42 protein-coding genes are annotated in these 57,671 nt (G+C 42.0%); 21 read left to right on the top strand and 21 right to left on the bottom strand.

The window, feature by feature from the left end; all coding sequences use genetic code 11:
• Positions 1-78 precede the first annotated feature (78 nt).
• Positions 79-1,203, top strand: coding sequence for a magnesium chelatase ATPase subunit I (bchI, locus tag V7K30_RS23805; protein ID WP_335003497.1), 1,125 nt, complete (start codon positions 79-81; stop codon positions 1,201-1,203).
• Positions 1,204-1,386: 183 nt separating this feature from the next.
• Entirely contained in the window at positions 1,387-1,683 is a 297-nt protein-coding gene (locus tag V7K30_RS23800) for a hypothetical protein (protein WP_335003495.1), read from the top strand.
• 97 nt (positions 1,684-1,780) lie between these two features.
• On the opposite strand, the gene V7K30_RS23795 is transcribed toward V7K30_RS23800, so the two are convergent.
• Entirely contained in the window at positions 1,781-2,869 is a 1,089-nt protein-coding gene (locus V7K30_RS23795; RefSeq protein WP_335003493.1) for a nucleotidyltransferase domain-containing protein, read from the bottom strand.
• A gap of 129 nt (positions 2,870-2,998) precedes the next feature.
• Here V7K30_RS23795 and V7K30_RS23790 point away from each other — a divergent pair, with 129 nt between their 5' ends.
• From V7K30_RS23790 to V7K30_RS23760, 7 genes are all read left to right on the top strand, one after another.
• On the top strand, positions 2,999-3,298 hold the full coding sequence (locus V7K30_RS23790; RefSeq protein ID WP_335003491.1) for a hypothetical protein: 300 nt from the start codon (positions 2,999-3,001) through the stop codon (positions 3,296-3,298).
• A 518-nt stretch (positions 3,299-3,816) separates the two neighbouring features.
• Positions 3,817-4,467 (top strand): hypothetical protein, encoded by a 651-nt coding sequence (locus V7K30_RS23785; protein ID WP_335003489.1) that lies wholly within the window; start codon positions 3,817-3,819, stop codon positions 4,465-4,467.
• Positions 4,468-5,392: 925 nt separating this feature from the next.
• The gene (locus V7K30_RS23780; protein ID WP_442941099.1) at positions 5,393-6,121 is read left to right on the top strand and encodes a response regulator; all 729 of its coding nucleotides are present in this window, start codon (positions 5,393-5,395) and stop codon (positions 6,119-6,121) included.
• Positions 6,122-6,154: 33 nt separating this feature from the next.
• On the top strand, positions 6,155-8,050 hold the full coding sequence (locus V7K30_RS23775; RefSeq protein WP_335003487.1) for a sensor histidine kinase: 1,896 nt from the start codon (positions 6,155-6,157) through the stop codon (positions 8,048-8,050).
• Between the two features lie 225 nt (positions 8,051-8,275).
• Positions 8,276-9,007 carry a DUF928 domain-containing protein gene (locus tag V7K30_RS23770; RefSeq protein ID WP_335003485.1) on the top strand — a complete coding sequence of 244 codons (732 nt, stop codon included), beginning with the start codon at positions 8,276-8,278 and terminating at the stop codon, positions 9,005-9,007.
• 20 nt (positions 9,008-9,027) lie between these two features.
• Entirely contained in the window at positions 9,028-11,619 is a 2,592-nt protein-coding gene (locus V7K30_RS23765; RefSeq protein ID WP_335003483.1) for a two-partner secretion domain-containing protein, read from the top strand.
• 165 nt (positions 11,620-11,784) lie between these two features.
• On the top strand, positions 11,785-12,810 hold the full coding sequence (locus V7K30_RS23760) for a hypothetical protein (protein WP_335003481.1): 1,026 nt from the start codon (positions 11,785-11,787) through the stop codon (positions 12,808-12,810).
• 171 nt (positions 12,811-12,981) lie between these two features.
• Here V7K30_RS23760 and V7K30_RS23755 read toward each other — a convergent pair whose 3' ends face one another.
• From V7K30_RS23755 to V7K30_RS23700, 12 genes are all read right to left on the bottom strand, one after another.
• A complete protein-coding gene (locus V7K30_RS23755) occupies positions 12,982-15,342 on the bottom strand; it encodes a CHAT domain-containing protein (RefSeq protein ID WP_335003479.1) in 2,361 nt (786 codons plus the stop codon).
• Between the two features lie 772 nt (positions 15,343-16,114).
• Positions 16,115-16,477, bottom strand: coding sequence for an AtpZ/AtpI family protein (locus V7K30_RS23750; RefSeq protein WP_335003477.1), 363 nt, complete (start codon positions 16,475-16,477; stop codon positions 16,115-16,117).
• Positions 16,474-16,908 (bottom strand): F0F1 ATP synthase subunit epsilon, encoded by a 435-nt coding sequence (locus tag V7K30_RS23745; protein WP_335003475.1) that lies wholly within the window; start codon positions 16,906-16,908, stop codon positions 16,474-16,476. Before V7K30_RS23745 ends, V7K30_RS23750 begins: the two co-directional genes overlap by 4 nt.
• On the bottom strand, positions 16,905-18,347 hold the full coding sequence (gene atpD / locus V7K30_RS23740) for a F0F1 ATP synthase subunit beta (protein WP_335003473.1): 1,443 nt from the start codon (positions 18,345-18,347) through the stop codon (positions 16,905-16,907). The genes V7K30_RS23745 and atpD overlap by 4 nt, the downstream gene beginning before the upstream one ends.
• Before the next feature lie 47 nt (positions 18,348-18,394).
• The gene (locus V7K30_RS23735) at positions 18,395-20,062 is read right to left on the bottom strand and encodes a GmrSD restriction endonuclease domain-containing protein (RefSeq protein WP_335003471.1); all 1,668 of its coding nucleotides are present in this window, start codon (positions 20,060-20,062) and stop codon (positions 18,395-18,397) included.
• A gap of 102 nt (positions 20,063-20,164) precedes the next feature.
• Positions 20,165-21,085, bottom strand: coding sequence for a F0F1 ATP synthase subunit gamma (locus V7K30_RS23730; RefSeq protein ID WP_335003469.1), 921 nt, complete (start codon positions 21,083-21,085; stop codon positions 20,165-20,167).
• Positions 21,086-21,087: 2 nt separating this feature from the next.
• Positions 21,088-22,653 (bottom strand): alternate F1F0 ATPase, F1 subunit alpha, encoded by a 1,566-nt coding sequence (locus tag V7K30_RS23725; RefSeq protein ID WP_335003467.1) that lies wholly within the window; start codon positions 22,651-22,653, stop codon positions 21,088-21,090.
• A gap of 317 nt (positions 22,654-22,970) precedes the next feature.
• Complete coding sequence (locus V7K30_RS23720) at positions 22,971-23,786, bottom strand: F0F1 ATP synthase subunit B family protein (RefSeq protein WP_335003465.1); 816 nt, start codon at positions 23,784-23,786, stop codon at positions 22,971-22,973.
• 4 nt (positions 23,787-23,790) lie between these two features.
• On the bottom strand, positions 23,791-24,099 hold the full coding sequence (locus V7K30_RS23715; protein WP_335003463.1) for a F0F1 ATP synthase subunit C: 309 nt from the start codon (positions 24,097-24,099) through the stop codon (positions 23,791-23,793).
• The gene (locus V7K30_RS23710) at positions 24,086-24,763 is read right to left on the bottom strand and encodes a F0F1 ATP synthase subunit A (RefSeq protein WP_335003462.1); all 678 of its coding nucleotides are present in this window, start codon (positions 24,761-24,763) and stop codon (positions 24,086-24,088) included. Before V7K30_RS23710 ends, V7K30_RS23715 begins: the two co-directional genes overlap by 14 nt.
• A gap of 115 nt (positions 24,764-24,878) precedes the next feature.
• Complete coding sequence (locus V7K30_RS23705) at positions 24,879-25,205, bottom strand: ATP synthase subunit I (RefSeq protein WP_335003460.1); 327 nt, start codon at positions 25,203-25,205, stop codon at positions 24,879-24,881.
• A 755-nt stretch (positions 25,206-25,960) separates the two neighbouring features.
• The gene (locus V7K30_RS23700; RefSeq protein ID WP_335003459.1) at positions 25,961-26,623 is read right to left on the bottom strand and encodes a GIY-YIG nuclease family protein; all 663 of its coding nucleotides are present in this window, start codon (positions 26,621-26,623) and stop codon (positions 25,961-25,963) included.
• A gap of 147 nt (positions 26,624-26,770) precedes the next feature.
• Here V7K30_RS23700 and V7K30_RS23695 point away from each other — a divergent pair, with 147 nt between their 5' ends.
• Complete coding sequence (locus V7K30_RS23695) at positions 26,771-27,700, top strand: carbohydrate ABC transporter permease (RefSeq protein ID WP_335003458.1); 930 nt, start codon at positions 26,771-26,773, stop codon at positions 27,698-27,700.
• Complete coding sequence (locus V7K30_RS23690; protein WP_335003648.1) at positions 27,669-27,878, top strand: DUF2887 domain-containing protein; 210 nt, start codon at positions 27,669-27,671, stop codon at positions 27,876-27,878. Before V7K30_RS23695 ends, V7K30_RS23690 begins: the two co-directional genes overlap by 32 nt.
• On the opposite strand, the gene V7K30_RS23685 is transcribed toward V7K30_RS23690, so the two are convergent.
• Positions 27,826-33,792, bottom strand: coding sequence for a translocation/assembly module TamB domain-containing protein (locus V7K30_RS23685; RefSeq protein WP_335003456.1), 5,967 nt, complete (start codon positions 33,790-33,792; stop codon positions 27,826-27,828). The genes V7K30_RS23690 and V7K30_RS23685 overlap by 53 nt on opposite strands.
• 265 nt (positions 33,793-34,057) lie before the next feature.
• On the opposite strand from V7K30_RS23685, the gene V7K30_RS23680 reads away from it, so the two are divergent.
• From V7K30_RS23680 to V7K30_RS23645, 8 genes are all read left to right on the top strand, one after another.
• Positions 34,058-34,504: a DUF3110 domain-containing protein gene (locus V7K30_RS23680; protein WP_335003454.1), complete on the top strand. Its 447-nt coding sequence runs from the start codon at positions 34,058-34,060 to the stop codon at positions 34,502-34,504.
• A gap of 74 nt (positions 34,505-34,578) precedes the next feature.
• A complete protein-coding gene (gene murQ / locus V7K30_RS23675; RefSeq protein ID WP_335003452.1) occupies positions 34,579-35,505 on the top strand; it encodes an N-acetylmuramic acid 6-phosphate etherase in 927 nt (308 codons plus the stop codon).
• A 532-nt stretch (positions 35,506-36,037) separates the two neighbouring features.
• A complete protein-coding gene (locus tag V7K30_RS23670) occupies positions 36,038-37,237 on the top strand; it encodes a response regulator (RefSeq protein ID WP_335003450.1) in 1,200 nt (399 codons plus the stop codon).
• Positions 37,238-37,861: 624 nt separating this feature from the next.
• A complete protein-coding gene (locus V7K30_RS23665; protein WP_335003449.1) occupies positions 37,862-38,227 on the top strand; it encodes a response regulator transcription factor in 366 nt (121 codons plus the stop codon).
• A gap of 104 nt (positions 38,228-38,331) precedes the next feature.
• Positions 38,332-38,805 carry a chemotaxis protein CheW gene (locus V7K30_RS23660; RefSeq protein ID WP_335003447.1) on the top strand — a complete coding sequence of 158 codons (474 nt, stop codon included), beginning with the start codon at positions 38,332-38,334 and terminating at the stop codon, positions 38,803-38,805.
• 127 nt (positions 38,806-38,932) lie between these two features.
• A complete protein-coding gene (locus V7K30_RS23655) occupies positions 38,933-42,796 on the top strand; it encodes a GAF domain-containing protein (protein ID WP_335003445.1) in 3,864 nt (1,287 codons plus the stop codon).
• Between the two features lie 40 nt (positions 42,797-42,836).
• A complete protein-coding gene (locus tag V7K30_RS23650; protein ID WP_335003443.1) occupies positions 42,837-43,226 on the top strand; it encodes a four helix bundle protein in 390 nt (129 codons plus the stop codon).
• Positions 43,227-43,444: 218 nt separating this feature from the next.
• A complete protein-coding gene (locus V7K30_RS23645; protein WP_335003439.1) occupies positions 43,445-47,140 on the top strand; it encodes a hybrid sensor histidine kinase/response regulator in 3,696 nt (1,231 codons plus the stop codon).
• A 101-nt stretch (positions 47,141-47,241) separates the two neighbouring features.
• Here V7K30_RS23645 and V7K30_RS23640 read toward each other — a convergent pair whose 3' ends face one another.
• Genes V7K30_RS23640 through V7K30_RS23630 form a run of 3 tightly spaced genes read right to left on the bottom strand, consistent with a single transcriptional unit; the run spans position 47,242 to position 50,036 of the window.
• On the bottom strand, positions 47,242-47,967 hold the full coding sequence (locus V7K30_RS23640) for a Uma2 family endonuclease (protein ID WP_335003437.1): 726 nt from the start codon (positions 47,965-47,967) through the stop codon (positions 47,242-47,244).
• A gap of 54 nt (positions 47,968-48,021) precedes the next feature.
• The gene (locus V7K30_RS23635; RefSeq protein ID WP_335003435.1) at positions 48,022-48,915 is read right to left on the bottom strand and encodes an ABC transporter permease; all 894 of its coding nucleotides are present in this window, start codon (positions 48,913-48,915) and stop codon (positions 48,022-48,024) included.
• Between the two features lie 35 nt (positions 48,916-48,950).
• Complete coding sequence (locus V7K30_RS23630; protein WP_335003433.1) at positions 48,951-50,036, bottom strand: ABC transporter substrate-binding protein; 1,086 nt, start codon at positions 50,034-50,036, stop codon at positions 48,951-48,953.
• Positions 50,037-50,438: 402 nt separating this feature from the next.
• On the opposite strand from V7K30_RS23630, the gene cruF reads away from it, so the two are divergent.
• Both cruF and cruG read left to right on the top strand, forming a co-directional pair.
• Positions 50,439-51,347, top strand: coding sequence for a gamma-carotene 1'-hydroxylase CruF (gene cruF / locus V7K30_RS23625; protein WP_335003432.1), 909 nt, complete (start codon positions 50,439-50,441; stop codon positions 51,345-51,347).
• A 163-nt stretch (positions 51,348-51,510) separates the two neighbouring features.
• On the top strand, positions 51,511-52,716 hold the full coding sequence (gene cruG / locus V7K30_RS23620) for a 2'-O-glycosyltransferase CruG (RefSeq protein ID WP_335003430.1): 1,206 nt from the start codon (positions 51,511-51,513) through the stop codon (positions 52,714-52,716).
• 68 nt (positions 52,717-52,784) lie between these two features.
• On the opposite strand, the gene rnhA is transcribed toward cruG, so the two are convergent.
• The 4 genes from rnhA to V7K30_RS23600 form a co-directional block, all read right to left on the bottom strand.
• The gene (rnhA, locus tag V7K30_RS23615) at positions 52,785-53,693 is read right to left on the bottom strand and encodes a ribonuclease HI (protein WP_335003428.1); all 909 of its coding nucleotides are present in this window, start codon (positions 53,691-53,693) and stop codon (positions 52,785-52,787) included.
• Positions 53,694-53,735: 42 nt separating this feature from the next.
• Positions 53,736-55,106, bottom strand: a complete 1,371-nt coding sequence (locus V7K30_RS23610) for a hypothetical protein (RefSeq protein WP_335003425.1) — start codon at positions 55,104-55,106, stop codon at positions 53,736-53,738.
• Complete coding sequence (locus V7K30_RS23605) at positions 55,103-55,522, bottom strand: hypothetical protein (RefSeq protein ID WP_335003423.1); 420 nt, start codon at positions 55,520-55,522, stop codon at positions 55,103-55,105. The genes V7K30_RS23610 and V7K30_RS23605 overlap by 4 nt, the downstream gene beginning before the upstream one ends.
• A gap of 2 nt (positions 55,523-55,524) precedes the next feature.
• Positions 55,525-57,671 (bottom strand): CHAT domain-containing protein (locus V7K30_RS23600; RefSeq protein ID WP_335003421.1); only part of this gene is annotated, 2,147 nt, incomplete at its 5' end.

Raw genomic sequence — 57,671 nt, 5'->3', positions numbered from 1 at the left:
TTTGAATTGATTTCCCCGACGCCCTACCTGTGTCACAATAAAGAACTGTAATAAGAAAAATATTGTTAAGGTAATTTAGTGAGTCCAACTGCTCAATCCACGGCAAGTGCGCGTCGCGTAGTATTTCCTTTTACGGCAATTGTGGGCCAGGAAGAAATGAAACTGGCGTTGCTATTGAACGTGATTGACCCCAAAATTGGTGGTGTAATGATCATGGGCGATCGCGGCACCGGTAAATCCACAACTATCCGGGCGCTGGCGGATCTACTGCCAGAAATTTCTGTGGTTGCCAATGACCCCTTTAGTAGTGATCCTAGCGACCCCGACTTGATGAGCGATGAAGTTCGCCAACTGTTAGAACAAGGGGCGGAAATTCCTGTAGCTCAGAAAAAAGTCCAAATGGTAGACCTGCCGCTAGGAGCTACAGAAGACCGAGTTTGTGGCACAATCGACATCGAGAAAGCTTTATCTGAAGGTGTCAAAGCTTTTGAACCGGGACTGCTGGCAAAGGCTAACCGAGGTATTCTCTATGTGGATGAAGTCAACTTACTAGATGACCACCTTGTAGACGTGCTACTCGACTCCGCTGCCAGTGGATGGAACACTGTAGAACGAGAAGGTATTTCTATCCGTCACCCAGCGCGTTTCGTTCTTGTGGGTTCTGGAAACCCCGAAGAAGGAGAACTGCGCCCCCAACTGCTTGATCGCTTTGGGATGCACGCAGAAATTCACACAGTAAAAGAAGCAATCTTGCGGGTGCAAATCGTGGAACAACGGGCGGATTTTGACCAAAATCCTCCAGTATTTCTTGAAAAGTACAAACCCCAGCAAGAAGCATTGCAAGAGCAAATTGTCAATGCTCAACAGCTTTTGCCAGAAGTGAAAATTGACTATGATCTGCGGGTGAAAATTTCTGAAGTCTGTTCAGAACTCGATGTAGATGGTTTGCGGGGTGACATTGTTAGTAACCGCGCCGCCAAAGCCTTAACAGCATATGAAGGACGCACTGAAGTTACAGTTGATGATATCCATCGCGTAATTACGCTATGCTTGCGTCACAGACTGCGGAAAGACCCCTTAGAATCGATTGATTCTGGCTACAAAGTCGCCAAAGTTTTTAGCCGCGTCTTTGGCGTCGAACTACCAGAAAGTGATACTGTACAAAAAAACGGCACAGGTCAAAAGTTAGGGGCTAGGAGTTAAGAGTTAGAGACGCGATTAATCGCGTCTGTACAGGAGTTAAGGGTTTTGAATTAAAAGCTGTTTCATGACTCATAACTCCTAACTTCTTACTCTTAACTCAGCATTCAGCACTAATTCCTCACTCATAACTCCTAACTTCTTACTCTTAACTCAGCACTCAGCACTCAGCACTCAACACTGACTATGAGAATTTGGCATTTTTGGTTCAACAGCTTTATTCTATCTAGCCAATACAACCCGCCCAGGTTTGTAGAATTATTGATGCTCTTATTAGCGATCGCTATGCTGGCAATAGCGAGTATTTTACCCGACAGACCATATTTAATTTTAGGCTTGAGCTTAGTAGTCGGGGCATCTATTTCTATCTTAGTGCGGGAAGCGATCGCGCCCTCACCTCAGACGCGAATTACCCAACTAACAGCATCTCTATTGCTCGTCATCAGCCTCTATGGCTTTGCTGACTTAATGTCCACTCTATAAAATTAGTTATGAGTTATCAGTTATGAGTGAGAAATTAATTAAAAACTCCTAACTCCTGTACAGACGCGATTAATCGCGTCTCTCCTAATTTTTTCAATTACCAATTTTGCATTTCCACCAATTCCATACACAACTGATTAATTTGCTCTAAATCAGGTTTGTGAGGTAAGGCAGATTGTTCATAAACAATTTCCATTTCGGCGACCAAATCTTCTGCCATTTTCATCACCTGCTCATAAGAATACTCACCCTTTAAAATAGCTTTTAAATCCTCAACATCACCAGCTATTCTCCTATCTACAATCACTTCACCTTGCCGCAATATTTCTACTCCACTGCGTAACAATCTAATGCAGTGCATCCCATGTTTGAGGTCAAAACCCGACTTTCTTTCCATTTCTGCCCTAGCCGGATTTCTATTCTCCTGCCAAGATAAGTAAGCCTTCCATTCTCTTAAAGCTATTTGATAATTTTGACTTTTCTGAAGCAGGCGGATAAAATCTTTCCGGCTATTGGTTAACTGTTGGGTATACTCCAAAGTTTCGTCGGGTAAAGTATATTGTTTTAACACTCCTTTAAAATCAATATCTGCTGTCAGCAATTGATATAATTGTTCCGCTTCTTCCAAAAACTCAATCCGTCCTCTAATTAAGTTATAAAGATACTCCAAAAAAGCATTTAGCTCATCTTTGCTGAGGGGTGCTTCGTCTTCTATAGAAAAGTCAGATGGTATTGGTTTTTTTTGCGGTGGTTTTAACAACCACTTGCGATGAGTTTCCATCTTTTTGATTTGAGCAAAGGCATAACCAGTGTAAGTATGTTTTACCTTCTTGCTCAAAAATAACTGTTTATGATTAATTAAATGCTGTCCGACTGCGCTGAAAAAAGGATAGTTATTTAACCAGAGCAATTCTAAAACATTGGGATTCGCGCCCGCTAATAACTGGAGGATTTTTCTTAATTCATATATAACTGTGTCTTGGTTGCCATCCAGGAATGAAAATATTCCTGGTTCATCCCAACCAGCATCTTTTTGTTCTATCCGATCAAATCCCAGGTAGTACCTTTTGGGTGCGATAAATACTCCCCGATAATCAAAGTCTGAATCAGGACGATTTAAACCATAGCCGTAGCTACCTGCCAAACCAATTAAAATAGTTCTTTGCTCAACTTCTATTCTTTTCATATCACCTGATTAAAATATAGTCATCCTAACTCATGAGTTAAGCAGGTGGAAAGATGGGAAGCAGAGGAGTAGAGGAAGAATTTTTAACTCTTGACTTTTGATAGCGAGTTCGCACAAGTCGCTTCGTTGATGACTAAAAACTCAATTTCGGGTAATCAGCGTATAAACAGCGTTCCATTAATGAGCAGTTTTAGCCTGACAACTTTGATATTATCTGTCGCCCGTGCTCGGAAGGTGACACTTTCACCAAGGTTAATCTGCTATAGGTTAAGCGATCGCTCAAGTTCTTCTGCTTGTTCTGGGCGTTCTGGGGCTAGGGTGTTGACTTTGAACCCTTTACCCTATAAGACTTCATGCAAAAAATGTGTCGCATATTTTTATGGGAAAGCGGCTAAAACAGCCGTTTTCCCACAAACAAAAGTAGCATAAATAATTTTCCGGGAAATTGCCTCAAAGCCCCCAAAATGAAGAGTGCTGAGTTAAAAGACCACCTCAACCAACCTCTTGAGTTAAGAAGATTCCGCCACGCCACAAGGGGCCTTGCTCGTACCAAGTACATAAGTGCTGAGTAGTTTTTTACTTGACTCAACTCAGCACTCAGCACTCAGGACTGAGTGTTGTCAACACCCTAGTACGAATGGCACTAAGTTAAGATATAACCCTTGCCCTGACTGGTTCCTAGCCTGAAGGCTGGGAACCCATCCTGGGAGGCGGAGCCTCCTCTTTCTTGGCCAGAGGCAGCAGCCCTCTCGGAATACATTCCCAGCCTGGAGGCTGGGAACGAGGCAACACAAGGCTTTGGGCTTATCTTAGTGCCATTCACCCTAGTACAAAGCTGTGGCGATTCTGTGGCGATTTGCCCTTTGAACGTTAAGTTTCAGCTTCTGTAGTTTTTGTCTTTCTTAAAAGATTGTATTGTTATTATTCATTTCATCAACACCGCAGCCATGAAAAATCTGTTCCCATTGTTCTTGAGTGCTATTTTATTAAGTGGCACAGTGGCTTGTAATAAAACGAATAGCCAGACTGACAGCACTTCTAGTAACAACAAAACTGCGATCGCTGATCGGACATCTAGTCAGTCAAACAATCAGCAAATATCCGTACCTGCTGGAACAAGTTTTGATACTGTTCTTCAACAAGAGATATCTACGGTTAAAAACCAAAATAATGACCGCTTTGTCTTAGAAATTAAGAATTCCTTAATCGGAGGAAATAAATTTCTTAAAGATGGTCAAATACAGGGACATCTGGAAGATGTAGTCAAAGCTGCTAAAGGAAAAAAAGCAAGTTTACATTTGGTTTTTGATGATGTTTCACTTAAAAATGGCTCATCTTATCCGATTGACGCGACTTTAGTAAACACCAAGTTAGAAACAAAAACCAAAGGTAAGTTCATTCAAAATGCAGGGATTATTCTAGGTGGTACAGTTGCAGGTCATTTTCTTGGTGATCAAGCCAAGTTCAAGCATGGTGGGCTAGCAGGTGGTACGGCTGCGACTGCTTTCGTTTTGTCTAGCCCTGGTGGAGAAGTTGCCCTTAAAAAAGGTACAAATATTAAACTTCAACTGAAATCTGCTATTGCTACTACTCAATAGACCATCAGCTATAAGTAAGTCGGCGCTAATATTTCAAGTTATGTTAAGAAATTCTCAGTAGGGTGCGTTAGCCTACGGCGTAACACACCCTACTGAGAATTTATATTTCTTCATATACATTGAATTTTTCTCGCCGACTTACTTAGTGGTGTAGTTAAAATTCAAAGAAGTACGAACAGCTTTCATCTGATGCGCTCCGCGCACTTCCCTAAAGTGACTGTGCAGGAGTACGATCGCATGAAAGCTACTCTTGATATTCAGGATGAGTGGGTATGGTCAGGGCGATTGCCCTGTTGGTTAAATCAATCAGTAGCGGGTAGCTAAAAAAGTTGGATTACTTTTTTGGTGAACATTTTCAACCGAGTAATAAAGTGAACTTCTGTTTCTGGACAGTGTTCTCTCACCTTCACTGTTGATGTAAAAATCTCCATCCAACACAATTGTGATAAAAGTAAACTCACACCTTTAGATTTGCACTTTTCTGCATAGCTTGAAAATTCATCTCCAATTAAAATAGGCGTATACTTCAACGAGTAGAGTTAGAGGATGTTTGGAAGGTATTATTATTAACACCAAAGCCTAATACTAATTCTATGTGAGGCTGCGGTTTATTCTAACTGTTCTTAGGCGATCGCTATTAAACAAATGCTGTTCGCTCCTTGCTGGCGAGGGCTGAAACCCTTGTTTTTACCCTCGTCCTCGAAAGTTTGTGATCTACTGAATTTTCAAACATCCTCTTAGGGATAAAAGTAGGACTTAGGCAAACAATAGCCGAAAAGAAAGATTTTCAGGTTGGGGCAATTCATGAATTGGCTCTACAACGTGTAGTTTTGCGTAAGTCTAAAAAGACGCAAGATATGAATCTCAAAGTAAACACCGTAGAGGACGGGATTTTTCGTAAAGCTTAAGGAAACTTTTAATTGGAATGAAAATAGGTGAAAATATGGTAGGGATAAGTTTGAAAGAACATCAAGTTTATGGACATTTACCAGTGGAAAAAAAGCTGGGTATTCTTGTTGTCGATGACCATCAATTAATTTTGACTGGTACCCTGGATGTATTAAGTCGAGAGTATCCCGAAGCTTCTATTATTAAGGCTCAGACGGGAAAAGAGACACTTTTTCAACTTCAACTTCACCAGTTTGACCTGATTGTGATGGATTTATCAATTCCCGATCAGCAAGGGGAGACAGCAAAAATTGATACCGGAATTAAGCTGTTGCAAACTTTGCTCCAAGAATATCCCCATCAGAATTTCATGGTGCAAACTAGTTATGTGAAGGCGTTAATCCGGATCAAACACGAGATTGATAATCATCAAGGTGGGTTTGCGATCGCAGACAAAGAATTAGCCGAAGATGAAATGCTAATGCGGGTTAATTTGGCACTTCATGGTGCAACTCACACGAAAGACATCAAAACGGGGATCGAACTCAAACCGGAATGGTTGGAGGTGTTGCGGTTGGCTTTTGAAGAGAGTTTGACAGATCGAGCGATCGCTGACCGAATGTATAAATCAGAACGAGCAGTGCGGACTTACTGGACGAAGATTCAGGATGTTTTGGGGGTATATCCTGAAGACTGCAAGCAAGGTGGTAAGAATATGCGAATCCAAACCGAAGTTCGTTCCCGTGAAGAAGGCTTAATTGATTAATACGGATAGGGATAATTAACGCAAAAAAACTAGATGAGAAGGAGAATCTGGAATCGCATTTACCAAGAATTTGGGTTGTGGTCCCTTGCTGCACCTCCGGGAATATTGGTGTTGGTATTGGTGATCTTGATCCGTATGGTTGGAGGAATGCAATCTTTGGAATGGATATTCCTCGATACCATGTTACGTCTGCGTCCCGCCGAAAAACTCGATGAACGTGTAGTCATTGTGGGGATCGACGAAAAAGATATCGAATGGGTTAAGCAATATCCGGTTCCAGATGAGAAGATTGCAGAGTTACTTACCAAGCTGGAAACCTATAAACCGCTAGCAATTGGGCTGGATATATTCAAAAATGTTCCCGTTGAACCTGGTGGCGAACAACTTACCAAGATATTGCGGGAAAATACTAATATTATTAGTATTGAAAAAATATTACCACCAGGAGAGATTTCTCCACCCCGAAGTTTGCCACCCGAACAAATTGGATTTGTTGATTTATTTAATGATGCAGATAGTAAGTATCGACGCTATTTGTTATATACACCGAAGCCGAAGAATTACAACGAAGATAAATATTCTCTAGCGCTACAGTTAGTTGTTAGGTACTTAAAAACAAAAGGAATTGAGTTGGAAACTGGGAAAAATGACCCAAATACAATAATGATTCAAAGGACTGAATTGCCCCGAATCACCGATAATTTTGGTGGATATGTGGGCATTAATTGTGGGGGTGGTGGATTGTCAATTTTGATGAACTTCCGCAACAATTATCAGCCTTTTCATGTTGTGTCGCTGCGCGATATTCTCAATGAGAAAAATAAGAACGTTTATGCAAAATTGTTGCGCGATCGCATTGTCTTAGTTGGCAATCGAAATCTGAGCGGTGGTGATATTTTTTATACATCTGCTTTGCCAACATTAGAATTAAAGGGTCAAATTTACGGTGTTGACTATCATGCTCACGTCATCAGTCAAATTCTCAGTACTGTAATCGATGGTCGCCCAATGTTGCACAGTTGGGAAGATATCGGAGAATACACATGGATAATTATTTGGGGTTTTCTGCCGATCATTATCGGACGGCTGACCCAATCTGTCTGGAAAAATCTATTTAGTGTTGCTCTAGCGGGAGTTTGTCTGTTTAGCTACGGCTATGTGATGCTGTGGTTGTGGGGTATATGGGTTCCTGTAGCATCCAGTATATTAGCTGTAAATGGGGTTGGCTTGAGTGCTTTGGCATTTTACCAGCATGATAAATTCTTGCGATCGCAAATCAACGAACGTCAAAACACAATTCAACACACTTTTACCGTAATTCATAATGGCCCCCTGCAAACCCTCGCTTATGGATTAAAGCACATGCGTGCTAAAGATGTACCCTATGAACAACTGCTTGGACAATTTGAAAAGCTCGATCGAGAAATTCGGGAAATTGGCGAATTTCTCAAACTAGAAGCATTAACAAAGGAAGAAAGTTTGCGTTTAGGAAGCGGATTGATCCTCGAATTGAACCGACCACTTCATGATTTGTTATATGAAGTTTATTCAAGTACATTAGATCGTCACGATTTTGAATATTTTAAAACATTAAAAGTCAAAATTCGCAATTTTGACCCAATTGATGATAAGTATTTAAGTATGGAACATAAACGTGAAATATGTCTGTTTCTGGAAGAAGCTTTGTGTAATGTTGGCAAACATGCCCAAGGAGTAAAGTGTGTTCAAGCAACGGGTGTTTCTAGTGAAAGTCAATATAAGTTGTGCGTTAAAGATAACGGTTCTGGGATTCAATCAAAGCTCGAAAATAAAGGCACAAAACATTCTAAACTACTCGCCAGACAATTACGAGGAGAGTTTCGACGGGAATCGCTTTCCCCTCGCGGGACAATATGCCAACTTAGCTGGAAACCTACAAAGGAATTTTAGATTTTAAAACAGTTCTTAATATTCTAGAGGTTCTCAGTTGAATAAAATACAAACCTAACAAGAACAGCCCCTTCCCTACCTCTCCCTAACCCTCTCTTAAAAAAAGAGGAAATCAGAAAAAGTTTTGTTAGCAGGAGGGGGAATAAGACTCAAATCAAAGCCTCTCTCGTTGCAGGAGAGAGGTCAAAATTTTAGTAGATAACCATACAATTACCAGCATTTACCATGAGTCATCAATATTTTGGATTTTGGCGAAATAGCCGCAGACTTACAAGTTTGGTTGTGGGAGTGGTTTTTTTAATTAGCGCAGTCCCTGCATATGCTGAGTTTAAACCACGCGATCGCAAACCTGCCAGTGGATATTCCCGTGCGGGTGGTTCGCGTGGATGTTCGAGTAGCGGTATTCCTCTGACGCAGCTTGCACCTCAGACATTTATCGGTAAAACCGCTTCCACACGTCCAATGCTTGCTTGGTATATGTCAAGTTCCCAAACTGTGCGATTCCGAATTTTTGAATTCGATTCAGCGACAACTGTTAAACAAATCGCTAAAGTTAAAGAAATACCAACAATAGTCGGGATTAACAAATTAAAACTTCCTCTTGATTATCCTGAACTAACTGTCGGTAAAACATATTTCTGGCAAATCGCAATTGACTGCGAAGCGCGTTCAATTGTTAGCAATGCAGAATTTACCGTCATAAATCCTCAATCACTAGCTAAGAACCGATTTTCTAGCATTCCAGAAAGCATAAATTATTATGCTGAAAATGAACTGTGGTATGAAGCATTTGAAGAAGCATTGAAAGCAACCAGTAATGGTAAACTGGGTCAAACTGGATCAACTTTAGTTCAAGACCTCGCACAGTCTGAAATCCCCACAGGAAGCGAAGTCGATATCAAAATCATTCAGCAACGCATCAAAGATATCCAGAGAATTTCAAGCGAAAGAATATAGAACGAGTGGGGAGAATAGAAATGATCGAAATTTTGCGGTTTGGTGTAGCGGGATTGCTAGGGTGCGTGGGAGCGATCGCAGTTTCTATTCTCCCTACTTTTGCTCAGTTAACTCCCGATAACACCCTTGGAATAGAGCAATCGGTTGTCATTCCGATTAATAAAGATAATGACCGCATCGGGGGCGGTGCGGCTCGTGGCATTAACCTATTTCACAGTTTTCAAGATTTTAATGTAGGTGAAGGTCGAGGCGTTTATTTCGCCAATCCACAGGGGATAACAAATATCTTTTCTCGCGTTACTGGTGGTAACTCGTCGAATATTTTCGGGAAATTGGGAGTTAATGGTGCAGCAAATTTGTTTTTGCTTAATCCCAATGGGATTGTGTTTGGTAAAAATGCCAGTTTAGATGTGCAGGGTTCTTTTTTGGGGACAACAGCAAATAGCTTAATTTTTCCCAATGGCGTAGAGTTTAGCGCTACAAATCCCCAAGCACCGCCATTGTTGGCTATCAATGTACCAATTGGCTTGCAGTTTGGTTCGCAACCAGGAAGTATTACTAACCGAGCAGTTAATGCGTTGTCTGTTGGTTCTGGTAGTACTTTAGCACTTATGGGTGGTGAAATTGGCTTGGATGGGAGTTCTTTGTCTACTAAAAATGGACAAGTGAAATTGGGAGCAGTCAGTAGAGATACAACTGTTGATCTGAATGTCAATGGCTCGTCATTGGGTTTTAAGTTACCAGAAAATTTCGGACAAGCACCCATTAACTTAACGAATGCAAAAATTTTCGCTACAGGTGAAAATAGTGCAATTGAGATTTTTGGTGGAAAAATCGCCCTAAACGGTTCTAGTCTTTTCGGTAACAATGGCGGCTCAATTATTGTTGATGCGACTCAATTTAATTTAGACAACGACTCTAGCGTTCAGAGTGTTACTTCTGGTGCAGCCAAGGGCGGTGATATTCAAATTCAAGCCAGCGATGCAGTAACTCTCGCTAACGGCAGTTCGATTTATTCCAGCAGCAATGCTGACGCTACGGGTGCGGGTGGTAATGTTACCATCAATGGCGGGAAAATCACGATTACCGGAGATGGAACAGTAGAAAATAGTGGCAAAATTAGCACATTTAGCTTTGGTAAAGGTAATGGAGGAAACCTCACCTTCAATGCTAGGGAGTCGGTTAACGTCAATGGTGGCTTGATCCTTGTTAGCTCTCAAGGTGCAGGCAATGCTGGGAACTTAACTGTGCGAGCTACAGATGCTGTCAATATCACTAACCAAGGTAATTTGGGACTCTACAGCAATAGTTCGGGTTCAATAGGTAATCTGCGGATTGAAACAGGCACTTTGCGAGTTCAAAATAATTTCTCAGGAAGGGGAGTGGTAGCACTTGCATCTGGTACTGGAAGTGTCGGTTCTATTTCCATTCAGGCTCGGAATGCGGTTGAGGTGACTAAAAGTGATATATCTACAAAAGGTGTTTCTCTACCAGTCGGAGGTACAACTCCAGCAACAGCAGGGGATATCACTATTCAAACCCAACGACTCAATCTCAAAGATGGCAGTAATATCAGAACGACTACCTTTAGCAATGCAAATGCAGCTAACATTTTTATTAAAGCTAGTGAATACGTAGATATTGCTAGTAAAAGTTATGTTGCATCTGACACTGGCTATGGTTCAGGAAATGGTGGTAATGTAACAATTGAAACGCCTCGACTCTCCCTAACTCAAGGAAGCTATGTATCAAGTAGGACTGGCTTTGGCTCAGGGAATGCTGGCAATGTAACGATTGAAACGCCTCGACTCTCCCTAACTCAAAGTGGATATATAAGCACCTCATCCCTTGAAAGCAGTGGTAATGCTGGAAATATTACTATCCACGCCAAAGATGTAGAATTGGATGGGGGTCTTCCTCATATAAGTGACAGTGACATATCTTCGGATGTGATTGCAAGTAATGCAGATGCAAGAGGTGGCACGATAACAATTGACACAGAACGGTTGCGGTTAAGTAATGGTGGAAACATATCAACCTTAGTGCAGGGGGGGCGAGGACAAGGGGGTAATTTGGTGGTTCATGCCACTGATTCTATTGATATTATTGGGGTTGGGCTACAACGACTGGATGGTTCATTTGCACCATCAGGTTTATTTGCCGGGGTGCAAACGGGAGGAATTGGTTCTGGGGGAAGCATTGACGTTACAACAAGACGCTTAAATCTCAGCAATCAGGGAACAATTTCTGCCTCCACATTCAATCAAGGTAATGCAGGAAATATTGGGATTAATGCCGAGCAAATTGATTTACGCGGAAGTAGTTATATCGGAACTCAGGTTGGCGATGAAGCTAAGGGTAACGGAGGCAATATCAGCATCAAAACTCAACTATTAAATGTACAAGAAGAATCGGAGATATCATCAGGAACTTTCGGAAATGGAAACGCGGGTAATTTAAGGGTACAAGCTGATAACATTATCCTGACTGGATCAGACAGGGGGTTTTTAACTGGTATAACATCTGGTGTTGAGGAAGGGGGTAATGGTCGAGGCGGTGATATAAATATTACTACCGATAATCTCAGTATACGTGATACTGCTGAGATATAATCAGGAACTTTCGGAAATGGAAACGCGGGTAATTTAAAGGTACAAGCTGATAACATTATCCTGACTGGATCAGACAGTGGGTTTTTAACTGGTATAACATCTGGTATTGAGGAAGGGGGTAATGGTAGAGGTGGTGATATAAATATTACTACTGATAATCTGAGTATGCGTGATACTGCTGAGATATCATCAGCAGTGGGCGAAAAGGCTAACGGTAGAGGTGGTGATATAGATATTACTACCAAGAATATTGATATACGTGATAATGCCGCAATATTATCAGGAACTTTCGGAAATGGAAACGCGGGTAATTTAAGGGTACAAGCTGATAACATTATCCTCACTGGTTCAGACAATGAGTCGTTCACTGGTATAACATCATCAGTTCAGAAAAGGGCTAACGGTAAAGGTGGTGATATAGATATTACTGCCAATAATCTTGATATACGTGATGCTCAAATTAGCTCCGGCAGCCTCAGTACAGGTGACGCTGGAGATATTAGAATTAATGCTAATTTTCTGGAAATTCTGGGAAAAGGCAGTGCGATCGCTTCTTCAACGAATGCAGGTAATGGTGGTGACATCACCCTCGATATCGCTGATTTATTACTGTTGCGCGGTGGCGGTTTCATTTCAACTACCGCAGGTAGAAACGAAGCTGGTGGCGATGGCGGTAACATCAATATCAACTCTAAATTCATCGTCGCCATCCCTAAAGAAAACAGCGACATCACCGCCAACGCATACACTGGCACAGGTGGAAAAGTCCAAATCAACTCTCAAGGGATCTTCGGTATCGAGTCGCGGACAAAGCCAACCGAAAAAAGCGATATTACTGCAAGTTCAGAATTAGGCATTTCAGGTATAACAAATATTAACGCACCCGATACCAGTTACATTCAAAACAGCTTCACCAGATTATCCCCAAACCTTATCGACACTAACGCCCTGATCGCTAATAGTTGCATTTCACGCAGTCCCAAGAAAAAGGGTACATTCTTCATCACGGGTTCTGGTGGTTTACGTAACAGCCCTAACGATGCTTCAATCTCAATCTATTCGACTGGTGAGGTGCGAAGTGTCAATGACAACACATCGCGGACTTGGAAAAAAGGCGATCTAATTATCGAACCTACTGGTGCTTATCAACTTACTGATGGACGATTGATACTCAGTCGAGAATGTCAGTAGTAAGGGATGATTAATTTGTTAGAAACAACATAGGCATCAAAGAGCGCCCTTAAAATAAATCAACATACTTATAATTAAGCTTTTGCATTTTATTTAATCCACGTTCCTAAGAGTATCCGAAACGGAGAGAGATTTTCCAGATTGCATGAAAACTCAGGGGATATGTGGCTTTCAAAGCCAATTACCGATCGCAATCATTGGTGCCCAATATACTGGGTTGTCATACTTGATATTTATACCTTCAGATGGCGGTAATTTCTTAGCATTAATCATCCTAATTTGGGCTTTTTGCAGTGCTTCTGCAATACTCATTCCAGTATTGCGGTAGTTGGTGTAAAATGTTTTGACTAGTTCGGATGTCGATGCATCTGTGACACTCCACAAAGACGCGATCGCACTTTTAACGCCAACTTGCAATGCAACTCCAGCTAATCCTAGTGTGGCACGATCGTCGCCAACTGCGGTTTCACATGCAGTCAATGTCAGTAGTTCGACGCTATCCGATTTGCTGTTGAGGTTTCGCAGTGAGTTTTCTAATTGGCTGATGGTAAGTTTTTGGTTTTTGCCTGTGACAATGAAGGTGTCTTCGGGAATGATGCCAAATTGAGCGTGACTAGCTATGTGAACAATAGGATATGTGCTTTTGTCAAGTGTTTTCTGAAAACTTTCGGGGGAAAAATCCTGATCGATGAGGTCGGTATGATTAGGAAATATACTTTTAACTGCACTGACTTCTTCGGGAACTGAAAAAAGCCTACCAAAAGACTTTCCGTCGATTGTTGCTTGTTGTGTCAAACCCAAAATTAACGCCTTTTGCGTACTGCGATCGCGTACTTTGGGTGTGGTAAGTCGTAAACTAGGGGTTGTGGCAACTGCGTAGGTTTCGACTAAGTATTTCTTTTGTTGGCGATCATAAAGTGCTGCCATTGGTACACTACGCAAATCCAACAGATCAAGCCGCGACTGTGCCAATGTGCGGTATAATGGTCGCACAACATCGCGGAAGTCAAACTGGACATCGCGTTCAGCGGTTAAAATATCGCTGCGGATATCTTCTAGGGTATCAAATGCTCGTTGATAAGATGCGATCGCTTCTTCTTTGCGATTCTCTTTATCTAAAATCCGTCCAGCTTGCCACTCCCACAAATACAAGCTATCTTTTGCACTCAACTTTTTGTCTGCTGTAATGATTGCAGTTTGGGTATATTTTAATGCTTGTTTACTATCTTTGCGGCATTCCCAAAAATGTCCTAAAGCACCATTAGCATAAGATTGTAGGCGATTGTCTTGTAATTTATTACTAGTTAATATTGAGCTTTTCAGCAAATTTAATACTTCGTTCTCCGATGAAACCATCTGAGTTGAACAGTAGGTAAAGGGCGAAGTTCCTTGAGAATGGCGCTGCAAGTATGCTAAATCAATTGCTCCATACACTTTTGTCGCTGAATCGGGTAAATCTTCGAGAACCTTCAAAGCATCCTCATGAGCATTATTAAAGGTTTCATCGCCAATAACTTTCGTCTCATTTGTCTGGGAACCCAACTGAATTAAATTTAATAATCCCCGCATCTCTGCTAAAGGTTGTTTTTGTTTTTGGGCAAGTTTTATACTATTTTGAAAATATTCGCGGGCTTGGTTGTAATCTGCCGCAGACTTGTTGGTAAATTCGTTTTCTTTACTGACAATACCAGCTTGCATTGCAGAATTGGCTTCTAACTCATGCAATTGAGCGCGACTTCTGTAAGCATTACCCAAACTATTTAACACTAAAAAATCATATTCTGGAGAGACTTTTTGTGCTGCGTGTAAATATTTAATTGCTTGGTCATAATTTCCGATTAACCGATATGCCTCGCCGAGAATTCCCAAAGCCGCAATCTTACCGCGTTTGTCGTTGTGTTTGGTGGCGATTTCTTCGGCACTTTCGGGAGTGCATTCTATTTCCTGACTCGCTTGATTTTCTGAGATTTTCGACTTATCTACCAGTTGACCACATAAAAGTGCGATCGCTTTGCGGGGTTGTCCCAAATTGCTGTAAACTTGGGCGAGTTCTGACTGCATTCGTCCCACTTGCTGCATATTTGCCACAACCCCATAGTCACGAATTGCCGCTGATAACGATTTAATAGCTTCTTTATTTTCCCCTATTTGTTGGTAGGCACGCGCCAAATTTTCATTTACAACCGCTGCATCTGACGGATTGTTTTTATACTGATTTAATGCCTCTCGCCAGTGTTTTACCGCATTGTGAAAATTTCCGGCATCATAATCTTTAATTCCTTGTTCAACGAGTAAACTAGCATTTTGAGTTTGTGCAGATACGACTTGTCCAAACAATAAACAGATTCCGAGGGTTGCCAAAAATAATACTTTGAGAAATTGATGGCGATTTAGTTTTTGGTGTTGCTGGGTGAAGAGATGAATTAGCCTCGCGCACAGAGAAGTTTGAGTGACGGAAGCCTTTGCTCGAAACTTTGGGACTTGCAAAGGCGCAGACAGTAGGAGTTTGAGATATTTTTTTAGGGATTTCATATTTTAATTCAGCAATGCCTGGTTTTTCTAGTATCCGGTTTAAATAAGTTATTTTTTATACAGGTTATTTTAGCGATCGCAAGTTATATCATGTCCGGGTAATTCGTTGTGATTCCCATAGTCATTGCACCCCACACGCCAGATGCTCCACTTGGGGAGACCCCAAGACCGCACTGGCTCCCCTTAATCCCCTCCCCGCTCTTCGGGAGGGGAGACAAAGCATAGCTTTGGCTCTTTGGGGAACTCCTGAGTTTAATAAGCAATCGAGCGCTCGCAAGTTATTCCCAGTCAATTGAGAAAGTAAATACTTATGTGGCTTTTATTTTTAACTTATCAGAAATAGGCATTGAAAACTGAGCTTTTGGAAAGTGTGCAGTTTTATGCAATTTGTCTTGTATTTGGTGATATAGTGTCCGGGCAATTAAGCATAATACCTAGAACCCCACCCCGCCAAAGCTGCGCTTGAGCTAACCTCCCCGCAGGCTCTTAGGGGTTGGGGGTGGGGTTCTTTTTTTATGGGTAATTATCCGAACTTGATATGACTGGAAGTCGTGGCTACATGGCAATAATCTCAAGGGAGTATAGCGATTACCAGATGGGCGATTGCTCTTGAGTCGGACTTGTTAAAACGAAATATTGCACACATGGAAAAATCCGATGTGCAGTTTTCTGCAAAATAGCACGCACTATCATGCGATCGCACGATCCAAAATCATGCAACTATGCAATTTTCTTTCTTTTTCCCTCCTGCCTTATCTTCGTGCCATTGGGTTCAGTCTCTTTCTTCCTGGTTGGGAAAATCATCGGGTGGTTGATCTTTTGCCATGCGTTTTTGCTCCTGCGATACCCATTCCCAAGCCATCAAACAACCAATGCTTAAACCTGCCAGCATCAGTGCCAATGTCCATGAAAACGGATTGGGAAATTTAAAATCGATCCAGATGCCTAATGCCATTCCCAATAAAGTTGGTATAACCACTGACCAGCCAACTAAACCGATAAAACCTAAGCCAAACAAAACGCCACCATGAGGTTTTGCTTGGCGAGCATAAAGTCTGCGGCGTGCTTGATTAGCGATCGCTTTGGCGTTAAGATGCGTTTGGGAGCGAGACTTACGAGAGGGTGGGGTTTTCATGGATATTCACCTAATTCGATAAAGTGCCGAATTGTATTTACCTCTAGCTTTTCTAAAACGGAACGTGCTGTTTTTTCGCGTTCATCGATTAAGTGAAACTCCTCCTCAACGGTTTTTTTCAACATTCCCAAATCGCCACCTTCGACTGCATTTTGGGTAGCGACTGTGACCTCATCCCCATGCTTGATCAAAATTCCTTGATCGATGGCGAGGAATTGTTCTTGTCCTTGGGGTGGGACGAAGGATAGCAAACTCGGTATAAGCGTCGTCACAAAATCTATATGGTGAGGTAGCAAGCAAAACATCCCATTCTCCGCTTCTGCAATCACTTTGATCGCGGCTGTTTCGATTAAGATTTTGGTTGGTAAGACAACTTTGAGCCGCATTTCTGACGGAATTTCTGGATGCGTTTCTGATGATGGATCGGTCATGATTTTTTGCCCTCTTTTGGAGCTTTGACGACTTCATCAATTGAGCCGATCATGTAGAGCGATCGCTCTGGTGTATCAGCAAACTCATCATTGAGAATGCGCTCACATCCATTTAGGGCATCGTCTAATTCGACTAATTTCCCTGTCAAACCTGTAAACTGGGCAGTCGAAAAGAAGGGTTGAGTGAGAAAACGTTCTAAACGTCGCGCCTGGGATACGACTTGGCGATCGCCTGGTGATAATTCTTCTAAGCCCAACATGGCGATGATATCTTTCAGTTCCTCATAGGTGCTGATGGTTTTGCGGACTGCTTGAGCGATCTGATAATGGCGATCGCCAACGATATGAGGCATCAGCATTTTGGAATTCGATTGCATCAAATCCACGGCGGGATAAAGCCCTTCACTCGCCCGTTTCCGTGACAACACAATTGCGGCTGACAGATGGGAAAACACAGCGACAGCCGAGGGATCGGTGAAGTCATCCGCAGGTACATAAACCGCTTGAATGGAAGTAATCGCCCCTGCCGATGTATTGCAAATCCGCTCCTCTAGTTGAGCGAGTTCAGTGGCGAGGGTTGGTTCATAGCCCACCCGCGAAGGTATTATTCCCATCAGTCCCGATACTTCTGAACCTGCTTGGATAAAGCGAAAGATATTATCGATCAAAAGCAATACATCTTTTTGGGAGCGATCGCGAAAATATTCTGCCATTGTCAGCGCCGCGTGTCCTACCCAAAATCTGACTCCCGGTGCTTCATTCATCTGTCCAAAAACCAAAACTGCATTTGGGAGAACGCCCGTTGCTTCCATTTCTTGGTATAGATCAAGACCTTCTCGGCAGCGTTCGCCAATCCCACAAAATAAACTTACGCCTTGGTGCTGCTTCACCATATTATGGATCATTTCCGTAATTAGCACCGTTTTGCCAACGCCTGCACCGCCAAGTAAACCTGTTTTACCGCCTCGTTCCAAAGGTGTGAGCAAATCGATCGCTTTGATCCCAGTTTTGAGGATTTCGGCTTTGGTGACTCGTTCTGACATGGCGATCGGAGTAGCATGAATCGATCGCCATTCACCACCTGCGATCGCCTCTTTCTCATCGATCGCTTCGCCAAATAAGTTTAACATTCTCCCTAAAAGGCGATCGCCCACGGGAACTTGTAACGGGTGCTGAGTATCAATCACAATCTCGCCGCGTGTCAAACCTGCGGTTGGGGCAAGTGCTACACCCCGCACCACCTGAGCGCTCAGATGTGAAACCACCTCAATGGAAAGATGACCTCCTTTCCCTGTTTGTAATTGGCTATTTATATATGGCAAGCGTTTGGGAAAATGAATATCGATAATGCTGCTCCGCACGGAGAGGATAGAACCAAGATTTTGCTCTTGGGAATGATTTGAGTGGGAAGATGATTTAATATTTTGATTTCCATTCATCTGATTTGGTCACTCGTTTTATGTTTTAACTTTACTGGCGATGCCAACTACTCAACCGTAGTTAACTCTTCTTCAAAATCATCGACTAACTTCGCTTGTCCCTTCCTATCTACCTCTTGCTTAATAACTCTTTTTGAAAGCTCCCGACTAACAACTTTTGCACGCTCATCAATGAATTTTTCAAAATCGTCATCCCATATACCAAAAGTATTCAAATCCTCTATTAAATGGGTTTTCATAGTATTGTTTAGATCGGGATTTACCTCCTGAAATTTAGCCATATATTTTGAGGGTGCTTTCGCTCCTATCTCTCTTTTGTTAAGAAAATCATCAACTATCGTGATATTTAAGATGTGATTTATGTAAAAAACTCCATAATCCTTTGTTTTCAAATATGCCCTTGGGAAAAAGTGGTGATAGTTTTTGCTATTTGCTTGTTTTAGCCAATAATTACTAATATTGACAATCGAATTGTCATTGAAAGATTTTGGCTGATGATATGAATATATGCACAATATTGCTTTGATGTAGCTTCTTGCAGCGCTAAATGATCCATTATTTTTAATAAATTCTTCTGAGGTATCAATTGACCAATCATAACTTGGCAACTCTCCATAGAGAATTTTATCAATTCTTTTTACATCTTGCGCTAACTTACTCTCTACAGCAGATGAATACCGTCCAGACAACGAACATCTCCAAAAAAAGTCCTCTAAATACTTTTGCTTATCCCCAATTGCCTTATCTTTGTGATGAAAAAAGAAATATGAAAAGGGTATTATTAGTGCGTTGTATGGAAGTAGCTGTGAAACTGGAATTCGGTAATAATTTCTGAAGTATTCTACCGTTCGTTCAATGGAATCTATTGCCTTTGGCCAAACGTTAATAAATTCATTCTTATCAAGTTGTAGAATCACCTGCCTTTTACATTCTTTAGAGATAATTATAGAGACAACTTGAAGCACTGTAGCATCTGAAATTGTTTCATAATCCAAAGGTTTTAAATTATCTATCAATTCCTGAAACTTCTCTGTTAAGTCAAAGTTCTTTTCATGGTCAAATGTTTTAGCTACCATAATCTCAAACAAAGATAATGGTTTTCCACCAACATTGATTCTCGTGAAAATTTCTGTGGCAATATCTATAGGTGCATCCTTAACAAGGATTGTCGAATATTGATAACTTTCAATCCTGTTCTTATATATTCCAATCTTCTCATGATATTTCTGAGGATATGACGCTAGAAGTATGAAATCCCCCTTCCGCAGTATAAGAATACTAATTAGACTTTTTTCATTCTTTCCTTCAATGTCAGTGATAACAATCTGCTCGGACTCCTCTGCATCCAGATCAATAAATATTTTTGAGAAATCGTCTTCTCTACCATCTTCTCTTTTTAACGTAACGCCTCTTAAGCTGGCAAATAGGCTGGTTAGTCTCTGCTGTCCATCTAAGACATAATCAATAAACTCACCTTCTTCGGGATCTGGTAGTACTTGGTTCCCAATATTTCTGACTGACCGAAGTCTTTCTTTAGTTCTCCAAAGAATAAATGTGCCGATTGGATAGCCTTTGACAATACTATCAATAAGACCAGCAGACTTCTGCATTGTCCAAACGAAATCTCTCTGAAATTGTGGAATTTTGATTTGTCCCTTTTCAATCTCGCTCACCAAGGTTGAAAACGTTTTTGCTTGTGGTTCTGGCAACTTCATTGCTAACTCCTAGATAGATTAATTTATGTATTCGCCATTGTAGCCTCGCTTGACTTGAATCAGTTAGTATTAGTATTTCTCTAGATTGAAATAAACAATCCTCTAATGGCTTAATTCAAAAGCTGAAATAATTTCTAGTAATTCATCTGTAATTGCAGTTTGACGTTTTTGCTGAAATTGACTAGTAAATTCTGTCAGCCTCTCTTCAATGTTTTTTTCGGCAACTTGCATAGAAGCGAGACGGCTAGCATTTTCACCTGCGAGGGACTCACCAAAAGCCCGATAGAGCAAAATAAAGAAATATTGTCGTAATAGAGATGCAACCAAAACATCGCTCGGCATCGTAAAAATTGGTAGAGTTCGCGATCGCCATTCAAGGCTTTCTATATGTTGTAGCCATTGGCTATCAAGTGGCAACAGTTGCAGCTTGTATGGCTCCCATAACGTATTAGAATGTAAGTGGTTGTAAAATAAGATAATTTGGACAATTTGCTGACTATCGCGCCATCTGGCAATGTGCAGCAAGATTTCTTGAACCATTGATGTGATCCCAGTTAGGGAACCTGGCATGGCGAAAGTTTGCTCAATTCCATAGCCTGCGGTTTCTAAATGGGAAATCAGTCTCGATCCGACGGCAAAAATCGCCAGATGTTCGGGTGAGAGCTGCAATTTCTCTAATTCAGCGATCGCATAGTGGCTAATCTGCTCGTTGAATTGACCGCACATCCCTTGCTCTGAGCCAAAGATAATTACGCCGTAACGGCCAAGGTCGCTCGAAAGGGATTGTGAGTAAGTTTTGAAGCCATCGCCGTTATCATGTTGCAGGGAAGCATCATGTGTATGTGCTGCCTTCAATACTACGTGCAAACCCATTTCGATTGTCCGATTATACTCAGCGAGGGAGGCAACCGCCTGTTCGTATTGGTGGATGTTTAACGCCGCTAATACTTTCATCATTTTCACCACGGCTTGCAGCTCTTGGGCAGTGTGGATTTGGCGTTGCAGAAGCTCAATGGATGACATGGCTACTCCTTCATATCCTTCGGCTCTTTTGTATCGTTTGTATCCTTTACAATGGTTGCGATCGCAGTTTTGGCAACCTTTAATAAGGCATCGCGATCGGCATCACTCAATACGGCTCCGCTTTCGATTTGCAGGCAAAGATCGGCTAACTCGGTGGATATTGCTTCAGCGATCGCAACCTCTGCAATGGCAATTTCAGCGATCGGGACGGAATCGAGCAAGGCTGCCGTCACCGAAAGCATCACAGCTATTTGCACAGCAGCTGACATCGGCGCATATTGCTTTTGTTTGAGAATCTCACGCACCCGTCGCCCGCGTTCTAAAGAGAGGCGAGTCGATTCTTCTAAGCGCGTACCAAAGCGAGAGAAAGCCTCTAGTTCTTCAAATTGAGAATAGGAAAGACGTAAATCTCCTGAAACAGTGCGATATGCCGGGAGTTGGGTTTTGCCACCCACCCGCGAAACCGACTTTCCGATATCGATCGCCGGCAATACTCCCTTTTGAAAGAGGATTGGTGAAAGATAAATCTGTCCATCGGTAATCGAAATTAGATTAGTCGGGATATATGCGGCAATGTTTTGTGCCTCTGTTTCGACAATCGGCAGCGCAGTTAAGGAACCACCACCTCGTTTTGCATTTAAATGTATAGAGCGTTCGAGTAAGCGCGAGTGAATATAAAAAATATCCCCTGGATAGGCTTCGCGTCCAGGTGGACGGCGCATTAACAGAGAAATTTCTCGATAGGTGCGGGCATGATTGGTGAGGTCATCGTAAACGATTAGGACATCGCGCCCTTGATCTGTAAAATATTCTGCCATCGCAGTAGCGGCATAAGGTGCGACATACTGTAAGCCCGGTGGCTTTTCTGCTGCTGCCATGACGACGGTTGTGTATGCCATTGCGCCCTGTTCATTGAGGTCGGCAATTACCTTGGCAACAGCCGCACTACGCTGTCCGATCGCGCAATAGATACAGAGAATATTTTTGCCTTTTTGATTGATGATCGTATCCAGGGCAAGACCGCTTTTACCCGTTTGGCGATCGCCTAAAATCAATTCCCTCTGTCCACGTCCAATGGGAATCAGGGCATCGATCGCTTTAATTCCAGTTTGCAAAGGCACATTCACGGGCGCACGATCCATGATACTAGGGGCATTGCGTTCGGCGGGCCGACGTTGGGAAGTTCGCATCACGCCTTTACCGTCGAGGGGGCGACCGAGGGGATCGATCACTCTTCCTAGCAGCGCGTCGCCCACAGGGACATCAAGTACTTTGCCAGTGCGCCGCACTTCTGTACCTGACTGGAGTTGCTCACTAGAATCAAGCAAAACTACTCCAACTTCATCGGGATCGAGGTTAAACACCAACCCCAGACTACCGCCAGTAAAACGGACAATTTCCTCTGATTGCACATTCGGTAAACCGGCGATTTTGGCAATTCCTTGCCCAATCGATTGCACAATTCCGATTTCCTGCGATCGCAATTTTGCTTCATGCTGATCGAGAACTTGAGTATACAGTGCAAAACTATCTTGCAAAACTGTCTGTAAAGTTTCTTCCTGCTTCACATCATCCCTCCTGTCAATCAATTTTGGATTTTGGATTTTAGATTTATTCTCGCGTTTAAATTCGCTTGCTCTCAAACCTTTCTAAATTTTGGATTTTGAATCTTCTCTACGAGAGGCTCCGCCAACAATTCCATTATCCAAAATTTAAAATCTAAAATTCGGTCAGGGGCTTATAAAGTGATTTTGGATTTTAGATTTATTCCCCGAATTTATTCAGGGGCTTCTCTACGAGACGCTGCGCGAACAGACCTTTTTAAATTTAAGATGTTTGAATCTTCTCTACGAGAGGCTCCGCCAACAATTCCATTATCCAAAATTTAAAATCTAAAATTCGGTGAGTTCTGATTTGTTTCAGCTTCTGCTGCAAAAACCGTAACTAAATTTTCGGTGATTGTATCTAAGTAAGCATCCATACTCCACGCCAGCTTATAACCTGTGCCGCGCAGTTCGATCCCACAAATCAAACTAGATTCAATTTCATAGATCGGTTCGATTTTTTCTGAACCTCCCGCGTTAAAATAGTCTTGCAAAACCGTAGCGATCGCTGCACAAATATCCGTCGGTAGCGTGAACGTACTAACCACCGTCAACGGAATGCTGTCTTTTGTCGAAGCAGTTAAAGTCGTCACCAGTTCGGCACGTTCTGTTTCAGTCAAATCGCGTAATTTCTGCAAAAACACCCTGGCAATCTGCGTTTCTAACTCCGACTGTGCCAAGTCTGTCAACACCCGCCGCACTGTTGCCTGTAATTGTTCCATCGTGCGATCGCCTACTTCGTGCAAAAAAGAGTCTTTCTGACGTTGCAAATTGCTTTGCCATTGCGATCGCTCCTTCGCCACCGACTCATGCATTTCTTTCAACAAGCGTTGGCGGGTTTCCTCCACTTCTGATTTTGCTTGAGTCAGCAATTCTGCCTTTTCGTCTGTGAATTGCTGTTGTATTTCCTGATAATGCTTAACCTCCTGTTCTGCTTCTTCTTTTTGTTCAGATGCCGACGACAAGCGATCGGAAATTGTCTTCTCGCGGCGTGCCATTGCCTTGGTAATCGGTTTATATAAAAAGCGTTGCAGCACAAATATCAACACAAAAAAGTTGAGAATTTGCGCCCCGAAGGTAAACCAGTTAATCTCCACTTCATTAGGCTCCTGCTTTAGCGATCGCACCGATCACATATTTCCAGAATGGATTGGCAAACAGGAGAATGAGCGCGATCACAAAGCAATAAATTGCCACGGATTCGATAAATGCTAATCCCACAAATAAGGTACGGGTAATTGTATTTGCTGCGTCGGGTTGTTGAGCGATGGAACTGAGTGCCTGGGCAACGGATTTACCTTCGCCAAGGGCTGGGCCGATCGAGCCGACGGCCATCGTCAAACCCGCCGTGAAGATTGACACAGTGCCAATAATTCCAAGTACAAGTGATAGCGATTCATTTTGAGCCATAGTCTTCATTACTCGCAGAACCAATATAAACAACTGCTAAAACCGCGAAAATATATGCCTGAATTAAACCTGTCAACAAGCCTAAAGCCTGCATAATCGCTGGAAAGAAGAATGGTGCGATCGATATTAAAATCGCCCCAATCATGCCGTCACTCATCACATTCCCAAACAAACGCACTGCTAAAGCTAAAGTCCGTGAGAGTTCGCTGATTATATAAAAGGGAAATAGGATAGGAATTGGCTCTATGTAGTGGTGGAGGTATTTCCAGATTCCTTCCTCACTGATACCAAAAACAGGAACGGAAAAAAATACACATATCGCTAGGGCGGCAGTGGTAGACAGTGAGGCAGTGGGCGGGTGATAACCAGGAACGATCGCTAATAAATTAGAGGTGGCAATAAAAACAAACAGGGTGCCGACAAAGGGCAAATAGCGATCGGGATTTTGTCCACTGGTTTGCTGAATTTGATCGCGTAAATTGACAACTAAGACTTCCAGCAGGTTTTGCCAGTGGGATAGCTGCGTGTCAGTCGAGAGTTTGCGCGTCACCAACCAAGCACCAATGCCCAAAAGTAGCATGATCATCCATGTAAATAACAAAGTGGCATTGATCGTCACCAATCCCCAATTCCAAAACACGATCTCATCTGGACTAATCTGCATTGAATCTCCTTGATCTTGCCAATTTTAGATTTTAGATTAATCCTGTTAGAGGCTTTTCCTCAATCCAAAATTGATTGACCCTATAAAATATCACTGTTAATGTTTAATAATGTGGTCAGTTTTTTGTAAGATTTGTTGAAGTATTAAAGTATGACATTTTGAAGTGGAGAATGTGAGTTTCAATAATGCGATTGCGTACCCAAATAAACGCGCCTAAGCAAACGAGCAGATGCCAAAGTGCGTTCTCTTGGGCGATCGCTAGCACGAAAGCAAATCCGGCGATCGCGATCGCTAACCGCCCAAAAAAGCTGCCTAACGTTAATAGAATTGGGTTTTGGGTTGTAGATAATTTCTGTACCGTTCTCCACAAGCCACGAAAGTAGAGATTTCCTAGCAAAATTCCTAACAATAAAGTAACAGGTAAAAAGAAGAGGCTGTTCATGTTAAATCTCCTCAGAGGCTATTTGAAAAGTTATGAACGGATAAATTTTATACCAATGTTGTTGGACAAGGTTTCAGATAACTCTCCTTGTTAAGTATTCTGAGGGGCTATGGCTTGATTTCTTGATTGAATTGATTCATTACGATATAAATCGTTACCAAATTCAACCTACCATTCGGCTATGGACGGGCTTGGATCTCTTTCCGCAATGCAGCAATTTCGGCTTGGAGTGCTTTGATGGATTTCTCGCATTTACTTTTAAACCGCTCCAGGCACAGAGAACGCTGAGACAAAATAAGAGATTTTACGAGTCATCTTGAAAGGGCTAGTTCTACTTTGGAATAGTTGTAACAAATGACTGTAATAAGATTGAAGATATATAGCAATCCTAATAGGACTTACGCAAAATTGTCTCAAAAACCTGATTTGTCGTAGCGGTAATTCATGAATTACCGCTACTTCAGAACTTTTTTGCGTAAGTCCTGCCTAAATAGGGCATTGCGGAAAAAGTAATAATTTACAACAGAATTCAGGAGCGGAGCAAGAAAAGCTCCGCCAAGGCGTCAGAATTCAGAATTAAGAAGTACAACAGTCTTGATATATAGCTTTGAGGGTTAGGTTGTGTACTTCACCAAGTTTAAACCCCCTTCATAGCGGTTCTCTTTTGGATAGAATACGCGATAGGGGCACACATCTGTACGCCCCTATCGCATAAGCATTACTTTGTCAATATAAACAACTAATTTAATTGACACCTAAAACTTGGTTTGCTGTGTCTGTTCGTCGATAATTACACTCCAGTCATCGTTTTTCACAGCAGCTTCAAGTTGACGCTGACGTTCGGCTATACTCGCATCTATTGTTTCTGACTCTTTAGAGAGGGTTGTGTCAGCCATTGCTTTCCGCAGTTTTAGCTTTTTCTCCTCGTAGGCTTGACGTTCCGCCTCTGACATTACCGCCTTCGCAGCTTCCCCTACCGTGCTAGCCCACATTTCGCGATCGGTTGCATTACCAGGTGGTGTGCTTTCGAGTTCTGCTATCCACGCATCTCGCAAATCTTCCATTTCTTGACGCTTCGGGAACTTGAATGCTTGCACGCGCACAAAAGCACACTTTTGCTGACCATTTTGGCTGACATGGCCGTTTAGGGAAAGCAACACATTCCGAGAATAGCCAATGTACTGCGTGCGGCGTTCTGCGTCTAATACTGAGTAAACACCTGCAATTTTAGCGTTCTGAGTAGCCGCACTCCAAGCCTCAAGGTTAATGATTTCAGTACCATTGTTTGCCAGTTCAGGGGTTATACTCACCTCAATGGCGGTGTGTTCGTCGTCAGAACTATACAAAAATTCATGTAGTCCACGGTGGTTTATGGGGACATTTTGATGTTCAATTGGCGGGTTGTGTTGAGTTTCCATCGAATTTTATCTCTGAGTTATTAATTAGCGATGCCAACGGCAAGCGCGAAGCGCTACGCAAATATATGCCTTTAGAATATTGAAGCTTAAATCTACTCACATCCCCAAATTCTTGCTGACAAAGTGAAAACAACTATTAGACCTTATATGAATCAATTGATACCTAAAAATTGGATATTCATCAAACAGCGGCTTACCCCTTATTTATTTTTACTACCCGCCTTAGTTCTTTTAGGGTTAACTGTCTTTTTGCCTGCACTGCAAGCGTTTTACCTCAGCTTTACTAGCTATGAAGATATAGCGCAGCCGCCACAATGGATAGGTTTCGCCAACTTCCTCAAGCTTTGGAAAGATGCAGTTTTTTGGAAAACCTTGGAAAACACTTTTCTATATCTTGTGGGTGTAGTACCAATTTTAGTAATTGCTCCCTTAGTGCTGGCAATTTTGGTAAATCAGAAACTGCGGGGGATGAATTGGTTTAGAGCAGCGTACTACACTCCAGTAGTAATTTCAATGGTGGTTGCGGGAATAGCTTGGAAATGGCTGTATGCAGAAAACGGATTACTGAATCAATTCCTGAAAGCTTTGGGCCTTTTCCCAGAAGGTATTCCTTGGCTAACCAGCCCAGCAAAAATTTTTGGCATTGTACCAATTTCTCTTGCCAGCGTGATGGCTGTCACTGTCTGGAAGGGACTAGGCTACTACATGGTAATTTATTTAGCTGGTTTACAATCAATTCCTGCTGATGTGTACGAAGCCGCTGCGATCGATGGCTCTGATGGTATTAGCAAACATTGGGATATTACCATACCTTTGATGAAGCCGTATTTAGCACTAGTGGCTGTGATTTCGGCTATTTCTGCGACCAAAGTCTTTGAAGAAGTATACATTATGACTCAAGGGGGCCCACTCAGTAGCTCGAAAACGATTGTTTATTATCTATATGAGCAAGCCTTCAACAATTTGGAAATTAGCTATGCTTGCACAATTGGTTTAGTGCTATTTTTGATAATTTTAGGTTTATCGATTTTGCGATTAGTTATTAATCAGCAGGGGGGAGATAATATCACAATCTGATATTTATGAACTTATCCCACATAAACCTGACTTTCCAGAAGATACAATCTATTTTGTTGAGGTCCAGTTTCAGCGCGATGATGATATTTACTGGCGAATAATAACAGAAATTTTCTCTTTTTTGTTTAAAACCGCGTTTGATACTCCACTACTGCACGACTGTCATCAGTTAAATTAGTGGAAGCACGCACACGAAATTCATTGTTTATCCGGTAATTAACACCCCATTGGAAGGGGTCATTTGTTGTCAAAATCTTGATGCTGGAAACGGAGATTTTGGTAGAAATATCAATCCCAGCCTCGGCTGCTAATTCCAAAGTTGAACTGCTCCTTCCCGCTTCGGGATTCTCAGAAATAACGGTAGGAAATATTCGCAGTTCACTTAGGCCAAAAGTACTCCCAATCTGGTTAAAAGCTGACTGAAAATTGTTAAACACAGCCGAGCCTGCGATGTTAATTAAACCCAAAGTACTGTCGCCCCGTCCTTGGGTGTCTACAAATCCACCTCCTAAAAGAGCAACAATTTCGGTTTGACTACGTGACGGACTGCTTGTTAGTTCTAGATTTTCATTTAGTTTGCTGGCAAGACCGTTGATAGTAGCTTCGACTCGAACACTCTCTAAGGCTGATAAACCTGTGGTATTTACCCGACTGAAGTCATTACTTTGAGTTACATCTAGTACCTTGGCAAATAGCCGAATATCTAAGTTGGGGTCGCGGGGTTGGGAGGGACTAAAAGTTGCGGTGTGTGTATAGCCAGAAGCAAGGTTAAATTGGGTAGTAAATAAATTCACGCCACCTTTCTCTAAGCGGATAGTGCCATCGGGTACGGGCTGATTGATTAAGCCGTTAACTATGAGATTACCAGTTGCGCGGAAACTGAGAATAGGTGGACGGGTAATTTGGACATTTTTACCGAGTTCTAAATCTAGATTATTAAATCTAGCGATGCCTGACGGCAAGGGTTGAGCCAACGCATTTTCTATTCCATTCCCAATTTCAGGTTTACTCTGCTTATCGGCTTTTGTGGGTGATACACCGAGACTACTATTTGCAGATGAAGTCGCGTCGGTAGATTCTGCCAGCAATACCTGACCATCAAATAAACTTACTTTACCGCCAATTATGGGGTTGAGGGCAGAACCAGTAATCTGCAAGTTGCCGCTAGCACCTCCCTGGTAAAGTCCCTTGAGATTCAACACTAGCTGATCGAGATTAACAGTCAGGGGATTTTTGATAGTTACATTCTCATTGTTGAAAATGGGAATTTCTCCAGCAGCTTCTACCTTCCCACGGCTAAATCTACCCTGAAGATTCTCTACTAAGATGCTGTCAAAATTAAACAGGACTCTACCTGTGACATGTCTCAGCTTACCTGGCAATGCCTGGGCTGAAAAAGTAGCATTATTGATAGTGGCAATTCCATTTACTTCGGGTTTTTGCAACGTTCCGCGTACCTTGAGGTCTACTTCTCCTTCACCTTTCTCAAATACCACTTGATTAGTCAATGCGTTTAACAGTGCCAATCCCTCGTTTTCCAACTTCATATCCAAACTGATTTGATCGCTGTCTGGTGCCACGGAAGCAAAAGGTAATTTATAAGGGATGCTGCCAGTAATATCAACAGGTTTTGGCCCAGCGACTGCTACAGTACTACCAAAGTCTAAGCGTCCGTTGGTATAGCTGAAACTTGCTGTTGCTGACTTTATTTGGTTGTTATTTAGTTTTCCTTCTGTGATTTGCAATTCCCCTCTAGCTTGGGGATTAGCAATGCTGCCTGCTAAAGCTGCTGTAGCGTTAACATTACCTGTGATTCCAACTGGCAGTTTGACAAAATTATTCAGTACTTGTACCGGAAAATTATTCACCCGCAACTGACCAGATTGTTCATCACCGCCAACGTTACCCGTGAAGGCAATCAGCCTGTTCTGAGACTCGATTCGTAAAGGTCGCAAACTCAAAACACCATTCTCAAAGTTACCTTCGGCAATCACTTTGTCGGCAGTATAAAAACGATTTCGTTCTTCCTTTTTACCCCAGGCAAAGTTTTGTCCATTCAAATTAAAATCCACTGACAATCCATTGGCTGTAGCTGTATTTACAGCCACTTCCCCGTTGAAAGTCCCCTTTAAGTCTGCCAAATCCGGTATTGGAGTGGAATTAAGTCGCTGTTCTTCCTGTTCTGCTACCAGGGTTTCAATTTCAGAAAACCGTTGGATTTGGGTTAATAAGGGTTGATTTGGCGCTCCTTGGGGGCTGGTGGTTAGATCCGCTGCTGTGCCGTAGATTTCTGGTGAACCACCCGGCAAATTTTGTAAATCAAATACCTGTGCTACAGCTAAAACATCTTGGATCTCTCCCTGGCTGACGTTCAGTTTACCTTCTAGTTGAGGGCCTTTAGGGGTTTGAGCAAAAGTACCGACAAGGGCGTAACTACTTTTGCCTTTAACAAATTCACTACTGGTGAATGTAGCTTTACCGTTACCGTAGCGGAATTGAGCAGCTATTCGATCGCCTTTAAGCCGGCCAATTTGCGGATTAGCGATCGCTAAATTCCCTGTTGCTGCCAATGTCTGCTGATTAAACAGCAAATCCCCAGTTAATAACCCAGTTATCTTACCAGTACCCAGGCGAGTAATTGCTGGCGGAGTCAAATTCAATATTTGTAAGGGGAAATTTGCGACTTTGAGCGCCCAATCATTCCCTTGAACATTACCTGTGGCTGATGCTTGCTGCCATTTGACTAAGAAGGATTTAGGGCGATTATTGGCATCTAAATTGAACGCCAAGCGATCTCTGGCGAGAAGCCCCTTCGGGTCTACGCTATTTCCTGCCAAGTTCAAATTTAAACCACGTCCCTGTGCTGAATCGATGTTTCCAGTTAACAACGGCTCAAAAGCAATATCTTGAACAACCAAGTCTCGTAAATTAATTTGCCCTACCACATTTGGCAAGGGCAGCTTGCCAGTTATTTGCCCATTAAAATCTACTCTCCCCGCCACAGCAACCTGATTAGGAAGATTTATAGGTAACTGTTTTAAGTTGTAATCCTGGGCTTGGACGTTGAGATTTAGGGCAGTAATTTCCGGTATACCTGCTTTTTTAGCATTGGCTAATATGTTACCAGTCACACTTAAACCGGGAGCAGTTGCTCGCTCAATGGTAAGCCTTTCACCACTCCAAGCGATCGCAGCCGTCAGAGGTCGCTCAAGACCAGGGATACCTTGGGATAATTGCACCTGTCCAGCAGCACGCACATCAGCTAATTTGGATGATCCTAGCGTGCCAGCTAATTGCAACTGACCGCCAAATTGACCCTGTAATTGCTGATTGAAGCGATTTAATTCTACACCAGAAGCATTAACTACAGCTTGATAGCGACCATTAGCTACTTGGATATTAGAGGCTGCGATCGTTCCACCTGCAACATCCAGCCGTCCCTGACCACTGGCTTGGATAGTTTGCGGTTGGAAGGACTCAACAGAACCCGCCACGTTTGCTTGACCAGTTAATACTCCTCGTAACTGCGGTGGTACTGCTGCCAACTGCTGCAACGGTACATTATTTGCCTGAACTTGCGCCTGGTATAGACCATTAGCTACTTGGATATTAGAGGCTGTAATAGTCCCACCTGCAACATCCACCCGCGCTTGACCACTGGCTTGGATAGTTTGCGGTTGCAAGGACTCAACAGAACCTGCCACATTTACTTGACCAGTTAACGCTCCCTGGAACTGCGGTGGAACTGCTGCCAACTGCCGCAATGGTACATTATTTGCCTGAACTTGCGCCTGATACACACCATTAGCAAGTTGGATATTAGAGGCTGTAATAGTCCCACCCGCAACATTTACCCGCGCCTGACCACTGGCTTGAATAGTTTGCAGTTTAAAAGAATCAACAGAACCCGCTACATCGAACTGACCATTTAACGCTCCTTGGAACTGCTTTGGTACTGTTGCCAATTGCCGCACGGGCACATTCTTAGCCTGAACTTGCGCCTGATAGACACCATCAGCCACTTGAATATTTTTAGCTGTAACCGTACCACCGCCAATAGCAAGACGGCCTTCACCACTGCCACGCAGGGTTTTCAGGCTGAAATTATCTCTGTTGCCTGCGATTTGGAACGTACCCGCCAATGGATTATTTAAAGCTGGGGGAGACTGTTTCAATATTTGTCCCAACCGCACACCATTAGCTACAAGTTGAGCAGAAAAGCCTTGGTCTTGCAGTTGGACATTAGAAACTGCAACTGTGCCGCCACCAATTTGAACTCCTCCGCCATCAGTGCGAATCGTGGCAATTTTAAATGGTGCTGTGCTACCTGAGAGAATGAGACGACCATTGTACTCTACCCCCGCCAAAGAGAGATTTTGCAGTTGACTTTTGTTTACAAATGGTTCCAACTTCACTCCAGAGGCAACAGCCACAGCTTGCCAATGCTGATTGGCGTAACTACCAGTTGCCCGGACTGTACCACTATTTACATTCAGAGCCACATTACGGAAAGAGACGTTGCGATTTGGAGCGATTGCAACTTCGCCAGTTCCGGGGTAAGTTCCGTTAGGAGCTTGGAATTGTACCACAGTTTGGACATTGGTAGGAGCGCCTGTTAGTTGGGCTGTACCAGAAACATTGCCGATTTGGAACGAGGGTGTTGTTTCATAAACTTTTGCGATCGCATCCCCTGGAACATTCTTGGCAGCGAAATTTAAATCCAGTCGAGGGCTTTTACCGAGTTGAATTGTACCAGCACCCGTAATTTCACCACCAACTTTCGCTTTACCTTGAATATCTTTCAGGGTAATTAAAGAGGAACTAGTAACAAGCTCAAACTTACTACTAATGCTATTAAAATCAACTTTATCAATCCGGGCAGTTTGGATTGTGGCAACTGTACCTGAGAGAATTGGCTCTTTAGTTGATCCGGTAATCTGCAAAGAAGCTTGTACTTGTCCAGCGATCGGCACAGGTAGTTTTACCTTGAGAGTCTCTTGGGCATTAGCCAAACTCACCGCATTTACACGCCCTGCCAACTTAAAGCCTGCTTTAGTGTCGATGATTCCCGTAGCCACTAGGGGAATTTTGCCGTAGTTGGTAGTAACATTCTTTAACTGCAACTCCGTTCCCTGGAAGCGGAGGTCGCCTTGGGTATTGCTCAACAGTTGCGGGACTTTGGGTATTTGAAGTGTTACCCCTTGCACAGCAGCACTGCCAAACAATAAAGTCTGCTGTCCTGGGATTAACCGAACTAACAAGTCGCCATTGGCTCGACCCGCCTGTAAGTTCACTGGTAACTTAATCAACCGCGTAATATCCGCAGCCTGCAAGTCTTGCGATCGCAACTGAAAGTCGCCTGCTAGGATCTTGGAACGTGTCTCTCCTTTAATAGAAATATTGCCACCACTGTCTGCTTGCCCCCCCACTTCAAACCTGATTAACTGGTTGTTGGCTAAAAGTTGGGCAGATCCATTCAGTTGAGAAAATCCCACAGGAGATAAGGCAGACGCGGAAGATATTCCTCCCCCTGCTCCCCCTGCTCCCCCTGCCTCCCCTGCTCTCTTCTGCGGCATCAACGCCAGCTTGGCATTGCGAAACCGCAGGTAGTCCAAATCGGTTTTAATGGCACCGCCTTCACCTGACGATGCGATATTAGTAGAAACCCAGCGCCCTTGCTTATCCTGTTCAATGTAAATATCTGGGTTGACTAAGGTAACATCTAACTTTAAGTGGCGGTTAAAGACTAGTTGTAACAGGTCAAAACCTACCTCCACAGATTCGACTTTAGCCTGATCTGGATCTGTGGGTGTCGCAGGGATAGCTGAAGCCCCAAACTGCACTCCCATCAACGAAAATTGTGTGACTCTTCCCAGTTGTACCGGACGGTTGAGTGTAGTCGTGAGACTTTGTTGTGCCAAAGGTGTTAACTCTGTTTGGACAAAAGTCCACAACCGCCAAATACCAACGACAACTCCTAACAGTAAAAGTCCGCCCAAGGTAATGCTACCCCGACTCAACACCAGCAACCACAGACGCTTGTTGCGGATAGGGGACGGGGAGTGAATATCTTGATTGGGAGATTTAGTCATTTGCTTTCACTGTATTAATTGCCGGATGTCGCTGGCACACACAAGCATTAACTGACACATTGATTCAGTATGCCATTTCCAGGATACGCCAACTAAACCTAAGACCTCATTGGTTGAGTTACGGTATTTGGTTGATCCAATACTTATGCTTAATAATATTGGCGTTTTCAGGAAAATCTGATCTAAATAGAGTGACAATTGTTCCTGTGACTTTCCTTGAGGCACAACGTAGAACTTTAATATGAATAGACCTTAAAAAAGACAGATGATTACACCAATGCGTGTTTTTGTGTTAATTTTTAATGCTCGAACGGAAAATGAGGGGATTCACACGATTCGGGAGGGCGATGCCGAAGGCGGCAAGCTACGCAATAAAATTCTGATGTTCGAGTCAGAAGACGACGCGACGCGCTTTGCCCTGATGTTGGAAGCTCAGGATTTCCCCTCACCTACACCAGAGCCGATGGATGCTGAGGAAATTAAGGAATTTTGCGAAAGTGCTGGATATGAATGGGAAATCATCCCAGAAAACAGCAATTTAGTTGTCACTCCCCCAGAACTGAACGTAGAACAAACTGACTGGCAAGTAGATGCCCAGAAGGAGGATACTGTTGAAGACACCTTCCCTCTCAATCAACAGCCACTAGAAGAACCAGAATTGTCTGATTCTGAACTAGAGAAGATGCGTCGCAAATTGGAAGGATTGTTGTAATTAGTCATTAGTCATTAGTCAGTTGCTAATGACTAATGACTGACTAAGGATAAAGGACAAATGACAGAGGATAAATGACAAATTTGCAGGAACGCGGACATCTTTTAACCGAGATGGTAAATCCTAACAGTCTGAACTTAGACCAGCTTAGTTCTCTGGAATTGGTGGAGCTGTTTAATAGCGAAGACCAAAAAGCAGTAGAGGCGGTTGTAGCAGCGAAAATTCAGTTGGCACAAGCAATTGATAGCACCGCAGAACGTTTGCGCCACGGCGGACGCTTATTTTATATCGGTGCGGGTACAAGTGGTCGGTTAGGAGTGTTAGATGCTGCTGAGTGTCCACCTACTTTTTGTACACCCCCAGAGTTGGTACAGGGGATTATTGCTGGTGGTGCGGGGGCGCTGGTACGCAGTTCCGAAGATTTAGAAGATAGTATCGAAGATGGCGAGGCTGCGATCGCAGTGCGACACATTACCCAGCTAGATGTCGTAGTTGGTATTACCGCTGGTGGGACAACGCCCTTTGTCCACGGTGCGCTTCATGCTGCTCGTCAGCGGGGAGCCACTACTATTTTTATCGCTTGTGTTCCAGCTGAACAAGTTAGCTTTGATGCCGATATTGACATTCGCCTATTGACAGGCCCAGAAATAATCGCCGGCTCAACTCGCCTGAAAGCTGGTACAGCCACGAAGTTAGCTTTAAATATCCTTTCCACTGGGGTAATGGTCAAGCTGGGCAAAGTTTACGGCAATCGGATGGTAGATGTGGCGGTAACAAATCAAAAGTTACGCGATCGCGCTTTGCGAATTTTGCAAGACCTCACAGGTTTAAGTCGGGAAACTGCTGGTTTTTTACTAGAACGCAGTGGTAAATGGGTTAAGCTAGCGCTATTGATGCACTGGACTGGTTTGGAAAAAGACGAGGGCGATCGGCTTCTTTCAGAACACCAAAGTAATCTCAGAGCAGCTGTTGTGAGCTATCAAAACCACAAGCAACCTTGAAAAAGTTTTCCTCAATAAATACTCTATAATATGGCTGCTGCTTGTCTTAGTAGCACGCCTTTTTTTAAGAATAATATTCCTTAGAAAAGCTGACTTAGCTGGGATGATTAAGAATAGTAAACTTAAATAAATATTTTTTAACATTTGTTGTCAATCTCAATAACTAAAGCAAAGATATCTAGAGACTGCTAATCTTTTTCAAACAAAAATTCAGAACTTATACGGATAGAATTCTCTATAAAAATTCTTAAAATAATATATCAATACTGAATTCATCATGATGTGGACTATAGCAACCTACTGGAGTGATGAAATATTAGCAAAAAAGTAAAGTTTGCCAATAATAAACTCTGTGTTAGATGACTTATTTACTAGCAATAATTTTGCTATCTTCCCATCTTCCTTGCTTTTAATAATCTTGATTTAGATTGCTATATACCAAATGTATTTGCCCTCATTGACATATCTACTGAACACTATATAGCCAGTATAGGTTTTTCAAGGGTTGGCTTTTTAACAAAAGGAACACACTATGTCCGACCGGGAAGTTATTTCAAATAATCTAGTAAATGAATTTCAAACTTGTACTCAGCTGCAATATAATGGCAAATTAAATATTAAGAGTTCAAAGGGCAGCCAATGGAGTTTTTACTATCGGCTGGGACGCATAGTTTGGGCAACGGGGGGAACTCATCCCTTCCGGCGCTGGCGTAGACATGTAGCTCAAAATTGTCCCCAGATTGATGTTGATAAGTTGCACGTGCGTTTGCAAGACCTATCAATCGATTACTGGGATTATCACCTTTTAGAAATCTTGTACAAAAGGCAGAAAATCCAGAGGGAACAGATTAACTCTATTGTCGATAATACGATAACAGAACTATTATTTGACGTAGCTATGCAAGGAAATTTTGCTTCTATAAGTTGCAATCGTAGCCAAGAAGTTATCTTAGAAGCACCAATGAGCTTCACAAGTACAGAAATGTCTGTAAAGCACATGCAAGACTCGTGGAAAATTTGGTCAGAAGCTGGTTTAGCAAATTTTTCTCCAGACTTGGCACCATTTCTGCGGCGACCAGAAATACTCCAGCAAATGGTAAGTCCATCTGTCTACAAAAACTTTGTCAATTTAATCAACGGCAAATTTACTCTGCGAGATTTAGCCGTGAAAATGAAGCAGGGTGTAATGCCACTCACCCGTTCGTTGCTTCCCTATATCCTTAAAGGAATTATTGAATTGATGGAAGTACCTGACTTGCCCTTAGCAGTTACTGAAGTCAACAATAACTTGACCACCACACAACTAAAAAAGCGGACTGCTCCACTAGTGGCTTGCGTCGATGATAGCCCTCAGGTATGTAAAATGCTAGAGGATATTATCACTTCCAATGGATTGAGGTTTGTCAAGATTCAAGATGCTGTACAAGCTCTACCAACCCTCATTCAGGAGAAACCAGACCTGATTTTCTTGGATTTGATTATGCCAGTTGCTAGTGGTTATGAAATTTGCACTCAGTTGCGACGAATATCTACCTTTGCCAACATACCCATAATTATATTAACTGGCAATGATGGCTTTTTAGATAGAGTTCGTGCCAAGGTAGTCGGTTCTACAGATTTTCTCACTAAACCCGTAGTCACTGATAAGGTGATGGCTATAATACGTAAATATTTACCTGCACCTAGTGTATCCATCGACAAGAATAAATCTAATTTAGAGGTTTATAATTAGGCGGAATTAGAGGCTAAGTAAGTAGGCAATCATCACTATTACTGTATTTTTTTATACAAAAAGATAAATTAAAGGCTTATCGTAAGGGCTAAAGTTCTTACTATAAGCCTTTAATTATTCACGCCCACTTACTTATTTATAAACAAAATATTAAGTGTAAAGTGTGTTAAACGAGAGGACGGCACTAAAATCCTGGAATGGTGCTGTACTCTCGTCTAACACACGCTACAAGACTACTTAGATTTTTTCAAAAACAATTTACCATGCTGAGTGCTGAATGCTGAGTAAGAAGAGTACTCAGTACTTTTGCACTATGGTAAAAGCCCCGCCCCTTGTGGGCGGTCTTTTAACTCAGCACTGGGAACTCGGAACTCGGAACTCAGCACTCTTCATGATTCCTATATTAAGTTATATTTAGTACGTATTTTTGCTGAGGTTGATAGGTAAAGATTGAATCAAAATTAGACAAATACAAATTTTTGTATTTATACCAGTCCTATTTGAGTTGTGAAATAGTGGTTAGGGCAAAGGGGTTAGTGCCTTCCATGTCTTTGTTGAGGAATCATTTAAGATTTGCATATCTAATTTCTTTACATTCTGAGAAAGGTTTAACGAGTAATTGCCATGAATACTGTTTTAGTTGTTGAAGATGGCTTAACCGATATGGAAATAATCAGCCGTTACTTACAACAGGCAGGTTATTCTGTGATTAGCGCCACAAGCAGTGAAGAGGCTCAAGACAAAATAGATAAAAATAAGCCAGACCTAATATTACTCGACGTAATTTTACCGGGGAAAAGTGGCTTTGAAATTTGCCGAGAACTGAAAAGCAATCCCAACACTAGCAAAATACCTGTGGTTTTTTGCTCTACCAAAAATACTGATGTAGATAAAATTTGGGGTAATATGTTGGGCGCTGATGGTTATCTATCAAAACCGATTGAACGAGAGGAATTATTGGTAATTTTGAACCAATTGATTAATAAGTAAGAATGTAATAAAGAAACAGTCAAGAAAAGTCACTATTTCTCAATTAAATAATAACTACAAATAGTGGCTAAAGATAAATTATCAAGAAGAAAGGGTCAATAACTTTGGAAACCAAGGAAAAGTTTTTAAGTTTTAATTTGGGATTAATGGATACAGCCGTAATTTCGTTACAACACATCACAGAAGTTTTGCAAGTATCATTACCAGAAATATGTGGCGTTCCTGAGATGCCCAGTAGCGTTTTGGGTATTTATAACTGGCGAGGTGAGATGCTTTGGTTAGTAGATTTAGAGGCAATGTTAGGTTATCCTCCAATTTCGCAAGGAGCAAATTTACTTTCAATAATGATGGGGATTGTTCTGGAAAATAAGGGTAAGTATTTGGGGCTATTGGTGCGACAGCTTATCGATATTGAATGGCTGGATACTAAACAAATGAAACCCGCAACGACTGAATTATTTTATCCTAAAAGCTCACCTTTCTTACAGGGATACTTTATTAATGATTCGGAGGAGATGATTTTTAATTTGGATGCTATAACGATTATCGAAGCTCCCATGTGGGGGATTCATAATTGAGCATTTACTAATGGGTGATTAGGCATAGTATTTTGACAATGACTAATCCTTAATAACCAAATATCCAGATCATTCTTACCTGCCGAATATCAAAATATTACCAATCACAAGTGTTGAGGTTAATTAAATGACATTTTTGTATAAAAGTAGCCAAGAAAATGAGAATATAATCTCGGAAACAGAAAATATTAATGGTGATCCAGATATAGCGAATATTGCCAGTCATGAAATATCTTTATTAAATGCGATCGCCGAGGAATTTAAAAGTTGGCGGCGACAGTTGCAAGACATCACAACTTATATGCGCCAAGCGCCAGACCTTGATACACTACTCAAAATCACTGTAGCGCAAATTAGAGACAAGATTGGCTGCGATCGCGCCTTAATTTATCGGTTTACTTCCCTAGAATCAGGTAATGTTTTAGCAGAATCCCGAACACTAGGTTGGACACCGACTTTAGGCGAAAATATTCCCGCAATTCTTTTTGGTTTATATAGCAATAAAGACTATGTAGAACCTGTAGTTATTAACGATATCAATCAGATTCAAGTTACTCCTTATCAAAAGCAGCTGCTAGATAAATTTCAAATTAAAGCTAGTTTGAGTTTACCGATTGTAGTGGGAGGTAAAGTATGGGGATTACTGGCAGTAAATAATTGCCAATCAACGCGGCACTGGCAAGAGGTAGAAATTAGTCTACTATCTCAAATCACAACAGAACTGGTCTACAGATTGCAGAGCTTTGAATTTCACAAAGAACTACAAAATCAAGCACAGGCAAAGAAATCAGTAGCGAAAGTCATCGATAAAATTCTCCACACATCAGTCTCAAATGTAGATAAGATTTTCCAAACAACCACTCAAGAAGTACGTCAATTACTAAAATGCGATCGCGTAGCTGTTTATCGCTTCAAACCTGACTGGAGTGGCGAGTTTATCGCGGAGACAGTGGGTAATAATTGGAAAAAAATGGTCGGACCTGATTTTAACATGGTCTGGGAAGATACTTACTTACAAGACACTCAAGGAGGACGTTATGGCAAGGGTGAAACCTATGTAGTCAACGACATTTATCAAATGGGTCATGTTCAATGTCACATTGATATTTTAGAGCAGTTTGAAATGAAGGCTTACATCATTGCGCCAATATTCAGTGGAGAGAAATTATGGGGCTTGCTGGGAGCTTATCAAAATTCTGGGCCGCGTGATTGGCAATCTTGGGAAGAAAGCTTTTTAACTCAGATTGGCTTGCAATTTGGTGTGGCCATATCACAAAGAGAATATGTCGAGGAAGTGCAGAAGAAATCCGATCAACTAGCTCAGATACTTGAGCAAGAGAAAGCTTTAACCAAGATAGTCGATCGCATCCGACAAAGCTTAGATGTAGATAATGTCTTCAAAATAACCACTCAAGAAGTACGGCAATTACTAAAATGCGATCGCGTTGTAGTTTTTCGCTTCAATCCCGACTGGAGTGGTGAATTTGTCGCTGAGTCAGTGGTTAGTAATTCGATCAAACTGGTAGGACCTGATATTAAAACTGTCTGGGCAGATACCTACATCCAAGAAAATAAAGGGGGTCGATATGTCCAAGGTGAAAGCTTTATCGCTAATGACATCCATGAAGTAGGTCATTCTCCCTGCCATGTTAACATGTTAGAGCAATTGGAAATTAGAGCTTATGTGATTGTACCTGTATTTGCTGGGGGAAAATTGTGGGGATTATTAGCAATTTATCAAAACTTTGTATCTCGTGATTGGCAACCTTGGGAAGTCAGCTTTTTGATTCAAATTGGCTCTCAATTTGGTGTAGCTGTATCACAGGCAGAATATCTTGAACAAGTGCGAGTTAGATCTGCACAACTAGCTCAGGTAGCGGAACAAGAGAAAGCTTTCACTAAGATAGTCAACCGCATCCGCCAATCTGTAGATGTAGATAGTGTCTTCAAAACAACCACTCATGAAGTGCGTCAATCACTAAAATGCGATCGCGTCGCCGTCTATCGTTTTAACCCCGACTGGGGTGGCGAATTTGTGTCTGAGTCTGTGGGTAATGCTTGGACAAAACTGGTAGGCCCTGATCTTAGAACCTTTTTAGATGATACCTACTTGCAAGAAACTCAGGGAGGTAGGTATGTCAAAGGTGAAAACTTTATCGTTCATGACATCTATAAAGCAGGGCTTGCTCCCTGCCACATTGAGATTTTAGAGCAGTTTGAAGCCAAAGCTTACATAATTGTTCCTATATTCTTCGGGGAGAAATTGTGGGGCTTGCTGGCAGCGTATCAAAATTCCAGCACCCGTGAATGGCAAAGCTGGGAACTTAACTTTTTGGTTCAGACTAGCTTGCAATTTAGCCTAGCTAAATCACAGATAGACTATTTGGAATTAGTTGGGGTAAAATCTGAGAGACTAGCTCAGTTAGCGGAACAAGAGAAAGCTGTTACAAAGATCAGCAACCGCATCCGGCAATCTTTAGATGTAGAAGATATTTTCAAGATAACCACTCAAGAAGTGCGACAATTATTGCGATGCGATCGCGTCTCCGTCTATCGCTTCAATCCTGACTGGAGTGGCGAATTTGTGTCTGAGTCAGTAGGTCATGGTTGGGTAAAACTGGTAGGCCCCGATGTCAAAACTGTGTGGGAAGATACCCACTTACAAGAAACTCAGGGAGGCCGATATACCCAAGGTGAAAACTTTGTTGTAAAAGATATCTATAAGATGGGTCATTTACCCTGCCATATTGAGATATTAGAACAGTTTGAAGTCAAAGCTTATGTAGTTGTTCCTATATTTGCTGGGGAACAATTGTGGGGTTTGCTGGCAGCTTATCAAAATTCGGGAACTCGTGATTGGGACGAATCCCAAGTCAGTTTGTTAGCACGCATTGGCAGTCAATTAGGACTGACATTACAACAGACTGAATATTTGCAACAAGTACAAGCGCAGTCAGCAAAATTAGCAAAAGCAGCAGCACGGGAAAAGGCAGCCAAGGAATTACTACAACAACGGTCTATTCAACTCCTAATAGCCCTTAGACCCGCTCTCACCGGCGACTTAACAGTACGCGCACCGATTACAGAAGACGAGCTAGGCACGATCGCTGATGCTTATAATAGTACTCTGCAAGCACTGCGACAAATCGTTATTCAGGTACAGGGGGCTGCTCAACAAGTTGCCCAAACTTCTAGCAATAGCGACGCTTCACTAGCGGGATTGACCAATCTGGCGCAACAACAGTCTGAGGAAATTACCGCAGCTTTAGGCGAAATTCAACATATGGTGGACTCTACTCAAGCTGTGGTGGCGAATGCTGAGTTAGTGCAACTAGCAGTAAAACAAGCCAATCAAACTGTAGAGTCTGGCGATACTGCGATGAACCTGACTGTCAAAGCCATCCAAGGAATTCGTGAAACCGTTGCTCAAACCAGCAAAAAGATTAAACGCCTCAGTGAATCTTCGCAAAAAATCTCGAAAGTGGTGAATTTGATTGGTAATTTTGCCACACAGACAAACGTATTGGCTCTGAATGCAGCCATTGAAGCCACCCGTGCCGGTGAATATGGCAAAGGCTTTGCAGTTGTAGCCGATGAAGTCCGTTCTTTATCTCGCCAGTCAGCAGCAGCCAGCATCGAAATAGAAAAATTAGTCCAAGAGATTCAAGCAGAAACCGGGGAAGTTGCAGTAGCGATGGAAACTGGTATTCAACAGGTGGTAGAAGGCACAAATCTTGTCAATGACACTCGCCAAAACTTAAATGCAATCGTTTCTGCAACTGCCGAAATTAGTCAGCTAATCGAGCGAATTACCGCAGCGACTCAAAAACAAATGGCGCAATCTGTAACAGTAACTAAATCAATGCAAGATGTCGCAGGAATTGCTAATAAAACTTTTGCTGAATCTCAAGAAATTGCTACTGTGTTCCAAGATTTATCAGGAATGGCAAAAGACTTATTAACAACTGTTGGTAAGTTTAAAGTCAACTGAATTAAGTAGGGAGTGGGGAGTGGGGAGTGGGGAGTGGGAAATGACAGGTTCTAAAATTTGCTCTTATCAAGATTTAAAAGTTTGGCAAGAAGGCATGAATTTAGCTGAAGCTTGCTATCAGGTAACGATTGCATTCCCGAAATACGAACTTTACGGAATGACTTCACAGATTCGTCGCTCTGCTGCATCAGTTCCAGCAAATATAGCTGAGGACTATGGACGAGAGTATCGCCCGGAATACATAAAATTTCTCCGAATAGCCCAAGGCTCTCTCAAAGAGCTAGAAACTCACTTGTTACTATCAGCTAGAGCCAAAGTTGGACTTATAGATACTCAACTAGTCACTCCAGTTTTGAGGCAATGTGAATCTGTAGGAAGACTACTCCGTGCTTTGATTCGTTCTTTAGATAATAAGGGGAGTAGGGAGTAGGGAGTGGGGAGTAGGGAGTAGGTTTTTCAGATTAGACCGATTTTTGGGGTTTTAGAACCAAAATGATTGTCTGAAACTTTAAAATTAGCTTCAATAATTGGGAATGTTCTCAATTATTTCTCCCAAACCTAAATACCTACCCTTAAAAGCCACTCCCCATTCCCCATTCCCCACTCCCCACTCCCCACTCCCCACTCCCCACTCCCCACTCCCCACTTATGATCACAGATAAAGAAATTCGCGAACAAGGATACATCTACTTTCTGGCTGAAGCCCCGGAATTAGTCCAAATTATTGAACAAGAACTATTTAGCTTATCGGAAGGTTATAGCATTGCCAAAGTTCACAATTTAATGCGGGCTACTCATACACTTAAAGGTGGAGCCGCTAATGTTGGGCTAGAATTAATTAAGATGATAGCCCATTTTTTAGAAGATGTATTTAAGGCTTTATATAATCCAAAAGTGGTAATTGATGGCGAATTACAAACACTTTTGTTACAGGGTTATGACTGTCTGAGCATAGCATTAAATACCGAGCTAATAGGCAGCACTGTTAATGATGAAGAACTGATGCATCGAGCAACTTCAGTGTTTGCACAGTTGCAAGAAAAACTGGGTGATGCCTTTGGTGCTGAGTCTCATATTCCCACTTCTGAAGAATTGGGATTTGATATTGTGCAGTCGGTTTTTGAAGTGGGAGTAGAACAACGTCTAAATAGTATTGCTGACGCTGTTAAAAATCCACCAAATAGTGACGAATTTATCGAGTTTTTACAATCTCAAGCTGAAGTATTTTTCGGCTTGGCAGAATCTCTAAATTTACCTGGATTGGGAGAAATTGCCCAAACAATTCTGTCAGCGCTGCAAGCAAATCCTACCAAGGTGCAGCAAATTGCAGAAATTGCTCTTGCAGATTTGCAACAAGCACAAAAATTAGTATTAGAAGGCGATCGCACATCTGGTGGAAAAACTTCTCCAGGTTTGCGAAAACTCACAGCAGTGACAAATAATGAGTCATCTGGAGAATTGCAAAATAATTCATCTCCTGGCGCATTTATCATTAATGAAGAACAATTTTACCAGTTTATCACTACATCTGATAACAATAAAAACCAACCTGTCAACCCAACAACTGCCAAGTTTTATTTAAAAGTAATTCGCTACATTTTTGGCTGGTTTAATCACCAGATGGAAATACCAGAGCCAGAACTCAGTTTGACTTTACTGGTTCCCACATTAGAAAGAATAAGTCTACTTAATTATATTGAAACCTGGCTGAAAAAGTTTATTGATTTTGTCCAAGATGAAGGAGATAGTCAAAGTCTTTGTATTTATCGACGTGGAATCATCTTAATTATCTTATTTGCAGTTGCAAAATTTCAATATTCTATTAACCCATCTGACAGCTACGTCTTAGTAATTAAAATATTACAAAAGCAAATTTATACATTAGCACAAGAATATAAAAATTATCCTCCTGTTACTGGCAAAGAGAAAAATTGGTTTGATAGTCCCAAATTACAAACACTATTAGTTTTTAAAGAAATATCTAAATCTGTATCTCCTCAAGTAACTGATAACTTACTAGAAGCAATATGGGGAGAAGAAGCTAGCGAAAATCTTCCTGCTGAAGTGGTGACGAGCCAGATTGATGATTCTTCAGAAAAACCTGATTTATTAACTGTCAGTGAGCCGGTAGTTTCTGAAACAGCTATTGAAGTCATGCCTGATTTAGCTACACAAATCAATAAAGAAATAGAAGATAAATCACCGTATGTTCAAACTAAAAGTTTGCGCCAACCTTCATTTATTCGAGTAGATACAGAGAGACTGCAACACCTCAATTATCTAGCAGGAGAATTGCTGATTTACCAAAAACGGCGGAGTTTGCAAGATGAACAAGTTAAAGAAATAATTGAGCAATTAAAACAGCAACTCACTAGACACCAAACAACTTTAAATGAATTACGTGATTTACCATTACAAATACAAAATATTACCTCACAACAAACGCAAGATTTTGCAGTGAATTTTGACTCTTTAGAGATGGATGTATATACAGAATTCCATATGACATTGCATGAAGCAATAGAAGAGATACTGCAACTCCAAGAAACCACAGAATCTCTTGACTTGCTCGTGACGCAAGCAGCTCAAATTAGTGACAAACAAGAGAATTTAACTCTTAATATTATAGATAGCTTAGTAGAAGCACGAATGTCGCCTTTGGGCAATATCCTGAATCGCTTCCCCCATATGGTAAATAAGTTGGGGAATGTTTATGCCAAACTTGTAGAATTGAAACTTACTGGGACTGCGGTGCTAGTGGATAAAGCGATCGCAGAAAAGCTCTACGATCCCTTATTACACTTAGTGCGTAATGCTTTTGACCACGGGATTGAAACTCCGCAAGTTCGCCGAGAGCTTGGTAAACTAGAACAAGGTTTAATCGAAATCTGCGCCTATCATCAGGGTAGCCAAACTGTTATCGAAGTTCGGGATGATGGTCAGGGATTGAATTTAGACAGAATTCGCAGAAAAGCTGCTGAATTTCATCCCATACAAACTGGAGAAAAAACTAGAAGCTCTGCTTCTAATCTGGCTGATTCTGAACTTTTAGATTTGATATTTTCGCCGGGATTTTCTACTGCTAATCAAGTGAGCGAAATTTCTGGGCGCGGTATGGGTTTAGATATTGTGCGGACTCAGATGCACGCACTCAATGGCTCAATTTCAGTTGAATCCTTCCCCAACCAAGGAACAATCTTCATACTCAAAATACCTTTTTCTATGACTACTGAAAAATTAATGCTAGTTCAAGCCAAAGGTGTTGTTTATGGTCTTATTTTGGACAGTATTGAAAAAATATTGATTCCCTCTGAACAACAGATTAAAGAAATTGAAGGTAAAAAAGTCTTGCATTGGAACACTGACAATGATGAGACTATGGTCAGCATTCGCCAACTTTCAAAATTGATTGATTATAATGGTTCATTCATTAATAGTCCTACTTCATACAACACATCAAATACTCACGATCCAAGTATAGCGAAAAATCCGGTGCTTTTTCTACGACGAAATCAGGCAATATTTGCTTTAGAAGTTGACCAAATAATTGGTGAACAAGAACTAGTAATTAGACCTTTAGGAAATGCGATCGCACCGCCAAAATATATTTATGGTTGTAGTAGTTTAGCCAATGGTAATCTCATCTTAGTGATTGATGCTTTATTGTTGATAAAGTCTAGCGAGATCCAACAAACAACATTTGATATCATGGCGCTACCAATAGCTTCTTCGTCAACTAAAAAAGCCTTGCCGATATCAGGACATACTTTTTCATCTACACCATTACTTACTGCATCGACTTCCACAACAACTATAGAAACCCAACCCAGTTATTCTCAAGAACCAGATAATAAATCACCAAAAACTGCATCGGCTTCCACAACAACTATAGAAACCCAACCCATTTATTCTCAAAAGCCAGAGAATAAATCATCAAAAGTTGTTTTAGTAGTAGATGACGCAATTAGTCTGCGCCAAACTCTCTCTCTGACTCTGCAAAAAGCTGGTTATCAAGTAATACAAGCTCAAAATGGTATAGAAGCTCTAGAAAAGTTGCAGTTACATCCTGAAATTAAAGTTGTCATCTCTGATTTAGAGATGCCACGAATGAATGGTTTTGAGTTGTTGAGCAATTTCCGTCAATACCCCAATTTAGCAAAAATACCTGTAGTGATTCTCACTTCTCGCAGTGCTGAAAAACACCGCCAGCTTGCCCAAGAATTGGGTGCAAAGGCTTACTTGACCAAGCCTTATTTAGAGCATGAGTTTATTTCTACAATTCAGGGTTTAATGAACAGTAATACAGATGATTTAAACCATTTACTCATGGTGACAAATCATTAACAATTCGTAATTCGTAATTACTAATGACGCTCTCTACAAGACGCGCAAGCTTTATTACAAGTTAGTAATTATTTGTTGAAAATTTTGGAAATGCGATCGCCTTAATTACCAGGTAGATTATTTGGATCTACACCTAGAGAACGTAAATACTGCGCTAATTGTTCAGCCCTTTGCCGTTCTTGTTCTGCCCTTTGTCGTTCTTGTTGTGCCTGTTCTCCATCTGTCAAATAGCGGTTTCCTTGCTGATCATACCAACATAAAAACTCCTGTTGTATCCCAGCAATTACAGCTTGGTGTCGCCCAATTCCTAACCCTACCTCTGGCATAAAATAGGGTTCACCAATTTGTAGTTGGTAGTTTCCATCTATCAACTTATACACTTCAAAGGGTTGATGTTGGTCGCGTCGCCAAAACTCAGGGTTATAAATTACGTAGTACAATACACCGAGTTTTCTGTATATATCTAGCTTCTCGTCGTATTCACCTCCTGGGGTGTGGGATACCATTTCTAATGTGAATATTGGAACTATCCAATTTTCTTCCCAAACCGCGTAACTTTTGCGTGATTTGCCACCCTTTTTGCGTTCCACTCCCACACTTAAAAAAGCATCTGGCACTACAGGTACTCTAGGATTTACTCCTGTGGTGTGATATACTCCCATATCTACTCCGAAGTACCAATCCATGCGATTTGCCCAAATGGAGTTGAGTAGGAAGAGTAAAATATTGGGCAAAAAGTTTTGATCTTCGTTATCCACTGGTGTATCGTCCGAACAGGGAAGTTCATCAGTAGTTGGTAACGCATTTTTGAGATCAGGTGAGAGCATAACCGTTGTCTCGCTGGCGTTTGATGCCCTTATTATAAGTGAGTGACGGAAAGTTTAGCGTTTAGGTGCAGGTTCACCAAATTTAATCAAAAGCGCGATCGCAATACTAACAAGCAAAATTAACGTCATACTCAAAGCCGAACCAAATCCCCAATTTTGCGTTGCTCCCAGAAACTGGTTATAAATTAACCGCGCCGCCGTCATACTAGAAGCACCACCAAGTAATTCTGGATCGACAAAATCCCCCAAGCCTGTGATGAATACAAGCATAGAAGCAGCCGCAATTCCAGGCAAAATTTGCGGTACGGTTACTTGCGAAAAAGTTTCCACCGGATTTGCACCTAAATCAGCCGCTGCTTCTAGCAACCGCTTGTCTAGCTTTTCGAGAGAAGCATATAAAATCAAAACCATATAGGGTAACAAGCTGTAACTCATGCCAATAAATACAGCTTGACTTTGGTTAAGTAATTCCAAAGTAGGCAAGCCTAAATTGCTGAGTAAACTGTTCAATAAACCAGTAGGACGAAGAATTGTAATCCAAGCATAGGAGCGAAGTAACGAGGAAGTCCACAAAGGTAATATAAAACCTAATAGCAGCAAATTCCGCCAACGCTGCGGCGCTATCTGAGCAATCCAATAGGCGACGGGAAAGCCCAAAATTAAACAAATTATTGTAGTGCCAAACGCAAAAAATAGCGATCGCCCAATTACTTGTAGGTAAAGGGGGTCAAATATTCTAATGTAGTTTTTGAATCCGTTGGGATTGACCAAATCTCCCGGACGGATGTCTGCAACCAAACTTAACTCGAAAATTATCAAACTTGGCAGCACCAACAAAAGTAATAACCAAATCCCAGATGGTGCAAGTAATATCAAAGGTTGCAGCCAATTTCCTCGCAAACGATGCAATTCTTCTATTTGGGAAATCTCATTTTTTTCCAAATTCATCACTTATAACTCTTAATTCCTAACTCCTAACTATTTTAGCTGCTAGTTAATTGAGTCCAATAGCGATCGTAAACCTCTTCAAATTCTCCTACCGGAGTAACACGTTCACAATTTGCTAAAAGCGACTCTGAGGGAAATAAATTAGCATTGTTTTGGATTGTTTTTGGCAATTGCTCAAATCCAGCCTTATTAGGCGTAGAAATACTCAGGCGTTGACTGATTTGGGCTGCTAATTCTGGTTGCAGAATCATGTTAATCCAAGCATAGGCTCCAGCTAAATTGGGGGCTGCTTTAGGAATTACAATAGTGTCTGTCCATAATGAAGAACCGCTGCGAGGAATCACATATTTTAGTTTAGGGTTTTCTTGAGAGATTTTAACTGCATCTGCTGAATAACACATTGCTAATAGTAAATCTCCTGCCAGAATTTGATTTTGCCAAGCGTCGGTGTCGAAACGGGCGATCGCAGGTTTTAGCACCTTCAACTTTTCATAAGCTTGTTTGATTTCTTGTTCATTTTTGGAGTTGTAAGAATAACCTAGCATCCGTAACGTCGCACCCATCACTTCTCGAACATCATTGAGCAAGGTCATCTGCTGATTAAGTTGCTCTTGGTTTTGCCAAAGATAATCCCAGTCTTGTGGTGCATCTTTGATTTTTTCGGAATTGTAAATGAAACCTGTTGTCCCCCAGTTAAAAGGGATACTATATCGGTTATTGAGGTCATAACTAGGATTCTGAAACCGGGGGAATAAATTCTCTAAACCGATTAAGCGATCGTGATTTATTTCTATTAACAAACCTTTGTTTACCATCTTCTGCACCATGTAATCAGATGGGTAGATGATGCTGTAAGTGCCACCGCCTCCAGCTTGCAACTTAGCCAGCATGACATCATTGGAATCATAGACATCCGCTAGCACTTTCATGCCAGTTTGCGTGCTAAAGGTTTTTAGTAATTGGTTGTCAGTATATTGCGTCCAGGTAAAGATATAAAGTTGGTCACGTTGACCATTCGTATTAGAATTAGCACGGACTTCAGCCAGCCTCCAGCCACAACCAGCTAAAGATAAGCTAGAAAGTGCTGCTACCCCTTTTAAAAATTGGCGTCTGTTAGTCATTAAGTTAGAAGTTATTCATCGACAACTTCTAGATTACGGTATACCTCGTAGCCCCTGGCGGAATTTTTCGGGATAAATGTGTCATTCTTCACACTTACGATGCTTTTCCTCCCTCAAGGAGATCCCTGCATGGAAGGAGTTTTTCATCATATGGGTATCAGTGGGACAATAAACCAGAATTTTTTGCAGATGAAATTATGTAGATTTTGACTATATAGCTTAGACTAGTAAATCTATCATCATATTTCTTATAGCTTCAATCAATAGGCTGTTATGCTCTTCCCAAGAAAGCTAAACAAGTTTGTAGAGAATTGCGGCACAAAGTAGTTAAATATGTTGTTAAACATTTGTAAACTGTTAGCAGCCGAGTAGCCGCGTGTCACATCTTGTTAAGGAATTATCATGAGACAACTTGTTATCGCTGAACGCGTATGCCTCATTGGTCATATCGTGTCAAAAGCCTTTGGACTGGTAGGGATGCTACTGGTCGTACCTAATGCCGAAATAATTTTCAACTTATCGCAGGTTGGAGAAACTGCCGTACAGTTAAGTATGGCAGGTGGCGGTGTAGTTGATATCATCTTAGGGACAATAGCTGTCTCTATTTATGCCTACCGGACGTTGGGATTAGGAACTTGGCTAGCATTTATGCTGCCGGCTATGTTTATCTCTTTGGGAAGCGAACTACTGGGAACCAGCACAGGTTTTCCATTTGGTGATTATAGCTACTTGAGTGGCTTGGGTTATAAGATTGCAGGGCTAGTTCCTTTCACAATTCCTTTATCTTGGTTCTATGTTGGGCTGTCGTCTTATTTAATTGCGAGAACTGGTTTGAAAGTGGCTCAAAAACCCAGTTGGGGACGCCATATTGCTGCTATAGCCGTTGGTGCTTTACTCTTCACTTGCTGGGATTTTGCCCTTGAGCCAGCTATGAGTCAATCTTCTCTGCCCTTTTGGTATTGGGAACAACCAGGAGCTTTCTTTGGGACACCTTACCAAAACTATGCAGGTTGGTTTGGCACTAGCGCCCTGTTTATGAGTGTGGCAGGATTATTGTGGAGAAATACCTCGATTAAATTAGAGCGATCGCAACTCAATCTACCCTTAGTCGTTTATTTAACTAACTTTGCCTTCGCCGCCGGACTAAGCTTGGCCGCTGGGTTCTCCATCCCTGTGTTGCTCGGCTTATCGCTAGGTGTGACTCCCGCCGTGGCGCTGTGGTCAAGAAGTTCAACCACACCCACTCAAGTTACTGTTGAACCAGCAAGCAAGGAAGTCTCGGTGGCAAAGGTTGAAGTTGCCTTGAAATAAGTTTAGAAATTGGGGAGTGGGGAGTGGGGGAGCAAGAATTTTAGATTTTAGATTTTAGATTTTAGATTGAAATTTAATCCAAAATTTAAAATCCAAAATCCAAAATTGAATTGCCCTGTTTGGCCCATGCCCTGTTTGACCCATGACCTATGCCTAATGACTAATGACTAATGACAACGCTTTAATAATTGAAAGCGCCATCTCCCTTTTATTGCTACTTATCCAAGTACCAGCAACGGCGATTCTGTTTTCGCGCCTGCTAAAGGGGCCAAGACGCCTTCCCCCAATAGAACCGCAACAACCGACGCCGGAGCTTTTGGGTAGGGTTAGTGTCGTCGTTCCCACATTGAACGAGGCGCTTCGCATTGGCCCTCTGTTAGCTGGTTTAAGTCAGCAAAGCTACGAAGTTCGGGAAATTATTGTTGTAGACAGCAAGTCTGGTGATGGCACCCCCGACTTGGTAAAAGCGACACAGCAGAAAGATCCACGTTTTCGCCTGATGACAGATGACCCCTTACCCTCTGGTTGGGTGGGGCGTCCTTGGGCGTTGCATAACGGTTTTCTATATAGCTCAGAGGCTAGTCAGTGGTTTCTGGGGCTGGATGCTGATATCCAACCGCATCCTGGTTTAGTTGCTGGTTTGGTGAAGACGGCCGAAGCACAAGGCTATGATCTGGTTTCCCTTTCACCCCAGTTCATCCTCAAATATCCAGGAGAGTGCTGGCTACAACCGGCTTTGTTGATGACTCTGCTTTACCGATTTGACCCCACTGGGATCAATACAGAGCAGCCAGAACGGGTGATGGCAAATGGGCAGTGTTTTTTGTGTCGTCGCTCCGTTTTAGCTGCTGTGGGTGGCTATAGCAGTGCGAGTGGTTCTTTTTGTGATGATGTCACGTTAGCACGAAATATTGCTGCTCAAGGGTATAAGGTGGGCTTTTTAGATGGCGCAAAGGTGCTGAAGGTACGGATGTATGAAGGGGCGATGGAGACGTGGAAGGAATGGGGGCGGAGTCTCGACCTCAAAGATGCAACTTCTCGTTCGCAGTTGTGGGGAGATTTATGGCTACTCACATCTGTTCAGGGTCTACCTCTTTTAATTGTCCTGACTTTTTTGTTGATTTCTCCCCCACTCCCCCATTCCCCCACTCCCCCACTTCTTCTGCTGGGACTGAATTTATTTCTCCTGGTAATTCGCTTTGCTATGCTCATAGCGATCGCACCTTCCTACGATCGCAAAAGTGCAAAAGGCGGCTGGTTGTTTTGGCTTTCGCCTTTGGCTGATCCCCTAGCTGTGCTGCGAATCTTCTTATCTGCATTCCGTACCCCGCGCGAGTGGCGGGGACGCAAATATAGTGGTCAGTTATGAGTTATGAGTTATGAATTATGAGTTATGAATTATGAATTTTCAACTCCTCACTCCTAACTCTCAACTCCCTATTCCTCTTCACCTCCTATTTGATCCCCCCGTTCCAATTCCCAAAGAATTTGATTTCCTTCACGGCGTACCCGTGACACTATCCAGTTTCGCCAGCGCCATTCATCTCCCCGACTGGTGACAGCACTGGCGTGGACATCCATCAAGTCTGCTAACTCAGAACTGGTGATTAAGTAGCCTTTTTCAGAAATTTCGTCAGCGATACGCAGAGTTTCGACCAAGCTGCGGAGTTGCGAAACCCTCATTTCTGAGGGTTTTTCATCGGTTGCAGCCGCAGCTAGCCCAGTTGATGGTTCCATAACAGTTATTTCTCGTGCAGAAGTACTGACTTGTTGGGTATTTTGGTTAATTATTCGAGAGCTTTTTTCATAATCAGCTACTTTTGCTACATTTATTTCGCTGGAATCAGCTAAATAGTTGTAAAAATCTGTGGGAGATAATTGTTGTAGCGAAGGGATTTTGCCAGTGGCATAGGTGCGAGCGATCGCATCACAACGTTCGTTACCTATGTTACCAGAATGTCCCCTGACGTGTTGCCATTTTACCTGTTGGGTATTAAGTTCATCGAGAGTTTCCAAAAGGTCTTGGTTTTGGACGGGTTTACCATCTGACTTTTTCCAGCCTTTCTTTTTCCAGCCTTTCACCCACTTGGTAACGCAGTTAATCAGGTATTCGCTATCGGTATGAAGGGTGATGGGTTGGGCTTGTTGAGATGTTTGCAAGAATTGTAGGGCGGCGATTGCAGCTTGCATTTCCATTTTATTATTAGTGGTATGAGCAGATGCATCGCCCATTTCGTGGATTGAGCCATCGCTGAAGTAGACGACAACACCCCAACCGCCAGGGCCAGGGTTCCCGGTGCAAGCGCCATCGGTGTATATGCTTTGGATTGTGGGTTGGGTGGACATGGTTAGGGTATTGAACCGCAAAGGACGCAAAGGCAAGAGTGATTAGCGGCGAATTTTTTTAAAGAATATCCAGGCTATTATACTGGTTAGGACTCCAGCAACAACGCTCCACAAAAAGGCTGTTGTGAGGAAAAATGGTGTTTTGCTATTAGGTGGGTATTGAGCAACTAACACTGAAGATGCGATTTGGCTGGTTGCTAATCCGATACCTGCGCTACCGATGAAGTTTTCTAGGTTGCGATCGCTTTTTGCTTGGTAGATGTCAATAGTACCTTGAATTGTACTGATTAAATTTTGTAGCAGAGTCAAGCCTGGGCTGAGGTTGATGTAATCTGTTTCTATTTGCAGCAGATATTTATCAGCACTAAATTCGCCAAATTGCTGCATAGATTGTAGTTGGCTGTTGCTATTTTCTCGTGAAATCTTCTCTAGCCGCTTTTTGTAATTATTCAGATTAACTTTGATTGTGCGTCCTTGGTCATCTAGGTAGCTTAAATTAATCGCGTATTCCGATAAGATTGTTAGCGTATCAGTTAGGGTTTTTTGTAATTCCTCAAGATTGAGTCTACCATTGTTTAGTTGTTGTCCTAAATCTCTGATTTTTTTGACAGTCTCTTGCACTTCATTAAAATCTTTCTTGATTCGGCTTTTCAATTTGCGGCTTTGGTGATAAGCCCAAAGGATTTTATGGCGATAGCAAAACAGACGGATTAAATCAAAATATATATTAGCGATAATTTCTGTAATATTTTTGAGAGATTGCTGTGGCGGAAACAAACATATTAATATATGCAAGCTATCTTTAAAGTTCTGTTCATTTGCCCAATCACTGGGCTGTTCCCAGACTTCAAATGCAGATGCACCTAAAAAACTGCTCTGGCTTTGCAAAGCTATTTTACCCTGATTGGGATTTATTTGTGTGTAGCATTGTTCAGCGATCGCTCTAATTTCTTCCGGGTTATAAATTTTTTCCAACTGTCCCCAAACAAACCAAGTTTGACCAATTTTCCCTTTTTGATGATTGATACGAGATTCTATGTTTTGTTTAATATCCTGAAAACGGCTGACAGGTTTTTCGAGATGATCAGTAACACCGCCATCTACTTGCAGGGTATAGGTATCACCTAGTTGCAATGCGTAATAATAACCTGCTAAATCTGGCTGAAAATTTTCCGGTTTTTCGGGTACGAATAATTCGACGTAATCTGCTTCGGTTTTTTCTAACGTAGCGAGTTGTTTCAGCAAATCATCATCTTTAACTTTCTCGTAATCTTCATTTAAATCTGGTTTAATTTTACGCCAAAAATAATGACGATTTTGGTTAACTTGCTCGTCTGTTTGTCCTAAACCTTGTTGCAGATCATAGACAAATAAATCAATAGTTGGATAGATGAGATTATACTGTTGATTCATAGCATAGGCTTTTGTAGAGAGAGAATAATTTTTGCCCACGTGTCTTTAGCGACAGTTACAGAATCAGAAGCATTGAGAATGGGTTGAGCAATTTCAGTTAAATTTTGATCATCTAGTTCATCAATGGCAACAAGAATATTGTTAATTTCTGTATTTTGCTGTTCGGCAGCCTGATTAATTTTAGCGGGTAAAGGCCCTTTACTGCGGATTTCAGCTTCCTGTTTTAAATTTTGGCGAGCAGTTTGATAATGTGGAACTAACGGTGGATAATTGCGTGCGATCGCATCCAGTTTACCAATGTCATCGGGAATATTTACTTGATTAACCTCTGTCTGCACATCCTCTGGTAATGGTGCATCAAGGTAAGACAATGCAAAGACAAAAGCTTTGAGATTATAGGCTTCTAAAGGTTGCATGATCAAAAAACTCCAATAATTGTAAAAGCTGCCCAGTGGTAATGATGACTATAGGGTTGATCAGTTGTTTGTCTGATCTTAATATCATCTAACTGATCTTGTAAAAAAGGCCGAATGATCCCTTCATCTTGGGGTAATCTAGCAATTTTCGCTGCATACCATTCTGCAAGTTGTGCATTTGTGACATTTCGCAGCCATTGGGTAGCTTCAGCTAAAGCCACTGCTTCTGATTGTCCTTGTTGCAGCAATTGGTAAAACTGAATCATTATCAAAGCGCTAGCGGCTGATTCTACAGTCCATAGGGTACTGACAACATGAGCCACACCGCAACCCATAAAGCCACTGACAAGCCCCACATATTCTGTAGTGATAGTGTGATTACCTGTAATCGCAGTTTCGCAAGCTGCTAGAGTGACGAGTTGGTAGCTTTGCAAATTCAGATTGCGGATATCCGCGAGAGTTAGTTTATCTTCACCCGCTAACGCCAAGTGAGATAATGCAGGATTTTGGAAATTATATTCGCCATGCCCTGTAAAGTGCAAAATACTGTAGTCTTGGGGCAAAGCGTTGATTATTGCTGCTTTTGTCGCTTTCTCAGAACGCTTGCGGGTGTGCTTGGGGAACATCTGGCTGATGGCTTCTGATTCAATTTGGGCAAACTCCAGACGGGGATAACCTTTGCTGTTGGGATGTTCGATGCTGAGTAAATTGTGCTGCTCATCGCCTCTGTTATCAAGGTGAGTTTGGGGAATCAATCCTATTTTGGCGCTGGGTAGATAGGTGATGGTGAATTCAGGTGGAAATAGTGCATGGAGAGGGAAGCGGTGCAAATCGCGGTGAGGAATGAGGATTAGCTGAGTAATTTCTGGTATTTCTGAAACAACAGCGTTGATATCAAGGATATTACTCAAGTTGCGAAGCATTTCCGGCAAATTGTCGCGCCAAGTTCTTGCTTGTTCACCTAGTTTATCTTTGCCTTTGCGAAAATTTGTGTATTGTTGATTCCAGTTTTTCACCCAGCTTTCAAAATCACGTAAGCGGAGATCCCCCCCAGTCCCGCTTAAAAAGGGGGGAGTTGGAGGAGCATTTTCATTCTGGCTGGAAAAGGAGGGAGTAGAGAGGATGACGGGTGATGGTGCGTTGTGTTTCAGGATGAAAGTGTGTAGGGCGTAAGGGCTGAGATGCCAATAAACAACAGCAGTTGAGGGATTCAGCAGTTGTTGCATTTCTGAATAACTGGGAGAGGAAATTTCATCACTCCATTCATCCAAAAGCCAACGCAAGCAGGTATTTTTGCTCTGTTCTGCTAATTCAACAGCTTGTATTAGTTTTTCAGACTGCACAGCTAAATCAACAGTTAATTGTTGAAGCCAGGCAAATTTCAGAGCTAGTTGTTTTTTACTTTTATCAGAGCGATTTGATTCATTTAATAAGCGCCGCAATAAATCAGTACCTTGTCGCTGGAGTTCTGCTGCTTCGGCTGTTTCCTTCAAATCTAACTGAACGCGAATTAAATCTCGCAGAATCTCTAGATGTAACTCAGGAAAATCTGTTGCTGTAAGAGTTTGCAGTGCCTTTTCGTAGCTGGTAATAGCTTTGTCCCAAAAATAGCGGGCGTTAGAATTTCCTCGCCCTTGGAAGTAATGAGCATTACCTATTGTTTGATGTAATTTTCCCCAACCTTCTTGGTGCGTGTCTTGGGGGCAATGCTTTAACCCTTCCTTGTAGCTTGCCAATTCCCCTTCATAGCCACGCTGATTCAGTTGCGGATTTTGTTTAGCAATGGAACTAGAGAAAGCCAATAACTGATTACAACTAACTGAATTCCCTGCCGTCAAACCCCGGTTGAGCCAGGCTAAGTGGAAGTCAGGTTGGAATTTGAGGGCATTGTCGTAAGAAGCGATCGCTTCTTCCAATTGTCCTAAATTTCTCAGCGCTATACCCCGATTAGTCCAAGCTCCGTGAAAGTCAGGTTTAATTTTGAGGGCACTGTCAAAAGATGTGATTGCTTCTTCCGATTGCCCTAAATCACACAGTGCATTACCTCGGTTGAACCAAGCTCCGTGAAAGTCAGGTTTAATTTTGAGGGCACTGTCAAAAGATGTGATTGCTTCTTCCGATTGCCCTAAATCACACAGTGCATTACCTC

The sequence above is a fragment of the Nostoc sp. genome (assembly GCF_036917655.1).
Lineage (GTDB): Bacteria > Cyanobacteriota > Cyanobacteriia > Cyanobacteriales > Nostocaceae > Nostoc.
Note: the sequence above shows the minus strand (reverse complement) of the source record. Positions and strands in the feature narration are given on the sequence as shown.

Excerpts from the sequence above, each read along its gene's own strand:
- V7K30_RS23800 (WP_335003495.1), top strand. The coding sequence starts at position 1,387 with ATGAGAATTTGGCATTTTTGGTTCAACAGCTTTATTCTATCTAGCCAA.
- V7K30_RS23795 (WP_335003493.1), bottom strand. The coding sequence starts at position 2,869 with ATGAAAAGAATAGAAGTTGAGCAAAGAACTATTTTAATTGGTTTGGCA.
- V7K30_RS23790 (WP_335003491.1), top strand. The coding sequence starts at position 2,999 with ATGACTAAAAACTCAATTTCGGGTAATCAGCGTATAAACAGCGTTCCA.
- V7K30_RS23785 (WP_335003489.1), top strand. The coding sequence starts at position 3,817 with ATGAAAAATCTGTTCCCATTGTTCTTGAGTGCTATTTTATTAAGTGGC.
- V7K30_RS23780 (WP_442941099.1), top strand. The coding sequence starts at position 5,393 with ATGAAAATAGGTGAAAATATGGTAGGGATAAGTTTGAAAGAACATCAA.
- V7K30_RS23775 (WP_335003487.1), top strand. The coding sequence starts at position 6,155 with ATGAGAAGGAGAATCTGGAATCGCATTTACCAAGAATTTGGGTTGTGG.
- V7K30_RS23770 (WP_335003485.1), top strand. The coding sequence starts at position 8,276 with ATGAGTCATCAATATTTTGGATTTTGGCGAAATAGCCGCAGACTTACA.
- V7K30_RS23765 (WP_335003483.1), top strand. The coding sequence starts at position 9,028 with ATGATCGAAATTTTGCGGTTTGGTGTAGCGGGATTGCTAGGGTGCGTG.
- V7K30_RS23760 (WP_335003481.1), top strand. The coding sequence starts at position 11,785 with ATGCGTGATACTGCTGAGATATCATCAGCAGTGGGCGAAAAGGCTAAC.
- V7K30_RS23755 (WP_335003479.1), bottom strand. The coding sequence starts at position 15,342 with ATGAAATCCCTAAAAAAATATCTCAAACTCCTACTGTCTGCGCCTTTG.
- V7K30_RS23750 (WP_335003477.1), bottom strand. The coding sequence starts at position 16,477 with ATGAAAACCCCACCCTCTCGTAAGTCTCGCTCCCAAACGCATCTTAAC.
- V7K30_RS23745 (WP_335003475.1), bottom strand. The coding sequence starts at position 16,908 with ATGACCGATCCATCATCAGAAACGCATCCAGAAATTCCGTCAGAAATG.
- atpD (WP_335003473.1), bottom strand. The coding sequence starts at position 18,347 with ATGAATGGAAATCAAAATATTAAATCATCTTCCCACTCAAATCATTCC.
- V7K30_RS23735 (WP_335003471.1), bottom strand. The coding sequence starts at position 20,062 with ATGAAGTTGCCAGAACCACAAGCAAAAACGTTTTCAACCTTGGTGAGC.
- V7K30_RS23730 (WP_335003469.1), bottom strand. The coding sequence starts at position 21,085 with ATGTCATCCATTGAGCTTCTGCAACGCCAAATCCACACTGCCCAAGAG.
- V7K30_RS23715 (WP_335003463.1), bottom strand. The coding sequence starts at position 24,099 with ATGGCTCAAAATGAATCGCTATCACTTGTACTTGGAATTATTGGCACT.
- V7K30_RS23710 (WP_335003462.1), bottom strand. The coding sequence starts at position 24,763 with ATGCAGATTAGTCCAGATGAGATCGTGTTTTGGAATTGGGGATTGGTG.
- V7K30_RS23705 (WP_335003460.1), bottom strand. The coding sequence starts at position 25,205 with ATGAACAGCCTCTTCTTTTTACCTGTTACTTTATTGTTAGGAATTTTG.
- V7K30_RS23700 (WP_335003459.1), bottom strand. The coding sequence starts at position 26,623 with ATGGAAACTCAACACAACCCGCCAATTGAACATCAAAATGTCCCCATA.
- V7K30_RS23695 (WP_335003458.1), top strand. The coding sequence starts at position 26,771 with ATGAATCAATTGATACCTAAAAATTGGATATTCATCAAACAGCGGCTT.
- V7K30_RS23685 (WP_335003456.1), bottom strand. The coding sequence starts at position 33,792 with ATGACTAAATCTCCCAATCAAGATATTCACTCCCCGTCCCCTATCCGC.
- V7K30_RS23680 (WP_335003454.1), top strand. The coding sequence starts at position 34,058 with ATGATTACACCAATGCGTGTTTTTGTGTTAATTTTTAATGCTCGAACG.
- murQ (WP_335003452.1), top strand. The coding sequence starts at position 34,579 with ATGACAAATTTGCAGGAACGCGGACATCTTTTAACCGAGATGGTAAAT.
- V7K30_RS23670 (WP_335003450.1), top strand. The coding sequence starts at position 36,038 with ATGTCCGACCGGGAAGTTATTTCAAATAATCTAGTAAATGAATTTCAA.
- V7K30_RS23665 (WP_335003449.1), top strand. The coding sequence starts at position 37,862 with ATGAATACTGTTTTAGTTGTTGAAGATGGCTTAACCGATATGGAAATA.
- V7K30_RS23655 (WP_335003445.1), top strand. The coding sequence starts at position 38,933 with ATGACATTTTTGTATAAAAGTAGCCAAGAAAATGAGAATATAATCTCG.
- V7K30_RS23650 (WP_335003443.1), top strand. The coding sequence starts at position 42,837 with ATGACAGGTTCTAAAATTTGCTCTTATCAAGATTTAAAAGTTTGGCAA.
- V7K30_RS23645 (WP_335003439.1), top strand. The coding sequence starts at position 43,445 with ATGATCACAGATAAAGAAATTCGCGAACAAGGATACATCTACTTTCTG.
- V7K30_RS23640 (WP_335003437.1), bottom strand. The coding sequence starts at position 47,967 with ATGCTCTCACCTGATCTCAAAAATGCGTTACCAACTACTGATGAACTT.
- V7K30_RS23635 (WP_335003435.1), bottom strand. The coding sequence starts at position 48,915 with ATGAATTTGGAAAAAAATGAGATTTCCCAAATAGAAGAATTGCATCGT.
- V7K30_RS23630 (WP_335003433.1), bottom strand. The coding sequence starts at position 50,036 with ATGACTAACAGACGCCAATTTTTAAAAGGGGTAGCAGCACTTTCTAGC.
- cruF (WP_335003432.1), top strand. The coding sequence starts at position 50,439 with ATGAGACAACTTGTTATCGCTGAACGCGTATGCCTCATTGGTCATATC.
- cruG (WP_335003430.1), top strand. The coding sequence starts at position 51,511 with ATGACTAATGACAACGCTTTAATAATTGAAAGCGCCATCTCCCTTTTA.
- rnhA (WP_335003428.1), bottom strand. The coding sequence starts at position 53,693 with ATGTCCACCCAACCCACAATCCAAAGCATATACACCGATGGCGCTTGC.
- V7K30_RS23610 (WP_335003425.1), bottom strand. The coding sequence starts at position 55,106 with ATGAATCAACAGTATAATCTCATCTATCCAACTATTGATTTATTTGTC.
- V7K30_RS23605 (WP_335003423.1), bottom strand. The coding sequence starts at position 55,522 with ATGCAACCTTTAGAAGCCTATAATCTCAAAGCTTTTGTCTTTGCATTG.